Genomic DNA, 57,671 nt, shown 5'->3' on the forward strand with positions numbered 1-57,671 from the left:
TTGCAATTACATCTTTCGGATCTTGTACTACACAAATCATTGAAACATCTCGCTGCTTATCGGAGCAAATATGACACGGGTCAATATCGGTTATATGACCACATTGCGAGCAGTACATTAAATTACGCTTTGCATCAACTAGCGCCTTTGCAAATGATAAAACGGTATCTTCTTTCATCGTTAGCACGAAAAATGCCAGACGGGCCGCAGTTTTCGGTCCAATGCCTGGCAGTTTCATAAAGCTATCAATAAGCTTTGAAATTGGTTCAGGATAATGCATGTTGTACCTCCTAGAATGGAAGGTTTAAGCCTTGTGTGAATTTGCCCATTGTTGAATTTGTAGTCTCTTCTACTTTTTTCAATGCATCGTTTGTTGCAACAACGATTAAGTCTTGTAGCATTTCAATATCTTCTGGGTCTACTACTGACTCATCCAAATTCACTTCAAGAATTTCACGTTGGCCATTAACGATTACTTTCACTACGCCGCCACCTGCAGAGCCTTCAAATTGCTGGGCATTTAAAGCCTCTTGTGCCTCCATCATTTCTTTTTGCATTTTTTGCATTTTTTTCATCATGCCTTGCATATTACCCATTCCACGCATAATTAAATTCCTCCTAAATTGAATAAATTATTCTTCAATAACTTCAACAAAATCTTTGCCGAATAAAGCTTCAGCTTCCACTACAAGTGGGTCCTGCGACGCGATTGGCTGTGCGTCGTCAATAAATGGCTGCGCCGTCTCCTGAACCTGCTCACTTTTTTTAGCGTGTAGACCGTTATCGCGAATAAAGTTCTCTCGCAATTCAAGCCAAGAGCTTTCTGGAATGCACAGCATCTCATACATCGTACCGATTTGAGCTGCCAATGTTTGTATAAACATTGTTAATAAAGAGCGATTTTCAGCTACCATTTGACAATGTATATCATACTTGAATTTTAACACAAAAGCACTAGAAGATGCTGCAACAGGCTCTGCCTCCGCTAAAAGTGCCGCTTGTGATTTTTGCATTTGATTTAAGCTTTGTGCCCAAGCTGATTTTATTTTTTGAATATCTTCCTTCGTAGCATCTTTTAACACTTCTTGAATACGCCCTGTCTGCGGCTTAAACCCATTTGGCGTTTTTGCCCTTTGTCGCGGCGCTTGCTTTTCCTGTTGTTGCATAGTTGTGCCATTCGCTAATTGCTCTGTTAGCTGCTGAACAAGCTGCTCTAGCATTGCAACTTTTTCTTCTAGCGCTGGGTTTACGCCCACTGATGCTGTGGGACTCGCTGTAAATTGCGTTATTTTTAACAAAGCTGTTTCCAAATAGATTTTCGTGCGATGAGAAAATCTCATTTCTTGCTGTGTTTGCGCTAATGTGTCGATAAAACTATACAGCGTGTCTGCCGAAAATTGCTCCGCTAATTGAACAAATTTCTCTTCCATTGTCACAAGCTCCAGTAGCTCACTTAAATCGCCAGTAGTTTGTAGCAATAATAAATCTCGGAAAAATGTAATTAGGTCCTCTGTTAAACGTAATGGCTCTTTGCCATCAGCAACTAACTGCTCTAATAATGAGAGTACTTGCGCGACATCTTTTTGCCCAATGGCAATTGTTAGGTCATAAAATACATCTTGACTAACTGAGCCCGTTACAAAAAGCGCATCCTCCATTGTTAATATGTCTTTACTAAAGGATACCACTTGGTCTAGCAAGCTAAGTGCATCACGCATTCCCCCTGCTGCCGCTTGTGTAATTACCTTTAATGCCTGTTCTTCAAACGGTAGATCAATATCTTCTAAAACAACTTTCATACGCTCTAAAATATCAGTGGAAGAAAGGCGCTTAAAATCGAAGCGTTGACAGCGAGAAATTATCGTCGCTGGCAGCTTATGTGGCTCTGTCGTTGCCAAAACGAATACAACATGCGCTGGAGGCTCCTCTAATGTTTTCAATAGTGCATTAAAAGCACTTGTTGATAGCATATGTACCTCGTCAATAATATAAACTTTGAAGCGCGCATTTGCTGGTGTGAAGTGGACTTTTTCAATAATATCACGCATTTCTTCTACACGAGAGTTAGAGGCTGCGTCAAATTCAATGATATCTGGATGTGAACCCTCCGTAATACTTTTACATGTAGCACATTCATTACAAGGCTCACTTGTCGGGGCATGCTCACAGTTTAATGTTTTCGCAAAAATTTTCGCCGTACTTGTTTTTCCAGTACCACGCGGACCAGAGAAGAGATAGGCATGCGTTGTTTTATTTGCCAGGAGGGCATTTTGCAGCGTTCTTTTTACATGTACTTGCCCTGACATATCCCGAAAAGATTGAGGGCGATAGACACGATAAAATGCTTGATACGTCAACGGTTTCCTCTCCTTTGCTTGAATTCACTAGCTATAGTATAGCATTAATTGTGCGATTTTTTCTTTAAAAAAAGCGCATCCATCCTAGTAGATGAATGCGCTATTACCTGCAATTTAAAGCCGTGCACCTTCCTTCGACAGCCGCACATAAGCGTTACTCTTGTCGACAGCTCAGGTTAGGCTACCCCGCGGCACATGAGTGAAACCACTTAATGCTGCTTCCTTCCGGACCTGACATAGTTCATGGGTACCCATTGCGCAGGACCCAACCGTCAACACTACGTGCAAAAGGCAGACCAAACAATACGGACAGCCTCAGAAAAGGAATTCAATCTTGCTAGAGCGGATTGCAAGTTACAGGGCACCGCTACCTCCCCATCTAGCACGGCATTTATAAGTATACTCATATGCCACAAAAAAAGCAATGAATTGTACATAGGAATTTATTGTTTATCTTGATTTAGCGATGTTCTTCTATTGCTATCAAGCAAACAGGCGATTGTAACAACAGATATCTAATCGAATCAAATAATTAGCCAAGGCCTGATTTCAATATTTTTCAGAAAAAGTGCTTGACCAACATTTTAATACATGATATTCTAATTCTTGTCGATAAGACATCTATACGGAGGAATACCCAAGTCCGGCTGAAGGGATCGGTCTTGAAAACCGACAGGCGGGTTAAACCGCGCGGGGGTTCGAATCCCTCTTCCTCCGCCATATTTTTCAAATGACAACCGCTACTGATGTAGCGGTTTTTTTAATATAGAGTTAAGTATTTTAAATGCAAAAAATCTGCTAAAGCCCATGTTTCGCCTGTTTTCAAAGAGGAGGGTTCTCTCTTTTACGAGTTATAGCTTTGACAAAGCATCAACAAAAGCGTATAACAAGCAGGCAACTACACCGCTTGTTATACGCCCCATTTATTTAATATACTCGTTGCTTACAAGTGAATCTTGCACTATCTCTGTTGGGATTTCAAACTCTACTATTCCCATATAACCTGGTGCAACCTCATATTTATCAAAAACGATTACAAGCTTACCCTGTTCCGAAATATAGAAATTTTGGTCTGCCTTAATTGTTGTAAAGAGCTCGACTAAGCTTTCATCCTCAAGACCTGCATCGCTTACCCAATACATTTTATCTTGATTTGTTGCTATCATCTCTTCGCGCATTTTATCAGCAATATAGGCGCTAACTTTTTCTACATAAGCATTGTCTTTAAATAAACTTGGTAAAGTGATGACTATTTCCTTTTGCTTATCAATTGTATCGTATTTCATAACAGTTGACGAAGAACCGACTGTTTCAACAACATAGCGACCTATTGATAAAATTTGGCTTGTATCTGTTGCAATAACATAGCTACTATCTAAACCTAGATAGCCACCTTCGTTTTTATTCATCCAATCTACATCATCTTTAAATTTCTCAAACAACTCTTTGCCTTCTGCCGCATATTTTTTATTTAGCGCCACAATCTCTTCTGATTTCCCGTTAATTTTTGGCACATCTATATTGGCAGAATACGTATCTTGTTCAATCTCATAGCTCACAAATGTCAATACACTTACTACATCACCGAGAATTGGCACATTTACTAAACTTTTGGCCATTGCAGGATTAATATTTAAACCAGCAGTAAAGAGCGCCGTCGCTGCAACCGCACCTAAAACCCATTTAGGCGCACGCTTTTTTGGTCGCTGCTTCAAGCTTGCCTCTACTATTGAATCAAGACTTTTCGGTATCGGTACATTTTTATACTGTTGCTCTAACTTTTTCAAACGCTCATCCATCATTAAAAACCTTCTTCCTCTTGTAATTGTATCTTTAACAACTTTAACGCTTTGTACAATCTAGATTTTATTGTGCTAATATTTGTATCTAATACACGCGCAACATCTTCAATTTTTAAATCCTCAAAATAACGCAAGATAACTACCTCTCGATAAATAGTTGGTAAACTATCAAGAGCCACCTCCAAATCCGTATTTTCATACGAATCAACCTGCTGTGGTGTTAATAGCGCGAGCTTATCATCTTCCATTATTTGTTGACGCTTATGTTTACGGAGGAAATCGATAGCTGTGCGCACAACGATTTTATAAAACCAACTCTTTATTTGCTCCTCATTTTGTAATGTATGAAGCGATTGTAACGCTTTTTGAATGCTGTCCTGTACAACATCCAGCGCATCCTGCTCATTTTTCGTATAACTATAGGCAAGATAATAGAAACGCTCTTTGTTGTTTCGGATAAATGTTACTAAATTTTGTTCCGCGCGCGAATTACTCATTTCCGAAAGACTCCTTTGATTAATGTATACAACTACTAGACGGATGAGTTTATGAAAAAGTTTAAATTATTTTAGTGCCAGGCACACATACAATTTACACACAATTTAAAATTGTTTGCAATAAAAAAAGCGAGGGTTACCTCGCCAAAATGTCCACTATTTGCTGGGGTGATGTCGCTATATGTAGTAAACTACGTTGCTCTGCTCGTATAAAGCCTTCATCTAGCATCTTTTCGAAATGCTGTGCGATTGCATCATAAAATCCATTGACATTATACAAAATAACAGGCTTGTCATGTAAACCGATTTGCGCCCAAGTAAATACTTCAAAGTATTCATCTAACGTGCCACAGCCCCCTGGTAATGCAATGAAGGCATCTGCTAATTCTACCATCTTTGCTTTACGCACATGCATAGACTCTACAAAATGAATTTCAGTTAAGCTCGTATGGGCAATTTCACGTTGCTGTAAATGCGTAGGCATAATGCCGATTACTTTTCCGCCTCCGTGCAATGCAGCATCTGCAACCTGTCCCATTAAGCCAATATTTGAACCGCCATAGACAATGCCATGTCCCGCATTAGCTAATACTTCCCCTAACTGTGCCGCTGCTTCCTTATAAATTGGGGATTTCCCCATTTGTGAACCACAATATACTGCAACATTCATTAAAAATGCACCTTCCTTTTCTTCTATTATATTAATAGACAAGGAAGGTGCATGACTAGTTGCAGCCGAAATATTTAACGAAATGATAACATTCCGATGTAACAAAACTTATTTTACATTGCTTCGCCGATGTCGCTATTATCTTGCGGGCTAACCTCACCATAAAGTGGAACACTTACTAATAATAAAGCTAATACTAAAATCCATTTTTTCATTTTGCATAACTCCTTTATTTTTTAATATCGTGATACCTTTTTAATAACTCATATGCTTGCTTGTATTTGCGCTTTTCCTCTAAATAAGGAATATAATGCTCAAATGCCTCTGACAAATAAACAAGCTCCTTCTCTCTTTCGAAAAGATGCATTGCCTGTAAAATATACTGCTCAAACTCCGTATCTTTGTGCAGCCCTTTAGCAAGCTTTGCCTGACAAAAAATATAGAGCGAATGCGGGATAAGCGTTTTATAATTCGCTAACTCTAGATATGCCTTTTCTAAGCTACCTTGTTTAATATAAGTTTCTATTAATAAATAAATGGTTTTGACCTTATCTATTTGAGGTGCATCTTTTCTAAGCTCCACACAATGCAATAGCGTTTTTTCTGCCTCCTCATAATTTGCTTGCTCAAAATAAATGAACCCTAAATTATGATAGAGCTTCCCTATAATTAATACTTCATCCAATTGAATTAACTCACTAAGTGCAATGCCATATTGATAATAGCTTTGCGCTTGTTGATAGTCTTTTTTCTTTTGAAACAAGACGCCAAATAAATTATAGGCATGAATAGCACTTATCCAATTTTGTGTACGTAAAGCGTAATGGAGCACTTTGTCTAAGTTTTTACATGCCTGCTCTATATCACCCAACCGATAATAGCAAATGGCTAAATTATAGCGAATCGGAATTTGGTCTGATATAGCATAGGTACTGCTCAACGCTTGTTGATAATGTAGCAAGCTTTGCTCAAAGTCTTTCTGCATTAAAAAGTATGTACCGTATACTTTTAAATATCTATATCGCAATTCAGGCGGTACATCTTGTAATTGTATAATGTCTTGTATTTCCTTCTCAAATAGTAATTTTGCCTTATCATCTTGATGAAGCTTCGCATATACATCGAAACGAGTGAGATTGAAGTCTAACTCTTGCCAAACAGAGGAAATATACGTTAGCTTGTCTTGATAAGTGTTTAAAATATCTTGCGCCTCTTGTAATTGATGGTTTTTCACACAGTCGGCTAAACGTTCAATAATCGCTGCAACTTCTGCATCCTCATCATAAAAATCACTCAAATAATGAGGCGGTACTTCCATTCTTTTGGCCATCAATTGCAATGTCTCAGCTGGCGGTTGATATCTTCCCTTTTCGATATTGCTAAAATGAGAGTTAGATACAATGCCTGTATAAACATACTCACGAGAAAAGCCTTTTAGCATTCTGATTTTTCGTATTCGATTACCTATGTGCAAAAAGGTTCACCTCATTTCAGTACGCTTAACATAGTAGCTCAAATCAAATAGTAAGGTACTTTCTGAATTATATCATAATTCAATCATACTAAAGTATTAGCTATCCCCAACATCTTACAAAAATAATCGTAATAAAGCACACTAAACATCGTTAAATTCTCTATTTTTTATAAATACGCAAAATATTTTAGTTTTTCATCATTTTAAATGCATTATTTCTAATTTATTTTATTTTTTATTACTAACAGTTTTCTAGCGAATTAATAAGGTTTTTTATAAAGTTCGCACTTCAATTTACGAAAAGCTCTCCCAACAAGCTATAATTATATATACTATTACAGGTGTGTTGATTAGCCTTTATTTTACAAAAAGAGTCTAGGAAATTTGTTGATTTCCGTTGCGGGGGGCGCGGCGGTTTTAGCCTCCCTACACTTTGTCCTGCTGGAAGGCTTTGCTTTGCGACGAGTAATCGCAGGAGCACTCGCCCCCTTCACTCCAATAAACAAATAAATCCTTTATTAACAGTGCATTCTCTACCTTAAAACACACGCATCCATATCCAATATTTTCATAATCAACACGCCTGATACTATTAACTTCTAGGAGGCTCACAAGAAATGTTAACACTTTTCTACTTGTCGTTAGCTGTTTCAGTCGGTGCATTGCTAGTTGGACTCACTCGATTATCTTGGTTACTCATCTGTGTAAGTGCTGTCGCATCATTACCGCTTGCCCTTTATTTTTTAGTAGGCGCAAATAACACTTACCAGCTCATCGCATTAACACCTGTTGTGCTTCTCATGCTCGCTTTTTTTCTGCGCTTTTTGAAAATAAAAATTGTGTGAGTGCCAGGCACTCACACAATTTTTATTTATTCATATTCGGTTTCACATGAGCTGGAATTGGATTGACGTATGAGCCATTTGTTTGAGCGGCATGCTCTAGTTTTGCTTTCGTGATAAGCTGAGGCTCCCGCAATAAGTCAATTGCCGTTAATGCCATCACCTTCGCTGCATATAATAAGCCTTTATGTGCGATAGATGTCTTCCCTTGAGATACGACTTGCCAAGTATGAAGCGGCGTGCCAAAAACAAAGCAAGGTGTGAAGCATTGCGCTGTCGGCACAACCCAACTAACATCTGCGACGTCTGTTGAGCCCGCCATCGCTTTATCTGATTGTTCATAGGGTAATACAATATTTAAAAATGGGCCATTCATTTGCAAAAAGGCTTCATCGATATTATGCCCACCCGCTATGTCCTTGACGTCATTTTTTCCTGCCTGTATTTCATTCGCTGTTAATGTTTGAGCCATTTGCTTTGCGTATGCAAGCTCCTGCTTCGTATATTTCGGCAACCCTACTGCCTCTAAATTTTTATAGAGAAGTTGATTAATTGTGTCGTTGGGCAAATAATTAGAGCAAGCTTTATCGAACTTCACCTTAATTGTTGTTTCCGTCATCAGTGCCGCACCTTCTGCAATTTTGACCACACGCTGATAAATTTGCTCCACTTCCTTAATATCCTTGCCGCGAATTAAATATAATACTTCTGCATTTGCTTGTACTACGTTTGGTGAAATGCCACCTGTATTTGTTACTGCATAGTGAAAGCGTACATTTGATGGCACATGCTCACGCAAATAGTTTACGCCTACATTCATCAGCTCCACTGCATCTAATGCGCTGCGACCAAGCTCTGGTGAATTTGCAGCGTGTGCAGCGATGCCCTCAAACTCAAAGTACACTTGGTAGTTTGCCAGAGAAGAGCGATTCCAAACACCGGCATATGATTCTGGATGCCAAGTTAAGGCGATATCAACGTCAGCAAACACACCCTCACGCACCATAAATGTTTTACCTGAGCCGCCCTCCTCTGCTGGACAGCCATAATAATGAATTTGCCCAGGCATTTTCCCTTCAGCAATCCATTCCTTTAAAGCCATTACTGCTGCAACCCCTGCTGTACCTAACAAATTATGACCACAACCATGTCCATTTGCCCCTTCTACAAATGCTTCACGTGCTGTCGCACCACCCTTTTGATTTAAACCGGGTAATGCATCATATTCACCTAAAATGCCAATAATCGGACCCGTTGTCCCATACTTTGCTACGAAGGCCGTTTCGATTCCACCTAGACCTGTTTCTATCTCAAAGCCATTTGCCTTAAGATAACTAGTTAATAATTGTACGGATTGTTGTTCCTCAAAACGTATTTCTGCAATTTCCCAAATCCGATCAGATAAAGTAAATATGTCTTGCTCATATTTAATTAGATAAGATTCAAGCTCTTGCATTGCCGCAAGCGCTGTCACTGCCATTTACTTTTCCTCCTCGCTAAGATGTAATAGCATATTTAGCCATATTTCAATAGCTGGTAACATATCTTCCTCACGGATATCGAAGCATTCATTGTGATGCCCCGCTGCTAAATCTGTTCCTATAATAGAATATGTAGCTACCCCACCACTACTTTGTACTTTTTCCATCAAATATGTAGCATCCTCTGAGCCCGCGTTGAAATATTGGTATTCAACAGTTGGAATATTTAATGCTTTTGTTATGTTTGCTAATTTTTCAGCCAGCTTTTTGTCTGATGGTACACTTATCGCACCTCCAACCTTTTCATAGTGAACTTGAATATCATACATTATCGCAATCCCTTCTAAAATATTGCGCATTTGATTTTCATAAAATGCATTAATTTCTGTTGTTTCCCCGCGTAATTCAAGCTGCATTTTGGCATTTGGTGCAATAATATTTCGCCCTGCGCCCGCATGGAGTGTCCCAACATTTATACGACTTGAGCCATCACTATGCGGTGGTAATGCATGTAAAGCAAGAGTAGCCTGAGCACTTGCTAGAAGGGCATTTTTCCCTTGCTCTGGGAAGGCCCCTGCATGTGAGGCAACTCCTTCGAATAACACATCATACTTCGACGTCGCCAAAAACCCGTCAGTCCCAGCAACAAATACCCCTTTTTCAACACCTGTTCCAATATGGAGAGCAAAAAAATAATCGATATTATCAAATAAATCAGAGGCAACAAGCGATGCCGCACCACGTACCCCTTCTTCTGCTGGCTGGAACAAAATTTTGATTGTCCCTTTTAGCTTATCGCGTTGCTGCAATATTTGCTCGGCAAGTCCAAGACCAATTGTTGCATGACTATCATGACCACAGGCATGCATATAACCTTCATTTACCGAACGAAAGCCTAGCTGCTGTGGTACATGGCTTTCATTTGTCGTTTCTAAAATCGGTAGTGCATCAATATCTACACGAAACAGCACATTCGGACCGGGCTTTCCTGTTTCAAGAACAGCTAATGCACCTGTGTAGCCACCTTCCATTTTTGCGAGCCATTTATCATTGGCACCCATCTTTTTTGCACGTTCAAAAAATATATCCATCTCTTCCTTGCCTGGAAGCCCCATGCGCTCGCCAACAACTATATCCTTCCCTACATATACTGAGTAACCCCATTCCTCAAGCTGGTCAGCAATTTTTGCTGTTGTCCGAAACTCCAGCCAGCCCGGTTCTGGATAGCGATGAAAATCTCTGCGCCACTCTGATAATGTGTTTAAATAACTTTCTTGTATGCGAATCATAAATTTTCCTCCTCGTCTATCTAAAACAAACGCAATGTAAATTTATCTAAATTTTCCGAATATTTTTATTGCAGTATTTCTCTATTCGAAATAAATTTTATTATATTAATAATAATATTTCAACAGGCTAAAATAAAAAAGCGGTATAAAGCACACAGCAATCTTTCAAATATACTGGACTTTATACCTCTTTATATTCTTAAATGTAAAGTTTACGACTGACTCAGTAAGACAAAGTATTAGCTTCTTTTCTAGTAGTAAGCTTATAACAAATATACTAGCCTCTACTTTCTTAAATGGCTTGTTTGCTCCATCATATATGCGATGCGGTCTATAATACTTTCAACTTGTTCTGGATTTTCCATTAAGTCGTAGTCATTAATATTTAATCGCAGTACAGGGCATGCATTGAAATTATTAATCCAATTTTCATAGCGACCATGCATTTCATACCAATAATCATGTGGTGTTTGCTGCTCCATCGCTCGTCCACGCTCTTGAATGCGACCGATAATATCCTCCACAGGCCCTTCTAAATAAACGAGTAAATCTGGGTGTGGGAAGTACGGTGTCATAACCATAGCATCAAATAAATTTGTGTATGTTTCATAGTCTATTGGACTCATTGTGCCTTTATCATAATGCATTTTCGCAAAAATGCCAGTATCCTCGTAAATCGAGCGGTCTTGAATAAAGCCCCCGCCATATTCAAAAATACGTTTTTGCTCCTTAAAGCGCTCTGCTAAAAAATAAATTTGTAAATGGAAGCTCCATTTCTCAAAATCCTCATAAAATTTATCTAAGTATGGATTCGTATCAACCTTTTCAAATGATGTACGGAATTTTAAGGCCTCTGCTAATGCTTTTGTCATTGTTGATTTACCAACACCAACTGTTCCTGCAATTGTAATAACTGCATTTGTCGGGATTCCATATTTTTCTCGTAAATTCATAACTACTTTATACTCCTTTGTTGTAACTTTTGCTCAATAATTTGCAGTACATTTTTTAAATCAGCTTTATTTTCTACAAAGTCTATTTCATCACCATTAAGCTGTATAACAGGAATCTCCGGATGCATCCTCACAAAATGCTGAATAAATTCATGATAATCTGCCGCTAGCTGCTCCATGTATTCACGTGTAATATTTTTTTCAAACTCACGACCACGCTTCGCAATGCGTTTCATCAATGTATCAACACTTGCATATAAATAAACGACCATATTTGGAACAGGCATGTCTGCCGTTAAAATACTATAAATTGCTTCATATTTATTATACTCTGAAGGCTGTAAAGTCCGCTTGGCAAAGATTAAATTTTTGAAAATATGATAGTCCGCTACAACGGGCTTCTGCTCGCATGCTAAGTATTGCTTAATATCAGACAGCTGTTTATAGCGATTGCACAAAAAAAACATTTCCGTCTGAAAGCTCCACTCCTCAATATTTTCATAAAACTTCCCCAAAAATGGATTTTCATCAACAATTTCTTTTAATAAATGATATGTAAAATGCTTTGAAACAGCATTAGATAAAGATGTTTTCCCAACACCAATCGGGCCTTCGATTGTTATAAATGGAACTGACACGAAAAGTTCCTCCCCTAAATTTCAAATTCGTCAATGCTTTTCATTGTATCATAGACACAGTGAATTGTGTGAGAATTGTGTGTGTGCCTGGCACTCTGTTACAATGAGGGCAAGGAGCGATGAAGATGGACGTATTTGAAAAAGACCGTTATTTTATGCAGCAAGCACTCATCGAGGCACAACACGCAGGTGAAAAGGGGGAAGTGCCAATTGGAGCTGTCCTTGTACATAACGAAGAAATTATTGCGCGTGCCCATAATTTGCGTGAAACGACGCAAAATGCTGTTACACATGCTGAGCTTCTAGCTATTCAACAAGGATGCGAAAAAATCGGAAGCTGGCGCTTAGAACAGACTACTTTATATGTTACGTTGGAGCCTTGCCCAATGTGTGCTGGCGCTATTTTACAATCGAGAGTGCCACGTGTTGTTTATGGTGCACGCGACTTAAAGGCAGGCTGTGTCGATTCATTATATCGCTTGCTCAACGACAAGCGTTTTAACCATGAATGCGATGTAGTTGAAGGGGTTTTAGCTGAGGAATGCGGACAAATTTTAACAGACTTCTTTCGCGCATTGCGAGCTCGTAAAAAGGCACAAAAGCGAGCTCAGCAGCAGGAATTACAATGACGACAATTGGCTTTATCCGACATGGTATTACCGCATGGAATAAAGAGGGGCGGGAGCAAGGACGGCTAGACATCCCTTTACATCAAGAGGGTATCATTGCGGCACAAATGTTAGCTAAAAGAATTGCTAATGAGCAATGGGACGCCATTTTTACAAGCCCTCTAGCTCGTGCACAACAAACTGCTGAAATCATCGCGAAGCAGCATGGCAACATCCCTTTATGGATAGATGCGCGTTTATGTGAAATTGGCACAGGCATGATAGAAGGAACAACAGAACAGGAGCGGATTGCAAAATGGGGCATCCATTGGCAAAATGTAGAGTTAGGAATAGAACCTGAACAAGAAGTTATCGCCCGCTGCCAATCTTTTTTGAATGCTATCCAATATGATTTTCCAGCAGATCGGATACTCGTTGTCACCCACGGTGACTTATTGCAACGATTTTTCCGACTTCTTGGACAAGACCTCCCACGTATGCACAATACCGCATTCACTCTAATTGAGCGAACACAATCAGCAAACAAATTACTTCTATTTAATTGTAGGAAACATGAGAGGTAGGTAAAAAAATGTATGAGGTAAAGGATTCCTATTTTTTTATTGCAGATACACAAACTACGCTAATCTTTGGCATTACAGGCGTGCTGCTTCTTCTATTATTGGGTATGGGGTTTTATTTTGTAATAAAAAAGCGCTAGAGAAGCGTGGCCAGTAAACCACTTTCTCTAGAGCTTTTCTAGGGAGTATTTGATTATTTATTTCATTTAGAAGGATTTTTTATTCCTTCCAAGGCGATGTTATCTACTATTTGCGCACAGTTGATAATTTACCTTGACTGAATAGTTTTAAGTAGTCATAGCCACCTGCTTTTGAGTCTGTACCAGACATGTTGAAACCGCCGAATGGGTGCACGCCTACTAACGCACCTGTACATTTACGGTTGATGTATAAGTTACCGCAGTGCATTTCGCGTCGAGCATAGTCAATACGTTCTTCTAATTGAGAGAAGAATGAGCCTGTTAAGCCGTATTCTGTATCATTGTAAATTTCGATTGCTTCTTTCCAGTCTTTTGCTTTCGCAATAGCTAATACAGGTCCAAAAATTTCCTCTTGCATAATGCGAGCTTTGCTACTTACATCTTTAATAATTGTTGGTTTGATGAAGTAACCTTCACATGTCGATACTTCTCCACCATATACAAGCGAGCCTTCTCCTTTACCAATTTCGATGTATTTTTGAATCGAATTATAAGCTTTTTCATCAATAACGGGACCTACATCATGATTGTCTTTCCCTAAACCAAATGATAGTTTGCTTGTTGCCTCAATCACTTTATCTACTAGTTGGTCATATACTTGTTCAACAACGATTAAACGTGAACCTGCTGAACATTTTTGACCTTGAAAGCTGAATGCTGCTTGAACAACTTGGTCAGCTACATAGTCCAAATCCGATGTTTCATCAACAACGATACCATCTTTACCGCCCATTTCTGCATTTACACGTTTCATCCATTTTTGACCAGGTGCAGTTTTTCCAGCAAGCTCATTGATATGAAGTCCTACTTTCTTAGAACCTGTAAAGCTGATGAATCTTGTTTTAGGGTGCCCCGTTAAGTAATCACCAATATCCGCTGAATCACCAGGGATGTAGTTTAGAACGCCATTTGGTAAACCTGCTTTCTCCATGATTTCCACAAATTTAAACGCAATAATTGGTGTTAATGAAGATGGCTTTAATAACGCTGTGTTCCCCATTACTAATGCAGATACAGTTAAACCTGTTGTAATTGCGAATGGGAAGTTCCATGGTGGAATAATGAAGCCTACACCTAATGGAATATATTCTAATCTATTATCTTCAGTTGCAAGACGCACTAATTTATTGTCTTCAGTTGTCATTTCAAGTGCTACCGTTGCATAGAAATTTAAAAAGTCAATAGCTTCTGAAACTTCAGCATCTGCTTCTTCATAGTTTTTACCAGCTTCTAAAATCATTAGTGCTGCTAAATCTAAGCGTTCTTCTTCCATAAGCTTCGCCGCTTGGAAAAGCACATTGCTTCGCTCTTCTGCGCTACGTCTTGACCAATCTTCAAAAGCAGCTAAAGCTACATTTAATGCTGATTCTGCATCTTCCTTTGTTGCTTTTGATACAGTACCTACTACTTGTGATGGCTGTGCAGGGTTTAACGAGCTAATGACGTTATCGCGGAAAATACGCTCACCATTAATAATAAGTGGCACTTTTACGCCTACTTGTGCTTCAGCCGCAGCAATTTTTCTCTTTATTTTTTCTACATTTGCCTCAATTGAAAAGTCTGTGTCTTTCACGTTTTTGAAGTCTTTCACTGTTACCATTTTGTTATTTCCCCTTTACTTCATTATTTTTTAAACAGGTTTTTAAGAACAAACGAAACGTTTTCTGGTCGCTCCGCTAACCGTCTCATGAAATAGCCGAACCAATCAATGCCATACGGAACATAAACACGTACACGATAACCTTGAGCGGCTAGCTTTTGCTGGAGGTCGCCCCGAATACCAAGCAGCATTTGAAATTCAAATTGATCTTTACTAATATTATTTTCATTCGTAAACTTTACGACTTCCTCCACGACTTTATCATCATGCGAAGCAATACCTGCATAGTTGCCATTTAATAAATGTGTTTTAATCATTTCCATATAGTTTTTATCAACATCTACTTTATTTTGATAGGCCACTTGGCCCGATTCCAAATAAGCCCCTTTTACTAATCGTAAGTTTGCATTATATTGATTGAGGTCTTTAATATCATCCATCGTACGGTATAGATAAGCCTGTAAAACCGTCCCAATATTTTCGAATTCTTGACGTAGCGTTTTATAAATATCAAGTGTTCCCTGACAATGCGCGTAGTCCTCCATCTCAAGTCGCACAAAAATATTATATTTCTGCGCATGATTTAATATTTTTCGTAAATTACTCAAGCAAAATTCCTGACTAATATCTACACCTAAAGATGATATTTTAATAGATAGATTACTTTGTAGCTTATTGTGATGGATAATATCCAAAGTTTTAATACAGTTTTGTGTCGCTACATGTGCCGCCTCTTCTGTATATACAAATTCACCTAAATAATTTAGCATTGTTAATAAGCCTTTATTATTCAGCTCTTGTACACATTTGATAGCCTCGGCATCCTTATCGCCTGCTACAAAACGCTGTGCGCCAAAACGCATTCCAAAACGCAACGCTAGTTTATTGGCTAATTTATTTTTCCCTACTACTTGGAAAAAAGTACTCATGACACTCATTTATTTCACCGCCTTCTACATCCCCTTACATCCAGTGAGGGTTTTCCCATAAATTCAATTTTTGACCGATTCCTTGCTCTTTCGCATTTTTATATACACGGTAAGCCTCCGATACATCATGAATGGACATACCAATCGGGTTGAAAATAATTTTATCTGTTTTATTTTTACGTCCTTCTAACTTCCCTAGCATAATATCACTTAAGTTATAAACTTCGCTTTCCTCTACATACCCTGCCGCTACAGCTCTATAGCTCACGTCTACACCGTGATGTTTCACGTGTTCAAAGTCATCTACAACGATGCGGTCATAGTGTCTTACTTCTTCTGGTGCTGTGTCCCAGAAGGAAATTTCAGAATGGAATACGCCTTCCTTCAGCCATTCGTATTTTACATATGGGTATGTTGACATTGTAGAAGTAATAACAATATCAGAGTCCCGAATTGTTTCTTCAGCCGATGTAATCGGTTTCACTTCTACGCCTAGTTCTTTCTGCATTTCAGCAGCAAACTGAATTGTTTTTTCCCGATTTAAGTCATACACTTTAATCGTTTCAATGCTTGGCACTGCGTTTACAACAGCCATTAGCTGTGTGCGACTTTGAACACCTGCCCCAATAATCCCCGCCACCTTCGAATCTGGATTTGCCAAATATTTTGCAGCTACACCTGTCGCAGCACCAGTTCGCATAGCACTGACAATCGTTCCATCCATAATCGCCAATGGGAAACCATTGTTTGGATCAGTCAAAATAATGATAGCCGAAGCACGAGGTTGCCCTAATTTTTTTGGATTTTCAGGCATACTTGGAATCCACTTCATCCCCGCTACATCTAATTCTCCACCAATATAAGAAGGCATCGTCATAATGCGCCCACGCGTTTCCTCTGTTTCAGGACCTCCCCAACGGATAACTGGCTTCGAAGGCTGAACGATATCCCCTTTACCATGTAACTCGAAAGATTTTTGAATTGCCTCTAGTGTTCCCTTCATATCAAGTCCACCAGCTTTAATGCAATCTTCTTGCGATAAATAAATAAACTCTACTTTTTTACTCATAAACCTCTCTCCTTTTGAAATTTTCTGATAACTTTAAACAAAAGATATCAATAAAAACGGAAAAAGTAAACCTTTTTTATAAAAAAAAGTTTCAATATTCCTATTTTTATTTATAGACATTCAAAATCCCTTTGCAAATAACAAGTTTAATTAGCATACAAATAGCGCTAATAATCGTCTTTTGCGAAATTCTATTAATAAGTTTAATTTTCCTGAACAATTCAATTACTCCAAAATAAATAGCTGTTGAGAAAGTAGAATTTTCTCAACAGCTATTCATATTAATCAATTATGCCTCAACGTAATTGTGTCCTGACTTTTTCGAACTTGTTCGAAAAGCTCCTTTTCAAAATCTGTGACTCTGCTTTCTATACAAAAAAACAATGCTGAGTTTAGTTAAAGTATCACATCATATTCCCTTAGTTTAGGCACGAGCTTTTTAATTGCATCGATTGAGCTATTAGAAGTTTTCTTCCCTATTTCCAATGCAATAGACTCCATTAACGCAAATATTGGGATAATGGAAAAATATTTACTCGAAACATTTAATTGAACACTAACATCTGCGTATGGCGATATAGGATTAGACAATACATCAGAAATCAATACAACCTTTAAAGAGTTTTCGTGTGCTAACCGTGCTAAAGAAATACTACGCTTTGTATATGGCTCAAAACCAAACAATAATACTACATCTGTATCAGTAGATTGTAATATCCGATCAAACATAGAATCGCTATCATTACTCAATTGAAAAATATCCGTTTTAAATTCGCTTAATAATAATTCTAAGTAAACGGCTGCTGCTTTATATGGTCGAGCGCCAAATATAAAAATTCTTTTCGCATTCATCAATGTATCAATTGCTTGATTAAAATTAATAATAAGTTGCGGATTTAAACTTTCATTCAAATTTGTAATGGATTCATTCCATATCTTCTCAACGGAGGTATTACTCTCGGCATTCGAACCTTCTGCAAATGACGATTTGACACTATCCCACTTACTAATATACTCATTTTGTAAAGTGTAAAATTGCATTTTAAAGTCTGAATAGCTGTCAAAGCCTAATTGCTCTACTAACCTTAGTACGGTTGTTGTACCAACCCCTGCGTTATGAGCTAAAGTTTTTACTGTTGTAATCTGAATGTCTTGATAATGTTCTAAAATATAGTTACAAAGCTGTAATTGTTTTTTAGGCAAAGAATTTTTCGTTCTTAATATTTCATCTAATATATTCATTAATAACGCCTCCCTAAAAATTTATTCAAAAATCAAAATAGAATATGAATATCGTAAATATTATATTAAAGTATATAAAGAGCTGTCTAGAATAGTATCCAAAGCCAGCTCTTGTCTATAATTGTATACATAAGTCAGAGTTCAATTTTTCGGTACGATTGAGGCAATCATCAGTTTGCTTTAGGCTGACCATGGTATCTGACCTAATAAAAACCTTAGTCTTTTTACAATACAAATGTAATTTCCTCCACCAAGACAAGCTGATAACACAAAAAGTCATAGCGAGTCTTTTGAAAGAATCAATAAAGCAGATTAATACTGTTTTTTAATATAGATTCACTTTTTATCTCTATGATATTAGATAAGTAAGTGGGGTGATTCTACTACAAGAGCTTATGAATTAGAAAAACATCAAAAAAGCATCAATTTAGTTAAATTAATGCTTTGAAAAAGTATAATAATTATTTTAAGTTTTAATAATGAATTTTAAAAACTTCATATATATTTCTATATATTCACTTTTAGACACTCTATTTCTATTGTTTATAATTTCAACCATGATACCCTGCCATGTAAAAATAGTAGTTGAAAGGATTGTAGATATTTTTTCTTCATCGATGTTTTTATAAAGAGTTAATTCTTTAACAAGTGAGTAGTTGCGTTTCGCCAAATCATGCTCAAGTATTATAAATTGAGCTTCTTGAGAATAGGTATTTATTTTAACATCATAAATCTCATAGTATCTGTTGATTAGCTCGTTTGGATCTGTACCAAGATTAGAAATAAATATCGCATAAAATATATCTGGATTATTAAAGGAATGCTTACAAAAAATTTCCCAAGTTATATAAAATTTTTCCTCAGCATTTTTTGCTTTTTTTAAGGAATCTTCTAATTCTGCATTATATGGTTCTAAAAATTTCATTGCAGCAAAGAATATTAGATGTGATAGTTCATCAAAATAATTATAGATAGTTGAGCTAGTATAACCAGATAAATCGGCAATTTTTCTTGCCGTAACATTTTTTATACCTTCATTACTAATAATATCACATGTGGCATCAATAAAAATATTATACATTCTTTTAGTTTGAATAATCTTATTTCTTTTCAATAGTATTTGCCTCTTTAATTATAGATTAGTACATATAAAGAGTATATCATTTTTTCAAGTAGGCGTATAAAGTTTCATCTTTGTATGCTAATAAATAGGCTACAATTAAAGTATGGTTTTGAAAATTAGCGATTTCCACTATTGTTTATACAGGAAGCGTACGTGTATTGAAGTTTTAGATATAAATATTAATGTAAACATTCAATTGTTCTAATGAAATCAGGCATTGAATGGTATTTTTAATATTAGACTGCACTTTTTATAATGTTTCATTTAAACGGTCAAAAACATAAAAATTTGTTGCTCATAATCACATAGTATGTTTCCTTCATCATCATAATCTAAATGTCCACCGCCCTATATGAATTTTCTGAAAAATTAAACTTCCTATATGAAAAGTTCTTGTTGAATTTTATATATTTGATTCCTTTAGTAACTTAGTTAGTATTTCATTTGCTGCAATTTCACCTGTTTCAATAGCCGTATCAGTATAGAATGTACCTAAGTAATCACCTGCCAAATAAATTTTCCCCGATGGTTTAGTTAGTGGTTCTTGTATTTTAGCTCTTCCTGGAAAACAATAGGGAAGACCGTGTAGCCATTTCTGTGCATGCGCTTCTATTACAATATCTTCAAAATTAGGGAAAATGCTATTAAGGTCTTTTAAATATGTTTTTATTATCTCCTCATCTGTTTTTTCAAATAAATTTTTAGCTAATGTAGCTGGTGAAAAAGTCATAAAACTACTTCCCTTTTTTCTTTCACTTTCAGAATCTCTCACTAAGTTAGCCATATTAAATGCTACATTAAAAGATTTTTTAGGTGTTGCCATAGCATAAATATTGTCCCATAATTGAGGACCTTCTTCTTTTGTTAAAAATGCAGCACTAACATATGGTCCATATACAATTTTTCTCAAAGCGTTTTTCATGTCGACATCTAAATCGATTCCTATTTTATCTGTAATCGGTGCGGGAGTAGTTATTACAGCATATTTAGCCATTTCAGAAATTAATTCACCATTTACATAATATTCAACGACAACATAGTCTTCTTTATGAAACACTTTTACTACATTTGCATTTAATTGCACCTTCTCTCCTAGTTTCTCTGCAATTGTTTCAGGTAAGACAGAGGCACCACCTACAATATTTCTTGTTAGTCCAGCAGATTTACTTTTACTTAAAACTAAGTTGAAGTATCCAATCCCAGCTCCAGCAGATACATCTTCGGGATCTCCAGCAGAACGACTGACTGTTGGTCGAAAAAGTGCATCTGCATCTTCGGGTAATTTACCAACGAATTCTGTAAAGCTTTGATCATTTAAAAAATTAAATACCCTTTGTTGATATGTCCAATAATTTTCGCCAGGTATTCTTTTTAAAGCTTTTTTATATTGATTAAGTGAGCGTAATACTTTTATTCCTGCTTTACACAATGCAAATCTAGAATTCCATGACATCGGTACTTTATAAAGTACTTTTTCAACTTTTCCATCCAATAGTAATTTCCCATTCATAGCGATACTTTTGAGTGAACCAGGTACATTTCTTGCCTCAACATTTACTTCTTTCAATAATTTATCCGTTGGTGAGTTTTCTCCTGCAAAAACATGTCCACCCCAATTTAACCAGTAATATCCACGTTTTTCAGAATGAATTCTTCCACCAACGCGACTATCACTTTCTAAGATTAAAATGTCTTTGTTACGTAAATACCATCCAGCAGAGAGTCCTGCTAAGCCTGCCCCAATAATAATCACATCTTTCATTAAAACAACCTCCACTCTAAAAAACATTATATAAAAAATGAACATGTTCATTTTTTAGAATATTATCACCTAGTTGGAATTTTGTAAACAAATTATTGTAAGAAAAAAGCTTTTTCGAGCTCTTAATTAAAGTTTTTATTCCTTTTATTTTAATAAAGGTTTACTTTTTCCTTTTATGTAGTTATATTTTATCCGAGGTTCTGAATAGAAGGTGGGTGGTTCTTGTTTGAGAAATAGTAAAGATTGAAATTAATATTAAGATCCCAAGGAGGGTAAGGATATGTTACAGATTACAGAAAATCAAGTACAAGAAATCATCTCGATGGAAATGGCCCTATCAGCACTTAGAGAGGCATATAAAGAGTGTGCAGAAGGGAAAATTTATGCAGGTGGTAGGATTTTCATGCCAATACGTGGGCAAGAAAATGTCGGGCAATGGTTAGTTGCTAACTGTACAGAGAAACCATATTTCGGGGCTAAGTTTTCATCTGTATTTCCACAAAATGTACCTACTTTGCCAAGTGTGATATCAAAGGTCAGCTTGTATTCAGCGGTAACAGGTGAACTGCAAGCGTTAATTGATGCAAATTATCTTACGGCTATTAAAACTGGTGGTAGCGCTGCAATTGTAACAGATTTAATGGCGAAAAAAGATGCAAGTAAATTAGGTATCATTGGTTCTGGGCTTCAAGCGTATTCACAAGCGTTGGCTATTCAAGAAGTGAGAAATATTACCGAGTTATATGTCTATGATGTAAACCCTGAAAGAGTAGAGAACTTTATTTATCAGATTCGAAAGATTCAGAATCACCCTTATAAAATAATAGCGTCAACTACGGCAGATGAGTGTGTTGCTCAATCAGATATTATTTGTACATGTACTACTTCTCTTACACCTGTATTCAGCGGTAGTGCACTTAAACCTGGTACACATATTAATGCAATTGGATCGTTTACGTCATTTATGCAGGAACTTGATGAAGATACAGTGATGAAATCTAATAAAATTATTACTGAACATAAAGAAGGTTTTTGGGATGTAGCTGGTGATCTCATTATTCCTTTAAATAAAGGCTTAATTTCAAAAGATAAACTTACTGGCACTGTTGGAGAAGTTTTAACAAGAAAAATTTCAACACGTGAAAATGATAATGAAATTACGCTTTATGAAAGTGTGGGGTCAGGTGTTTTAGATATAGCCCTTTCAATAGAGATATATGAAAAGTTTAATCAATAAGGCAAAATTCGTTATGCTGAAATATACGTATTACCGGATAGATTAGTAAATTATTAGGTAGCTTAGCTCTTATTGATATGTAGTCGATACTATCGATCCAATCTGTTTCCTTGGATTACAGATGACGCTGAGAAAAATGTTAGATTCACATATAATTAATCTAACATTTTTCTTTACCAATATACTTATTTTATATAGTATAGAACTTACATTTTAAATCTGAAGAGTTGTCTATAATAAGTATCTCTGGTCGGCTCTTACATATTTTCTTCGTTCTTTATAACTAAAAATACACCGCTAAAAATTAATAAAGTTCCAACGAAAAATGGTAGACCAATTTCTTCCCCTAATAATAACCACCCTAAAAATGCACCTACAATCGGTTGAAAAAAGAAAAATAACCCACCACTTGATGCATTCATAAGCTGTAGCCCTTTATTCCAAAGGAAAAATCCACCTGCTGTTGAAACGATACCTAAATATAGTATACCTCCTGAAATTTCAGGAGCCATCGCACGTTGCCAATCAATTTGATCTAAATTTGGAACGACAAAAGGTGTTAAAATAACAGCTGAGATTAAAGAGCTGTACATCGTATACACAATTTGTGAATAATGACTTGGTACTTTTTTGATTAGCACAGACATTAGCGCCCATGTTAACGCAGCAATGATTGAATAAATACCACCTAATTGCATCGTTTCACCTTGCGAGCCTGTTGTTCCAACAATTAAAAACACACCTGCTGTAGCAAGAATAATCGATAAACTTTTTTTAACTGTTATTTTCTCTTTTAGTATAAAACGTGCAAAAATAATCATAAAGGCAGGTGTTGTGGATGTAATGATGGCAGCCATCTGGGCAGTTGAAAACATCGTGCCATACTCCTGCGTAACAATAGATACAATATATCCAACCACTGAAACTAAAAATAAAATACCCCAGTCTTTGCGAGCAATTTTAAGAGATTGTTTCATCATAAGTGCTGCGATATATAGAATGAGGACAGAAATAATATAACGTGACCAAACAATCTCGAACGGCGGAATGACTTCCACCACTACTTTTACAACAACATACATTCCTCCCCAAATACTAGCAGCAAGTGATAAAAACACTGCCCCCAAAAATTTATTATTCATAACTTCCTCCTACTCTGAAAAATAGAAATCTGCCCCTTTTTTTCTAAACGGTGTTCATTTTCCGATGATCGTAACACCTTCCAGTTATTTTGTATATAAAAAATAAAAATTTCTTTTTTTATAAAAGAGGTTGAAAAAATTTTTTTGTGTATTACAATTCATATAAAATCCAAAAATAGACTTGATATGCTTCATAGTTAAATGGTTATTGTTGGATTTTATGAAGAGAGGAGGCAAGGTGTCAATATCGTTCTTCTAGATATTAGTGAATTTTTTATCAAGCAGTATAAGGAAAATAAAGATACACAACTAAAACTTTAGGAGGAAATAAAATGGTATTAACAGAGAAATTAGTAATTAAAACAATTGAAACACATACAATGGGGGATCCAACTCGAATTGTAGTTGAAGGTATGCCTGAAGTTCCAGGCGATTCAGTCTTCGAAAAAAAATTAAGTTTAATTAGAGATTTTGACTTTATTCGTAGCAGTTTAATTCTCGAACCTAGAGGCCATCGTGATATGTTTGGTGCAATTCTATTACCTCCAACGTTACCAGACGCGGATATTGGTGTCGTATTTATGGATACACAATCGTACTTAAATATGTGTGGTCATGGCACTATGGGTGTCGTAACAGCAATACTTGAAGAAAACATCATTGATAAACCAGGTGATATTGTTCCTCTTAAATTAGAAACACCTGCTGGGCTAATTGAAGTTGTAGCAACGAGAACTGGCGATAAAGTAACGGAAGTGGCAATTACAAATGTTCCTGCATTTTCTGTGCTATCTGACGCTCCATTAGAAATGGCATCAGGGAAAACAATTAAGCTAGATATTGCCTTTGGTGGCAGTTTCTTTGCCATTGTTGATATTAATGAACTTGAGTATAATCTTTCAATCGAAAATACAAATGCACTAGCAGAATTAGGGATGGAAATTAAAGCTTTAGCTAATCAGCAATTTAAAGTCCAGCATCCCAAAAATGAAGGCATTAATACAATTGATTTAATTTTATTTGTAGATAAATCTAAAAATGAAGGTATTAATACAAAAAATCTAGCTATATTTGGTGAAACGCAAGTAGCTAGATCAGCATGTGGGACAGGGTTATCTGCACAAATGGCGGCCCAATTTGCTAAAGGAAAGTTAGGATTAAATGAACCCTATAACACAGAGAGTATTATTGAAACTGCTTTTAAAGGGCAACTGATTAACTTGCATGACGAAGGCAATATAATATATGTAACACCTCAAATACGTGGGAATGCAGATGTGATTGGTAAACATACGTTTATTCTTCGCCCTGACGATGTTTTAGTAAACGGATTCTTATTAAATCGCAAAGAAACAATCTACACTTTAAAATAGCTAATAACCTAGTAATTTAGCTATTTTAATTCACTACAATAGGAAGTTTTATTCCTTTTTTAAAATAAACGGTTTACTTTTTCTTTATCTAATGTTACATTTTACTTATTGCAACTTAAATCTTCATAAATACTAAGTTTAATTTACTGAATTTTCCGATATTAGTTCAGTTATTGATATTTAGTACAACAATTCAATAAAGGGAGGATTTTTTATGAAAAAGATTGTAAGCGTTTTATTTTTATCAGCACTCCTGCTGATTTTAGCAGCGTGTGGTGGTGGAGAAAGTGGAGGCAAAGAGAGTTCAGATAGCGATGTAGTAAACCTGCGATTAGCTGGACAATCGCCTGACGATCATCCAAGTACACAAGCATTATATCGATTTGTAGATAAAGTGAAAGAGCGAACGAGTGGTCGTGTCAATATTAAGGTGTATCCTGCTAACCAGCTTGGGGATTACACAACAGTATATGAGGAAATTTCTCATGGCACAATTGAAATGGGGCTAATTACTATGCCAGAAGAGTTAAACGGACAAGTAACAGTAGCAGCAGCACCATATTTAGTTCCAGACTACGCAGATGCAGTAGATATTATCGGTGTAGGTTCTTATGTACATGACGTAGTAAAGGAAGCAAATGCAAGCTTAGGTATTGAGTTTTTAGGTTATTATGCTAATGGTTATGGCGGCCTTGGAACAACTAAAGAAATCAAAAACTTAACTGATCCAACTGTTGATAAAGGGCTTTTATTACGCTCACCATCTAGTAGTGTTTATAAGTTTCCTATGGAGGATTTAGGTTTCCGTACAACTTCTATTCCTTTTGCTGATTTATATACAGCGATGCAAACAGGAGCTTCTGATGGTTGGTCTGGCGGTGACGTTGCATTAAACTATACAGGATTCCGCGATGTTCTTAAACACTTCTATTTCACAAAAGATTTTTTCAATGCAGATGGTTTTATTATTAATCAAAATGCATTCTCAAAACTGACAGAAGAAGACCAAGAAATTATTAAAGTACTAGCAAACGAAATGTTCATTGAAAGTATTGATGAATCTAAAGCAGGTGATGCGGAATTTTTAGTGAAGCTTGCAGATTACGGCATTAATGTCGTTGAGTTGTCTGACGCAGACCTTAGCACACTTGCTGAAACAGTACGTTCTAAAACTTGGAATCGACTTGAAGGTGAATTTGGTACAGATGTTGTAGAAGAGCTAATTAGGCTATATCAGTAATTACATTTAATCGAATAAGCGGTGTAAAACACACCGCTTATTTATTTCATACAGATTGGAGGAGTAGTCCTTGAAATTTATTGTGAATAGCCAAAAATATCTTTTAATTACAGCAAATGTCCTAGTAGCTTTAGGCTTATTTTTTACAGTTATTCTTAGATATTTCTTAAAAATTGACCTCTTCGGTATTGATGAACTACTATTAATTCCCATCTTTCTCTTATACTTTATTGGCGGTGCTCAAGGAAGTTATGAGCAAAACCATATTCGAGCAGATTTACTAGAATCTTATATTACTTCTGAAAAAACATTAAATGCGCTGAAATTATTTAACCAATTCTTTGTTTTAATTGTTGGCGGCATCATCATTTATTGGAGCTTAAATTATCTTATTTGGAGCTACGGTGCAGGTGGTAGAACACCAGGTTGGAAAATTCCACTATACATACCACATGGAACAATTCTAATCGGCTTTATACTGATGGTTTTCTATACTTTAATTCAATTTATTCAACAAATAAAAGTAGTGTTTCGCGGAGCTTAGAGGGGGAATAATATATGATATGGATTACAGCCATAATAGGGCTAATTATACTTTTACTACTAGGAATCCCGATTCCGTTTGTATTCTTAGGTATTGTTATTTATCTAGTATTCACTCTTGGATATGATCCTTCTTTCTTATTGCCTTATGGCTTTAGTAAGCTTAATAATATCGTCTTACTGGCAATTCCATTATTCGTTTTAGCTGGCGGAGTTATGAGTGTTGGAGGAATCGGTGAGAAAATCGTTAATTTTGCTGAAATTTTTATTGGTAAAATAAAAAGTGGAATGGGTTATGTAACGATTTTAGCTTGCGCTATTTTCGGCGCAATGTCAGGTAGTGCTGCTGCCGCCTTGACAAGTATTGGTAAAATTATGATGCCTCGTCTGTTAGAGAAAGGCTACTCAAAGGGTTTTGCAAGCTCCCTTATTGCGAATGCTTCTGTATTAGGTTTACTAATCCCACCAAGTAGCATTATGATTTTATACGCATGGGTAGGAAATCAATCTGTATTAAGGGCATTTTTATCTACTGTAGGACCAGGAATCCTCTTGATGATTTTCCTTGGCATTATTAACTTCTTCTATATGAGAAATAATAAAAATGTCTTAGTAAAAGAAAGTTTCAGTGAGGAAGACCTTACGTTTTCTGTAAAGCTTAAAAAGAATGGATTGATTGCTGTTCCAGCATTATTAATGCCTGTATTAATTTTAGGTAGTATTTACAGCGGCATCGCAACACCAACAGAAGCTGCAGCATTAGCTGTATTCTATGCAATTCCTGTAGGTATATGGGTATATAAATCATTAAAAATTAAGTCATTGGGAACTATTTTCCTCGAAGCTGCAACGACAACAGGGGTTATCATGGTAATGCTGTATGCAATTATGCTATTTAGCCGTATCATTATCATGGAAAATATTCCAAATACAATTATGGACATTTTACTATCAATTAGTGAAAATAAATTTGTTATTTTATTACTAATAAACCTCTTCCTAATTTTTTTAGGCATGATTATGGATGATGTAAGTGCTGTACTTTTAGCAACACCTTTATTATTACCGATTGTCGTTGGTATCGGTATAGATCCTATTCATTTCGCTGCAATTATCGGTGTTAACTTAGGTATGGGCTTATTAACACCACCTACTGCACCTCTACTATATCTTGGAGGACGTGTTGGTAACGTACAGATTAAGTACATGCTTAATCCTACATTAATTATGTTAATTTTTGCTTGGATTCCTACACTACTTATTACTACATACTTCCCAGCATTTGCGTTATTTTTACCTAACCTATTATTAGGAGCGAAGTAGTAAGTGTGTAGATAAACAAAATATATCTGTTACAGAAAATTTAAAAGTAAGGGAGTTATTTTTGGAACGCAACCATATCGAGCCACAGCGATTTATTTCGAAAATCTAATAAACGAATATTTGAGCAAAATGATTCAGCTAGGTCATGATAACGAGGCAATTTTGATAAGGTCTACCAACCTAATAAGCTGATGGAAGAGGCAGTAATCTACCTTATCCATCAGCTTAGTTCATTTACTATTGCTTATTTAAAAAGAAGCTTTTTATTAGCAACAAAAGTTTACTCACTATAATTTTTCTATAAAGTTCGCCTCTGTCTTCTGCCGAACTTCTTGTACAGAACTACCTTCTTGCACTTCAATTAAAACCATACCCTCTTCTGTAAAATCAAACACCGCTAAATCCGTAATTAGACGATGTACAACTGCCTTTCCTGTTAAAGGTAATGTGCATTCTTTTTTAATTTTCGACTCACCATGTTTATTGACATGCTCCATAATAACAACGACACGCTTCGCGCCAACAACTAAATCCATTGCGCCACCCATGCCCTTTACCATTTTGCCGGGAATCATCCAATTCGCTAAATCGCCTTCCTGTGAAACTTCCATCCCACCTAAAATAGCTAAATCAATATGTCCCCCACGAATCATCGCAAATGACGCAGCACTATCAAAGAAGGCTGCACCGCGCGCAGCAGTAACCGTTTCCTTTCCTGCATTAATTAAATCTGCATCAACTTCCGCATCTGTTGGATAAGGTCCGATGCCTAGCAAACCATTTTCTGATTGTAATAATACATTGACATCTGCTGGTAAAGCGTCCGCGACAAGTGTTGGAATGCCGATACCTAAATTGACATACATGCCATCCTTCACTTCTTGTACAGCACGCGCTACAATCAATTGTCTACTATCACGCATATCAAAGATCCCCCTTCACAACACGTCGTTCGATGCGTTTCTCATAGTTTTCTCCTAGCAAAACACGCTGTACATAAATACCCGGTGTATGGATTTCATCTGGATCAAGCTCACCAACCTCAACGATTTCTTCCACTTCTGCAATCGTAATCTTTCCCGCTGTTGCCGCAAGTGGGTTAAAATTGCGTGATGTTTTACGGAACACTAAATTACCCATTGTATCAGCCTTCCAAGCCTTCACTAGCGCAAAATCGCCGACAATACCTTCCTCGAGCAAATATTCTTTGCCGTTGAAGACTTTAATTTCCTTCCCTTCTGCAATTGGTGTTCCTACTCCTGTTGCCGTATAAAAACCTGGAATACCTGCACCACCTGCACGAATGCGTTCTGCTAGTGTTCCCTGTGGTGTCAGTTCAACCTCTAGCTCACCACTTAAAAATTGCTGCTCAAAAATTTTATTTTCTCCCACATAAGAAGCGACCATTTTTTTAATTTGCTTATTGGCAAGGAGTAACCCTAGTCCCCAATCATCTACACCACAGTTATTGCTAACAACTGTTAAATCCTTTATCCCTTTATCCTTCAGCGCTTCAATTGATTTTTCAGGAATACCACAAAGACCAAAGCCACCAACTATTAACGTGCTGCCATCCCCAATATCTGCCACAGCCTCGCTAAACGATGACCATATTTTATTACTAGCCAATACAAACACCCCTTTTCTGTATTACTCACTAAAAATTCTACCTTATGTGTGATTGCCCGTAAAGGGAGGCTACAATTAATTAAGAAAACCCAAATAATGACGAAAAGTCTCATCATTACTTGGGTTTTATGAATAGTATATTGCTTAATTCCCCATAATAATTCAATTTAACAAATACAAACTACTATCTATTAAACTTTCAAATTCATAAGAATAAATGTTAATGCCAGCATTAATCTCAGCGGCAAAATTGCAAACCCTTGAATCTATCATCAGACTAAGCATACGTCCTTCATCTATACCCATTACGATTGCTATTTCCGCAGTCAATTTATACTTGTTTATTAACTGTTTAATTAAATTCATTTTTGGTTCAAGTACTTCAACTAACGAAATCAATAAATCATTTATATTATGAAATTCATTATATTCTTTTCCATATTGCCAATTGGTGAAGTTACAGAATATCGAGGTGTACAGAGGCATTTCTTGTCGTTCATTAACAAACGTCGGAAGTAGATTTAAAACCTTTGTCACTTCCTCAACTGGAAAGCTCTCATACTTATTTAACAAGTGAAAATAAGCTTGTACTCTCATTTTGTAAAACCACCTCTTTAGATAATTATTTGTAGTAAAAAGCTAAATTTTTATTTATATTGTTTCACCTAGACTTAATTTGCACTAAATTATTTCGGTATTATATATCGAAATTACATAGAATCCTAATTTCACGAATATTCAGAAAATTAGGATTCCATGTATATAAAGATATTTAACCACCAATACCGATTAACCAGTCAATAAAAAGTGCTACTTCATAAACCATACTATTCCCTCCTTTTTCTCCCATCCATAATATACAATTATCATATAGCTCTTATGAGAGAATAGTATAAAATAAGCGTATAAGCTTATTTTGATTTTTAGGAGGATATTATATGATTGGTGCAACAACTAAAAAGATAAGAAATAGCAAAAATTACTCCCAAACACAAATTACTAAAGGTATTCTTCATCAAACTAGCTATTCAAAATTTGAATTAGGTAAAATTAATTTAACAGTAGAACATTTCAATAGAATTTTACACAGACTGGACCTTAGCCATGATGAATTCGAATATATTCATAATAACCATCAATTAACAGAACGTAACTATATTATCCAATCATTCTTCCAGCTACGATTCATAGACATTAGTGTATTGGAAGAAATAATTCATAAAGCGGAAATACTACTACAATCAGAGGAAGATAGGTACATTCAGGATATTTATTTTATAAGCAAAGGATTTATTTCCTTAAAACGAGACGGAAATTTTGATATCGCAACCTCCTATGCCCAACAAGTATGGAATCGTTTACAGAAATTTGATACATGGTATTTATCCGATATTTATTTAATAAATAATATTCTGTTTTTATTCCCTGTAGAAACAGCTATTTCGATTAGTAACTTGGCAATAGCTCAGCTCGAGAGATATCATAATTTGGATATTAAGTATCATCTTTTGACTATTACATTTCAATATAACTTAGTGCATTTATTAATTCGTGAAGGCTATTTGAAAAAAGCACTTGAATTAAATGAACAAGTGATAACAAATTTTAAGAAAAGGAAAATCTATTTTCAGACAGCCCTATCTATGTTACGCCATCAATTATTACTAGCAAAAATAAACAAAGATATATATGTTGAAGATAATATTAATAATTTATTTGAACTTGCTACACTTATTGGAGATCGGGAATTAATAGAAAAACTAGAAGAGGAACGGACCTATTTAACACAAGTTTTACAGTTACACTTATAAATAAAATTACTTAAAAAATTCCTTTAATAGTGTATAGGAGTTTTGTGGGCTGAAAGTGAACTTTAACCTATATTTTCTCTAAAATATGTGTATCAAAAAATCAAGGATTGTGAGATTAATTATGAGCTACAATAGTCGTTCTTTTATAATGAAATGATTTGTACTTGATGAAAAGTTTATTGATTTTCAATTATTAGTATTTAATAAATCCCATAATATGCGTGAATCTTTTTCCTTTATTTTATACGATATATTTAAAATCAAAACAAAATATTCAAATTTAGATATTTTAGAAAGGAAGTAATCAATGACTTATGGAACAACTTTAAAATTAATTCGTAAAAACAAGGGTTATAGTCAGCAGTATTTAGCAAAAGGAATCTTATCCCAAAGTTCTTTTTCGAAATTTGAACATAATCAATCTGATATTAATTTTGTCGCTTTTCATCAATTATTAGAAAGACTAAATATGACATATAACGAATTCTCCTTTATTCACGAAAATTTCCAAAAGGACCCTAAAGCACAATTAATACAAGATTTTTTCTCGCTATCATATAATTCAAAGTTGGAATTGAAAAAAATACTAGCTATGATTGAAGACTATTTACAACATAACGAAGATTTATTTTTAGAGGATTTACGTATAGTCTGCACGGCATTACTTCATCTTTGGTACGAACAAGGTATGGAAAATGCAAGGGAACTTGTTTCTCCTATTTGGGAACGCATGTCAGCGTTACATAACTGGTATATTGCGGATTTTCTTTTATTAAACTCTATTTTATATGTTTTTCCTACAGAAACAGCAATTGAAATATCAAAAAACATGCTCCAGCGTTTAAAAAAATATAAACAATTTGAAGAAGTTAGGCATTTAAAAACGAGTGTGCAAATTAATGTCTCATTATTATTAATTAAAAGTGAACAATACAATGAAGCTTTACAAATAATAAATCAATTACTAAATAACCAATTGAAAACATTACCTTATGTATCACTAGTAGTTTGTCTATCGAGAAAAGAAATATGCTTACAAAAACTAAAACCTTCTAACGAAACACCTTATTTATCCAAAGCAATTGAATTAGTTAAAATATATAATGATGACTCTTTACTTCAAACAATTACTTTAGAATTCGGGCAATATATACATTAAAATATTTTGATTAATGTAAGCAAATATAAATTGCATCCTAAAATTTTTTTTAAAAACATTCTATTAGGTAATAAATTGTAATAATCCACACACCTTAAAGACTGTAGGCGAACCTATAGTCTTTTTTATTTTCACTTTACTAGTTCATGCTCAGTTCAGTTTTACCTTTTATAGTTAGGTTATCAAGAAACATGGAGGTGCTTCGTATGAATCTTGCTTGGAAGGAAATGAAACGAAATAAAGTGAGGTTTATTATTGTTGGTTCAATTGTTTTTCTTATCAGCTTTTTGACATTGATTATTTCGGGGTTGGCGAATGGTTTGTCACAGGACAATGCGGCGCTGATTAGAAATTTGCCGAATGGGCAATTTTATATGACGGAGAAGGCGGAGGGGTCATTCAATATGTCTCAAATCCCGCAAAATATACAGGATGATTTGCTTCAACAGCATGACAATGCGGTTGCCTTATCAATTTCAATGGGCTTTTTAAATGATATAGAGGAGCAGCAGCATGGTGTAGCCTTCACTACAGCGACGTCTTCAAATTTATTTCCAGAAATAGCGCAGGGAGAGGTTGTGCTTGATCAATCACTGCAAGCAAAAGGTGTAAATATAGGGGATCGCTTAGTAAGTAATCAATTGAATGGTGAGTTGACTGTGAAAGGCTTTGTTGAGGAGCAAAAATACAGTCATGCACCTGTTGCCTTTATTAGTCAACAGGATTATCAAGAAATGTATCGCACAAATACGATGCAATTAATTTTTATCCCAAATAGTGAGGTACTTGTGATTGATGGATTGCAAGCATTTACTGCAAAAGCATTACTTCAAAGTATCCCAAGCTATAAAGCAGAGCAAATGTCTTTAAATATGATTGTAAGCTTTTTGATTATCATCAGCGGAATGCTATTCGCTATTTTCTTCTATATGATGAATGTACAAAAAATTGGCTTATACGGTATTTTAAAAGCAATCGGTTTAAAAACGGTTAAGCTATTCCAATTAATTTGGACACAAATGCTTGTAATTACTATTATTGCCCTTGCATTTGCAATTGCCTTAAGCCAGGCTTTTGTCTTGCTTGCGCCGAGCGAAATGCCCTTCCATTTATCAATTACTACTACGCTACAATTGGCTGGCATTTTTTTAGTAATCGGCTTCATAGGGGCAACGCTTTCTGGTTTGCAAATTAAACAAATTGAACCTTTACAGGCGATACAGCGGGGAGATGGATAAAATGGCTTTATTTACAGTGACTGATGTACACAAAACGTTTCAAATGGGAGAAGTAAAAGAAGAAATATTAAAAGGAGTTAGTTTGACATTATATCCAGGTGAAATGACTGCTTTAGTAGGCTCATCTGGCTCAGGCAAAAGCACACTGCTCACAATTGCCGCTGGACTTCAATCTGCCTCTGAGGGAAGTATCATTTTTAATGAGCACGATTTAGCCACAATGAATGAAGAACAAATTCGTCAGGTGCGTGCTAGTGAGTTCGGCTTCGTCTTTCAATTTGCCCATCTTGTACCATTTTTAACTGTAGAGGAACAGCTCTTCCTTATGCTTGATGTAGCAGAAGTAAAATGGGCTAAGACTAAGCAACAGCAGCATATCGACCACATTTTATCATTGATTGGCATGGAGCACCGAAAAAACATGTACCCTGCCTCACTGTCGGGTGGTGAAAAGCAACGTGTCGCAATTGCCCGTGCCATCATTCATCAGCCAAAGGTTTTATTTGCAGATGAGCCTACTGCTAGCTTAGATTCTACACGCTCGAAAGAAATAATGGAGCTACTGCAAAGCATCACAAAAGAGCTAAATATCGCTACATTAATCGTCACACACGATGAAGAAATGCTGCCATACGTTAATCGTATTGTGAAGATGGTTGATGGGGTTGTACAGTAAAAGAGCGTCAGAAAAGGCGCTTTTTCACCCCGAATATCCTCAAATGACTCAAGTATTTCTTCTAATAGGCTATTAACAATCTAATGTGATGTAGCTAAAAAAAGTGCCGGAAAGGGGGGATCCGGCACTTCTTATTTATTTAATTCGAACTGCGGCAGACAGTTTGTGCCCCTCTAACCCTTCGATTTCAGACTGCTGTGCAGCGTGGTTCGCTAAGTATTGGACACCTTCACCGGTTATTTTTTGATGCGTTAATACTTTAATATAGCTTCCTACCCATAATCCGCCTGTATACTTAGCAGCTTTTAATGTAGGCAGTGTATGATTTGTTCCCGACACTTTATCAGAGAATACAACTGAGCTATCCTCTCCAATAAATAAAGAACCGTAATTTGTTAAACTTGCTGTATATTTATCAGCTTCTTCTACATGTACATGTAAATGCTCACTTGCGTAATCATTACATACCGTGATTCCTTCCTCGATTGAATCCGTAACAATGACTTCACCGTAATCTTCCCAAGAAGCATGTGCTGGTGAATCATTTGAAAATTCCTTCAATGTTTCATGTACTTGTTCTACTACTCGATTTGCTACATCCATCGAATTTGTCACAAATATCGCACGTGCACTCGGGTCATGTTCGGCTTGCGCTAATAAATCAGCCGTAATCTTTAATGCATTGCCATGTTCATCAGCAAATACCATAACTTCACTTGGACCTGCAAGTAAGTCGATTCCTACTTTCCCAAAAACTTGTTTTTTTGCTTCTGCTACAAATTTATTTCCCGGACCCGCAATCATGCTTACTTCTGGTACTGTTTCTGTACCATAAGCCATCGCAGCAATGGCTTGTGCACCGCCAATAGCAAAAATATCTGTAGCACCTGATTTGACAAGTCCGTATAAAACAGCAGGATGAATTCCTCCTTGATAGTTTGCGGGGCTACATGCAACAATGCGCTTAACACCTGCTACTTTTGCTGGCGCAACCACCATTGGGCCAGATGAAAGTAATGGGAAACGTCCCCCCGGAATATATGCACCAATTGTTTCAATTGGTACGATTTTATGCCCCATTCTAATGCCATCACCGAAATCTGCATCTAATGGCTGCAAGCACTTTAGCTGCGCCTTAGCAAAGGCATTTACCCGTTCTACTACTCGATCAATTAATTCTTTTGTGTCACTAGAGAGTTGAGCAATGCTATTATCAATCTCCTCTTGCGTTACGCGAAATGGTCTGTTAGAAGAACCAAATTTCTCCTCATATTTTAATACTGCGGCATCCCCATTTTGCTTTATATCTTCAATAATATCCTTAACAATTGTAGACACTTCGTTCATTGATGTTGCAGTTGTGCTTTTGGCTTGTTTCACATAAATCATTTTAAATTCCCTCCTACTCGTCTCACAAACTCTTTTTCACTGCTATAAATTTCAAATTTGTCATTTCTTCAATAGCAAATTTAATTCCTTCACGCCCATAACCACTTTGCTTTACGCCACCATACGGCATATTATCTACACGGAAAGAGGGAATATCATTAATAATCAATGACCCCGTATCAATGTCATCAGCTGCATACAGGGCATCTGTTAAATTTTGCGTATAGATGCCAACATTCAATCCATAATTAGAAGCATTAACTAGATGAATTGCCTCATCCAAATCCTTATACGGTACAATTGAAACGACAGGTGCAAATGTTTCTTGGCATACGATTTTCATGTTTGGAGAAGTATTAACGACGACTGTAGGTGTCATAATACGCTCTGTAAAAGTCCCTCCAGCAATAATTTGTGCCCCTGATTCCTTCGCTTCCTCTAACCAACTTTGCAAACGTTGTACTTCTTTTGGGTTAATCATAGCTGATATATCAGTAGTTCCATCTGCCGGATTGCCAATAACTAATTTTTTTGTTTCTTCTACGAAAGCTTCTACAAATTGTGAATAAATAGATTGATGTACATATATCCTTTGTAACGAAATACATACTTGTCCTGCGAAATTAAATGCGCCATTTACTGCTCGCTGAATAATCTGTTGAATTGGGGTACTGGGCTCTATAATTAATGCAGAATTTGAACCTAATTCTAACGTCAGCTTCCGTAAGCCTACTTTTTCTTTAATCTCCAACCCGACTTTTTCACTACCAGTAAATGTGACCTTTTTAATGTATCTATGAGTAGTCAAAGCTTCGCTCAACTCTCCACCTGAACCAGTAACAATTTGTAATGCCCCATCTGGTAATCCAGCTTCTTTAAATATTTCCGCCATAAATAGTGCGCTCATAGGTGTTTGATTTGCTGGTTTTAACACAACTGTATTCCCCGCAGCAAAGGCAGGTCCTAATTTATGTGCTACTAAATTAAACGGAAAATTAAATGGCGTAATGGCTGAAACAACGCCTAAAGGAACTCTTTTTGTATAGCCCATATAGCCAACTCCCGTTGGTGCAGCATCCAAAGGAACAGTTTCACCGCTAGGCTGTTTAGCACCTTCAGCGGCAAATAAATAAGTTGAAATGGTACGCTCTACTTCCGCCATTGCCGCTTTCGCAGGTTTACCAGCTTCCTTCACTAAAATATCAACCATTTCTTGTTTACGCATCTTCAGTAGTTCCACTACTTTATACAATATTTCAGAGCGTTCATATGCACTTGTTTGCTTAAATGCTTGATATGCTTCTTGTGCTGCTTCTATTGCACGATTAACATCTGAAACAGTTGCTTTAGCTACATGTGCAAGTAATTCACCAGAAAATGGTGCATAAAGTTCATATGTTTGGTCTGTCGGCTCCCATTGACCATTAATCCACAACTGTGTCTTTTTCATGCTGTTCTCCTTTGAATATGAAAGTTTAAAATTGCTTAAGATACCCCAGAAAAATTGCCATCTTCAATAATAATGCCGCTATCTTCATTCACTACTTCAGTATGAATTTGTCGTAAAACTTCGATTCCATCAAATAAAAAATGCTCTTCTACAATTTTTTTATTGCGGATTTTATAATGGTTGATGCCACAAATTTCGATAAACTTTCCAGATGGTGCACCAAAATAACCTAATCCTTCATGTACACCTTGTAAGCGCCAGCGTACTGCCACATCCCAATTAAAGTCGTTATCGCGTTTATTACATGTGATGCGTTCTAAAATTAGTTTGGCATTTGGTACAGATGCAAATAGGCTAATATACATACCTTGGATTTCATTGAACCCTACTACATCTTTATTACATACATAGTGCACAACTGCATTTTCCTCATAACATTCACGTACAAAATTAATCGAGCGTCGATCCCAAATTCGATTAAACATGTAAAGCATGAAATTGCCTACTTCCCAATTTTTCAAATCTATATCTAATAATTTTGGTGGCAATCCCATTTCTGCTGTTTCCGGTAAACCAAATTGAATTGGAGGTGCTAGATTAACTGAGCTTTTTGCAAATTTCTTGGCTACTTCTACAGGATCAATACCTAATTGTTGCACTAAATGATATGTATCCATTACGAGCCATTCTTCATAAATTTTATTATCCTTAATTAAGCAATCCGCGCTCGTTCTAAATATCACCTTTTTACCTGTAGCCTTGCCATAGGCACTATCTCCAGCATTGGTTGCATAGGATTTTCCTCGATGCGATGTGAAAAAGCCATCTTCATCATTGCCAGACCACAAGACGCTCCAGCCTAATCCTTTACGGTCTGGGAATGCTTGCAGCGTTTGCAATGTACCCGAAATAACTTCGTTAATTCCATGTGAATTCACTAAACCTTTATGAACAGATATACTAGTACTGTATGTGTCATAAATAAGACCAATATCCTTCTCTTTCCAGATTTGTCTTGTAATTTTAACAATATAATCAACGATATTGTTGTACTCACTATTAAAACCTTTCATACTCTGTTTCTTGATTTGATGGCTTTCTAGTGATATATAGTCTTCATCATCTCGATGGTCAATCATATTAACATCTGCCGTATTCGCATAATGTATGATATGGTCATATTTTTTCTTCGTTGTAGGCATAGTTTCTTTCACATTCGACACCTCTTCTTTTTCCATTTGTTTTTCTAGCTGTTTATTTTCTTTTTCCATTTGCATACCACACCTTTTTATTTATTTAACACTTCCTGAAGTCATACCTTGTACAAACTGTTTTCTCACTAATAGCATGAAAATAACTGTTGGTAGCATGAAGACAATTCCTGCAGCCGCCATTTGATTCCAAACAACACCTTTTTCTCCATTGAAGAATGATAATGCGATTGGTAAAGTAACAGCCTCTCTTTGTGTTAAAATCAATGCAAACATAAACTCATTCCATGTAATAACAAAGCAGAAAACTGTGGCGGTAATAATTCCAGGTAGCGCTGTAGGTATCAGAATTTTAGTAATAATCTGAAATCTATTCGCGCCATCAATCGAAGCTGCCTCCTCCGTATCAATGGGAACGCGATCAATAAAGCCTTTGATTAACCAAATAGCATACGGGATTGTATGTCCCAGATTAACAATGATAAGCGCGACTGTCGTATCAATTAAATTTAAGTTTCTGAAAATCAAGAATAATGGAATTAAATTCACCACTAGCGGAATAAATTGTGTAGCTAAAATAGCAAACATAATTAATTGTTTTCCTTTAATTTCAAAGCGAGACAAACTATATGCCGCTAAAACACTTACTGGAATCGTAATAATCAATGTAGCAAAGACAATCCATATACTGTTGAAATAGTACTTTCCTAAATTAAATTGTTGGCTAAATAAAAACTTAAAATTATCTAAAACTGGCTGAAAAAATATCGTAAAATTATATGAATCATTTTCTGTCTTAAAAGCTGTCATCACAATCCATAATATAGGTAAGAACAAGAAAATAAGCACAAGGCATACACCAATATATCTAAGGAAATTCTTCATGTTGAACTTTTTTTGATTTGTCGATTTTACAACTGTCAACTCCAATCATCTCCTTTGCTTAGCTTTCTCATATAAATGACTACAAAAATAATTGTAATCATTGCTAATATATATCCTAGCGCTGACGAATACCCCATATCAAAGTATCTGAAAGCATTTTTATAAATGAAGAAATTCAATACCTCTGTTGAGTTACCTGGTCCTCCTTGCGTTAAAGTGACAACAGGATCAAATACTTTTAGTGTGAACATTGTCATTAAAATAGAAGCAATTAAAATAATAGGCTTCATTAATGGTAGTGTAATTTTGAAAATCGTTTGTACCCACGTTGCTCCATCTACTTTTGCTGCCTCATATACCTCTGTTGAAATACCGATTAATCCACTAATAAACATTAAGCTCATAAATGGTAGCCAAATCCATACTGTCACCGATATTAAAGCCAACAAAGAAGTGACACTACTGCCTAGCCAAACAACATCACCTAAGAAGGGGAAAAATGTCCCCATAATTTTATGGAATAGGCCATATTCCGGGTTTAACATAAATCTCCATGAATAACCTACTAATGCTGGGCTGATTGCAAATGGAATAATAATAATCGCACGTACAAACTGCATAAACTTACCATCAGTGCTTAGTAACAGAGCAACAATAAAGCTTAACGTCAATGTAATTACAACGGTACTAATTACAAAAATTAGTGTGATGATGACACTATTCCAAAAATATTTATCTGTAAACGCCCTCATATAGTTATCCAATCCAACAAAGTTACCCATTTCAACGGATTTTTTCAAATCCCATTCATGAAGACTAATCCAAAATGAATTAAATAACGGATAAATTGTAATTAATAAGATAAGTAATAGTGCTGGAGCCAACAGTAAATATTTAAAAAGATTTTTATTCATCTTGTACCTCTTTTCTTATTTCATATGAACATCTACAGATTCATAAGAAATCGTTTGAATGAGATGAAAATAGACAAGTGTGCTAATATATTTTTAAGCTACTTAACACACTTGTACAGTTTTACTATTCGTAATAACCAGCGCTTTGTAAAATGGCTTCAACTTGAGATGCAGCTTTATTTAATTCACTTTCTACAGATGCACCTGTAGCCATATTGGAAATAGCAGAGCTCAATGTATCTGCAATCTGTGACCATTCTGGAATGTTTGGTAATGCTTTCGAATTTTCGAATCCTTCAGCTCCAACTTGATAGAAGTTGTTTGAAAGCTCATTTAATTTTGCATCCTTTAAATTATCAAGCTGTGTTACAACTGTTGATGCCTGCGATGGGTCAATTGTGTTTTCCCAAGTTTGCGTTACAATATCTAGCTCTTCTTCAGTAGACGAAATCCATTTTAAAACTTCCCAAGCAGCATCCTTATTTTTAGAGCCTTTTGTGATGGCTAATGGGAATGAGCTAATATTTGTTGATGTACCTTGACCATCCCATGTTGGTACTGGTGCATACTTTACATTTCCTACAACTTCAGGAGCGGATGCTTCAGCACTGTTAAATTCTGAGTACACCCACCACCAGCCAATCCAAATAGCACCGTCGCCTTGTTTAAAATGTGTGCGAGAATCCTGCTCTCCATAAGAAACAGAGCTAGCAGCAGCTACTTTATCTTTTACTAATAAATCTACGTATCTTTGAGTTGCTTCAATTCCTTCTTGGTTATTGAAAATTGGCTTGTAGTTCTCATCAAAGATGTCGCCTTTATTGCCCCATAAATAAGATGTCCACATGAACAGGTTTTGTCCATTGTTACCCGTTTTATAGTATGGAACAATGGCATCCATGCCTTCATTTTCTTTAATCGTTTGTGCTACTACATCAAATTCATCCCAAGTCGTTGGCACTTCTAAATTGTATTTCTTAAAAATATCATCACGGTAAAACATCATCTGTACATGTCCACGCACTGGGAAGCTATAGATGCTACCATCAAACGTAGATAAATCAACTAACGATTTCGGCCATCTTCCTACATCAAAATTATCCTTTTGAATATAGCTATCTAAAGGCTCCAAAAATTGTGTAAGGGCGGGTCCCATAGAATCTAAAAATACAACTAAATCATATGCACCACCGTTAGAAATACCATCAGTCGTAATATTTTCTAGTAAGTTGTCATACGGTGTTTCTAAAAATTCAACTTTAATACCTGTCTCTTTTGTGAATTCCTCACTACGCGCTTTCCAAGCATTAAACTGACCAATATCACCAGCAGATAATAGCACTTTGACAGGCTTTGATGTATCAACCTCACCCGAGCTTCCACCTGAACAGCCGCTAAGAACTAAGACTAAGACACTAACAAAAACCAATAAGAACTTACTTTTTTTCATAAATTTCTTCATCTAATTGCCCCCTAATTTATCATTTTTCGAAAACGTCATTTGCAAAATCTAATAATAAATTAATATCTTCTTCTAAAACTGTGAGCTGTATAGAAAATTTCAAGTCTCGATGAACTATATTGGATGGTAGAGACACTGTTGGGAACCCCATGACATTAAATGGACTTGTACACCTAACAAGTAATTCTTCTACATCGTGTTGCTTTTGATTTAATGTAATCGTTGTAATGTCTAGCATAGGTGGAACAATCGGTAATGTCGGTGTTACAATCATGTCAACTTGTTTAAAATACTGAATAAATTTCCGTATCCATGCTTCTTTTATTTCTAAAGCTTCATTGTACAGATTATCTGTAATTTCTAAGCTCCGTTGTAATGTGTTCTTGATTGTTTGGGAAAGATGTGGATTATCCCCCAGACCCTTCATATGTTCCCTGCCAAATTCCTTTGTACCAATCGTTCTAGTTACAGCTAATGTGTCTTGCAAAAAAGATGTATCTAGCTCAACTAGTTCAAATCCTAATTGCAGAAATTGTTGATAAACTTTCTCTAGTGAGTTGGCAACCTCTGCATCTAAGCATGTATCAAAATACCCTTTAGGAATACCGATTTTTTTCACAGTTTTTATAGTATCCGTGCTAACCATATCAAGGCTCTGTAATACCTTTTTCAAATCGGCTATGTTTTTCGTCAATATGCCAATATGATCTTGAGTCACAGATAGTGGTGTTACCCCATGTAAAAGCGCCCTTTTATATGGAGCCTTAAACCCTACAATTTCATTACATGCAGCAGGAATACGCGTGGAGCCTGATGTATCTGTTCCTATTGAAAATAAAGATACACCTTGGGCAACTGCTACTGCTGAACCACTGCTTGAACCGCCTGGAATAAAGGTTGGATGCTGTGCATTCGTCACTGCACCAAACGAGGTACTTGGTAAAAGCACACTTGTTGCATATTCCGATAAATTGGTTTTTCCTAGACAGATTGCCCCTGCCCGTTCAAGTTTATCAAAAATAGAGGCATGCTCAGTTTTTTTCACAGCATTTGTTTCGAGTACACCATTTGTTGTTATGTACCCTCTTACATCAATACAATCTTTCACAGAAAACGGTACACCATACAATGGTTGATTGTCCTGCAAGGATTCTATTTCTTCGAGTGCTAACTCTTCCGTTATTTGAATAAAGCTATTGGCATTTGGTTGCAAGTCATGAATTTTTTGAAAATAGGATTGAATGATTTCCCGTGGCTTAAATCGTTTGCTCTTATATCCATTTAATAAAGCTTGAATTGTCATCACAATGTTACTCCATACTTGCAATATATCCCTGCAATGATTTCATTAAGTAATTTGTTCCTACTAAAACCACATAGCTAGCCCCTCTAGCTACTGCTTTTTGGGCTGCTTCTACATTTCCTGCAACTTCCCCAACTGCAACATTCGCTGCATTTGCCTTTTTATAAATTTCTTGCACCACATTCATAACATCTGGATGATTTGAATTGTCCGTATATCCCATATCTACAGATAAATCTGTTAAACCAATAAAGATAAGGTCAATTCCTTCCACCTGTAAAATTTCATCCAAATTTTCAAATGACTCATATGTTTCAATATGAATTGCTATAAATGTCTCATTGTTGCATTCATCTAAATAACGCTGTCCACTCAATAAGCCATATTTTGCTGCTCTATGTGAATAAGCGACCCCTCTTTTACCTAAAGGAGGGTATTTCGCTTGCTGCACAATTTTTAATGCATCCTCTTTCGTATTAACCATCGGTACTTGAATCCCGCGAGCACCTCGGTCAAGCGCTTTTTGAATACTTGATTCATCGTATGAAACACGGACGATTGATAATAAATCTACCGCATCTGCTGTTCGAATGAGCTCCTCTAAATCTCTGTCACTAAAAGCACCGTGCTCATTATCCAAAACAATAAAATCGAAGCCCCCTAAACCACACATCTCAACTAACGCTGGGGCATATGTGCCAAGAAACATCCCATTTGAAATTTTATCTGTAGAGGTTAAATCATTTTTTGATTGCATCTATAACACTCCTTAAAAAATTCTTTGTTCTGTTTCCTCATCAAAATAATGGGCATTATCCATATTAATTTGGATAAAGATATTATCATCAATGTTAAATGTCTCAGCAGTACGCAACTTGGCAATCATGTCATGCCCATCTAAATCAAAATAAAGAATCGTTTCAGAGCCAAGCATTTCAGGCACTGTAATTCGAGCCTTATATGTTTTTTCATCTTGTACAGCCTCAAGGCTTTTGGAGATGTCTTCAGGACGAATGCCAATGATAATTTTTTTATCTAAATAACCTTTGTCAATTAAAGTTTTTATACTTTGAGCAGAAGCTTTTAACATAATGTTGTCTACCTTTAAACCGTCATTTGTTACGACCCCCGTCAAAAAATTCATTGGTGGAGATCCAATAAAGCTAGCAACAAATGTATTTTGCGGTTTTTCATAAACTTCCGTTGGCGTACCAATCTGCATAATGCGTCCGCTTTTCATCACTACAATGCGTGATGCCATTGTCAGTGCTTCCGTTTGGTCATGCGTAACATAAATCGTTGTTGTTTGTAATCGTTTATGTAGCTTAATAATTTCCGCTCGCATATGCATTCGTAGTTTCGCATCTAAATTTGATAAAGGCTCATCCATTAAAAAAACTTTGGCATCTCGAACGATGGCTCTGCCTAATGCAACTCGTTGCCGTTGTCCTCCAGATAAGGCTTTCGGCTTTTTATCCAAGTACTTTGTTAAATCTAGTATTTCAGAAGCATTTTCTACTCTTTGGCGAATTTCTGCTTTATCCATTTTTCTTAATTTCAACCCAAATGCCATATTGTCATAAGTAGTCATATGAGGATACAAGGCATAGTTTTGAAACACCATCGCGATATCGCGGTCTTTTGGCTCAACATCGTTTACGCGGTCATTGCCAATGAGAAAATCACCCGATGAAATTTCCTCTAACCCCGCTATCATACGTAGAGTAGTAGATTTCCCACAGCCTGATGGTCCAACAAGCACAATAAATTCATGGTCTTTTACTTCTAAATTAAAATTCTCAACTGCATTTGTGCCGTCACTATATGTTTTATAAATATTTTTTAATGTTAAATCAGCCATTTAAACCCTCCTGAACTTTTAAGAATTTGCTAACCAATCTTTTACGATATTTGCGATTTTTTTGGGCTGTTCTAAGGTTGATAAATGTCCTGTTTCAGGTAGAATGACTAGCTTTGCATTAGCAATTTTCTCAGACAGATAACGCGACATGGCAACTGGGCAAACTTGATCTTCTTCGCCTACAACAACTAATGTATTGCAAGAGATAGAGCTTAGAATAGTAGTTTGATTTTGCCTCGTTTGTACAGCATCCAATTGTTGCAAATAAACTTGTTGTCCAACTTCTAACGCCATATCTTGAACAGCAGAAAATAAAGAAGAATTAGTTGGAGCCAGTGCAGGTGCCCAGCACTCTGTCACAAAATTTTCAAAGCCTTGTGTTTCAATAAAATGTCGATTATTAGCCCAGCTTTTAAATTGATTTTGCGTTGGTGGAAAAGGATTGGTATTAAATAAAATCAGTTTTTCCACTCTCTTTGGAGCAATTGCAGCTACTTGAAGTGCTACAATTCCTCCTAAAGAGAGACCTGCCAATATAAATGGTCCTTCTATATGCTGTAAAACATCTTGTGCCATATCTTTAATCGTATTTTTTTCATTCAAATTAAAAATTATAGTTTCCCCTGAATAACCTAAATATTCAGTCATTTCGGACCATAATTTTTCTGTACAAAGCGTACCAGACAAATATACGATAGGAAGTGACATTATTTTTCTCCCATTTTTAAATTCTCAGCTATTTTCTTTTCCAGCTCTTCAAAATTATCTGGTTTAATCATTTTTCCAAATTGATCTGCTTTAAAGCCATACTCTTCTGCCTTTTTAATTAATTCTTTAGGCCAGTATGGATCTTTTCCTTCAAATACTTCATGCTGCTCTAATACAGCAAAAATCCAAGATTCTTCCTCACTAATATTTTCAAAGCCTCGCCATAAGCCTGGTGGTAAAGAAATTAAATCCCATGGACCAATTATTGTTTCGCCTTGAATTTCATCTTCGCTATTTCCCCAATAGAAGCGCCACTGACCTGTTAGAGGTAAAAACGCTTCAATATAATCATGTGTATGGTAGGCTGGTCCATTTCCTTTTGGTGCTTTTACCATACCGATTTGGAAGCCATGTGGAGATGTAATTTTTGGGGAGAATTTATCATTTTCACTCGCTGTATCTCCGATTAGCGCGTAATTTATACGATTATGCCCTGGTAAAATGCTATCAATGAACATTAAAGGAATACCATCTTTCTTAAGCTCATCAAAACGGATAACGAAATTGTTTTCCATTTCTTCATTTGAATAATTTGTTTTGAATTTTGGTTGAACTGTCATAAATAATCTCTCCTTAGTTATTTGATATTGCCGTAGTAGGCATCCTCATAAATTTTTTTAATGGAATCTTCAGTTAATTTATATGGCGTATTATCTAATAAACGGTGAATTTGACTTGCAGCTGTCGCCATCATCTCTAAATCTTCAAATTTAACATTCAATTCTTTTAATGTAGATGGTAAATTTAAGTCTTCAAGTAACTTAAATAAATATGCTACAAAATGCTCAACAACATTGCTAGAATTGATGTCTTCTTCGTATAAATCCATAATCTTCATCACTTCTAATAATTCTTCTGTGTTGGCTTTCCCTATCATTTTAAATACATAGGGCAGTAGTAAAGCATTGGCCACACCATGCTCGATATGGTAATAGCCCCCTAATGGATAAGCTAAGGCATGAATTGCTCCTACACCTGCATTTGCTAAGGAAACGCCACCTAATAAACTAACCCAGCTCATATTTTCTCGAGCAATTTTATTTTCCCCGTCATGTACAGCCTTCTTAATGTTTTTAGGGAACAATGCCATTGCTTTTTCGGCATATATTTTTGTTAACATAGTTGCTCTTTTCGCTAAGTATGATTCGATTGCATGTGTAAATGCATCTACGCCAGAAGCTGCTGTGACTCTTGGCGGGCAAGTAAGCGTTAAATTGGGATCAATAATTGCAATGTCTGGAAGTAAAACATCACTAATAATACCGCGTTTAACTTGTTGTACCTCATCACCAAAAATTGCATTCATTGTTACTTCTGAACCTGTTCCTGAAGTTGTAGGAATTAAAATGGATTTGACAGCTCTTGCTTCGATTATTTTTTCACTGCTTAAATAAGGTTGAATATCTTCCTTATCAGCTAGTGCAGCAGTAATTTTCGCTACATCTAAAGAGCTACCACCACCAATTCCGATAACCGCTTCAATGCCTTTATTTTTTATGCTATCGTATACTGCATTCACTAATTCGAATGTTGGCTCACCTACAATATCAGTAAATGTTGTGATTTGTAGAGATTCATCAGCAATCAATGATACAAGCTGGCTAACAAGACCTGTTTTTTCAATCCCTTTATCACTAATAATTAAGACTTTGCTAACATTTAATTCATTTAACAAACCTTTCACAGATTGAAGTGAATCATAACCGAATCTAATACATTTCGGGCTTTTGAAATCTTTCACTTCTACAGAAAATCCATTATTCATTGTTAAAATCTCCCTTTGAATTCGAATTCAAAATTTACCAAACTGTCCAGCCACCATCCACTAATAATGTGTGACCTGTTATCATATCCGAACTCTTTGTACTTAATAATAAAACTGCCCCCAAAATATCTTCACTTGTTGCTAATCTTCCTAAAGGTATTCTGTCTAAAACATTTTGCTTAAAGGTAGGTTCTTGGAACATCTTTTCCGTAAAGTTTGTTGCAATGAAAGTAGGAGCAATACCATTAACATTAATTTTATATTCTGCCCATTCAATGGCTAGGGCTTTTGTTAATTGGTTTAGAGCTCCTTTACTTGCAGAATATGCACTACGTTTATAGTATCCAACAAACCCCATTTGAGAAGACATGTTAATAATTTTCCCATAGTTATTCAGCTTCATGTATTTTCCTACAGTTTTACATAGGAAGGCAACGCTCGTTACATTCAGCCTCATAATCTTTTCCCAATTTTCTACTGTTACATCTTCAATAGCCTCTGGAATATTAATACCTGCGTTGTTGATTAAAACATCAATTCTTTTACATTCTGAATAAATATCAGAAACTAAACCTTCAATTTGATGAACATTTTCTAAATCGAAAGGCTTTATTGTTACCTTTCCATTTTTCTTGTTTATTTCATCTTCCACTAATTTCAATTTGGCTTCATTGCGTGCAATCAACACAACATGAGCCCCTTGCTCTGATAAAAATAATGCTATTTCTTTTCCAATTCCTTCACTTGCTCCAGTGACAATGACAACTTTATCGTTAATATCAAATAATTTATTTAACATCCTCTATTATCCTTTTGTACTTTTAGTTGTTCCACGTACAATAAGTTTTGGCTCTAATACAATTTGAACAGGGGAACTCGATTCTCCACTTATTAATGCCAACAAATTAGTAAGTGCTAATTTACTCATTTCTTCTTTTCGTTGAGAAATTGTTGTTAATTTTACATATGGATTCCCAGCTATGTTGATATCATCAAACCCCATTATAGAAATTTCTTCAGGTACTTTTTTATTACAACGAGAAATCGCTTCCAATACTTCTAATGCGATGCTATCTGTCGAAGCAAAGATAGCTGTCACATTTGGATTTGTCTGTAATAAATTCATGGAAAAGTCTAATGCACTATTATGATTATTCGCTTCAAAAACTAATTCTTCATTATAAGCAATACCATTATCTTGTAATGCTTGTTTGTACCCTAAAAATCGATCATTAAATGTTGAGTACTCTTGATAACCAGTTATAGTTATATAAGCAATGTTTTTATGTCCATTTTCAATCAAATATTGCATTGCTATTTTCGAACCTTTTAAATCATCAACTATTACATAATTCGCTTGCTCTAAGTTATCCATAGACCTATTAAAAAACAGAATTGGGATTGTACTATCAACTATATTGACTGTTAGTTCTTCTCGTCGCTTCACAGTTGCAACAATGACACCATCTACCCTACGATTTAATAATTTACTTAGTACCTCTGAAAGCGATTCGTTTTTGGAATCCCCATCCATCATAATTACATCATAATTCAATTTACTGGCTTCATTTAGAATCACCTGCGCCGTTTCAGCATAGAATGGATTCGCTAAATTCCCAACAATCAAGCCAATTGTATTCGTTTTTTTCTTCACTAAACTTCTAGCAATCTCATCAGGCTTAAAACCTAACTCTTCAATCGCATTTAATACTTTCATTCTAGTCGCAGGTCGAACATAAGGAAAATCATTAAGCACTCTCGAAACAGTTGTTTGAGACACACCTGCAAGTTTAGCTACGTCATATGCATTTGGTCTCTGGCTCAAAAAATATCCCCTCTCTTTTTTGAATTCGAATTCATAAAATTCTTATCCATACTTTAGCATACCGATAATTAAATTTGCAATACCTTTTTGAAATATTTTTTATTTTCTGTCTATTATATTTTCCCTCGTTCACGCAATTAATTTATTCATTAATACCGTTTTTCCATCAACTTTAAAGATAAAACATCAAAGTTATTAAAGCTTTTATAAGTTCGTTTTCATTTACAATGTACAGGGAATCTAACTACCCTATTATTTCACTCCGAATATTTGTAATGCAATCATACTTTCTTCCGCCATCTTGCTTTTATTTTCTTAATAAGGACTGATAACCTAGCTATTTACCAGCCTTTTGTAATAGTTTATTATACATCTACAAGCCATAATAATTACATTCTAATAAATTTACCAAAACAATAGTACCTATATATTCTAGTAAAATATTACTTGGTGAATTTCCACTAATCATTTGTTTTTATCATAGTACTAAGTCAGTAAAGTATTGGAAAATATCTATACTTAAATGAAATAGCAGTTGACACATATTTCATTCCGAAGGACAATAATAAATAGAATATACGCCTTTTACAATATTTGAAATAATTGAAAGGATGAATCATTATGGCATTATTTGATCGTATTAAATTTGATGGACTGCGCTCAAGAGATTGGGTTATTTACAAATACCCAACGGAAAATATAAAACTGGGTAGTACTTTAATTGTAAATGAAGGACAAGTAGCATTATTTGTAAAGGGAGGACAAGTATGTGACGCTTTTCCTTCTGGTTCATATGTACTTTCCACAAATAATTTACCAATCATCGGCTCTATTGTGAATTTTGCATATGGTGGAAAAACACCATTTACGGCTGAAATTTATTATATTAACTTAGCTAGCAAGCTTGATTTATATTGGGGAACATCTAATCCAATCCAATTGATTGACCCTAAATATTTTGTTAAATTACGAATTCGTGCATTTGGTCAAATGGCTCTTCGTATCGATAATTATATGCTATTTTTCTCAGAGCTTATTGGCAGCATGACTTCAGATGAGATTGTGCAATATGAAAAAGTACAAGAATATTTCCGAGGCTTATTAATTACACATATAAAAACAGAGCTAGCAAATAAGATTATTCGTGAAAAAATTTCTGCCTTAGAAATCTCAACAGAATTAGCAAACCTTTCTCAATCAATGGAAGAAATCGTAAAAGAAAAATTTGAGGGGTATGGCTTCTCACTTTTAAGCTTTCATATAAAATCAATTAATTTCCCAGATGAAGACTTTGAGGAGATTAATAAAATTTTAACAGCTCGCGCTAAATTTGAGATTATGGGCGATGACCGCTATACAACACAGCGAAGCTTTGATGTTTATGAAGGTGCGGCAAATAATCAAAATAACGTGACAAGCTCGGTGCTATTAAGTAATTTTGGCTTAAATACAGCCTCTGAAATTATTACGAGCATGCAGCAACAACTTCCACCGTTAAAAAGCATAGACAAGCATTCCGTTTGCCCTTCATGTAATGAAAAGGTTAAGCCGAATAGCAAATTTTGTAATTCATGCGGAGCTAATATGGAGAAAAAGGTATTTGCTTGCCCTTCATGTAACTTTGAAAATAATGAAAATGCGAACTTTTGTGGCAACTGTGGTAAGAGCTTTAAAAAATCTACTTGTTCCTGTGGGACAATACTCGATTTCGATGCCCGCTTCTGTCATAATTGCGGCGAAAAAGCAAACTAACTTATTCGTAATAAAGCAATAACATAACTTTTACATTATAGTCGTGTAATTTTAGGAGGTTTCTATAAATGAGTAATTTAAAATGTTCTCAATGTGGTGCACCTGTTGAAGAAAATACAGCACATTGCAAATATTGTGGTGGGAAATTAGACCTTCCCCCTCAAACAACAGCACAAGCTCAACCTACTTTTCAACAGCAGGCTTACCAAGCACCTGTAAATACTAGTCTTGCTCCTGGTATAGACCCTTCATGGCCAATTAAATCAAAACTGCTTGCTGCTGTACTCGCTATCTTATTTGGCTCACTAGGTATCCATAAGTTTTATTTAGGGCGTCCTGGAATGGGATTTCTTTATTTAATCTTCTGTTGGACTTATATTCCAGGCTTTATCGGCTTCATCGAAGGAATTATTTACTTAGTACAAAAAGAACATAATTTCCAAGTGAAAAATCGTGTTCGCATTAGTTAATACAATAAAAAGTGTCTGAAAACGTGCGCACGCACTGCTTTTCAGACACTTTTTTCTTATTAAAGTTTGAAAGAGGTGTACAATTTTTGAAAGATTGCAAATAGAGCGGAACTACAATCAGTGGGCTTTTACGGGCAGTTGATTTCCCATTTATCCTTTGTGTATTTTCACTTAAGTTTTGAAGTGGGCTTCTTACTGCTCGTTAATGTGGGATAAGTTTGATGAAATAGATAATAAATATCAAAGAAAAGAGCGTGTTTTAGAAAAAAGGATTTACCAAAACACGCTCTAAATATTTTTAGTTAGCTCATTATTTTTGTTGCTGCACAGTTGTTGATTTAAAATAGGAGCTTTGCATAAAGAAATTAATTCAGTTAGGTCATGATGACTAAAGTGTCTCACCCAATTTCTGAATCTGTGAGTGGGAAATTAAATAGACATTGCCTAAAATATCGATTTTGTCTCCCTTTACACGTACAGCGCAATCTTTGTTCGAAGCATAAACATTCATTTCTTTCGATAAGGGAGATAGTTCATCTTGAACAAGCGCAATATTATTTTCAAGGTCAAAATGAGACAGGACGGAAAAATTGCTAAGGCCGATTCCATCGTAAACAGAGCTTATTTCAACTTTATAACCAAAGTTTTTCGAGCATAACCATTTAGCGGACATATTGATTGCACCAGCGCTTGCTCCCATTACAACGGCTCTGCTTTCTTTAATCAAGCCTGACAATTCATATTCCATCAAAAACTCATTTTGTTTAAGAGTATTTCCACCTAACAAGAAAATGACTGAAGCATTTTGAATTAAGGTTTGGGCATCTTCCTTCTGTACGCGATAATTAATTATATGGTATTCATCAAATATAATGCCTGCCTGCTCAAGCCACGTGCGTTCAATCGCACCGTCATCTTCATAAAACAATGGATTGGAGCTAATCATAGCAAGCGATTTTCTGTCAGTAATATCTTCCTGTAACACCTTGCTTAAATTCTCTGGAAAAAAATTATTAAACCAGCCTAAATAATAGTGAGTTTTCATAAATACCCCCGCAGCAAAGTGTAAGTAGCATTACTTCTTCTATTTTATTGTCACCAGCATGATACTGTAAAAATAACCTCTTTAGTTATCTAATGTAATGTATTGTGTAACATTACTATCGGGCTTTTTCAAAGCTACAGTTATAAATACTGAGTTTATAGCCTTTTTGATATTATTTTTCTGGCACTGCAATTACTGCTTTCCCCCCCATATAAGGTACTAGCACTTCAGGAACTTTTACGCTGCCGTCCGCTTGCTGATAGTTTTCTAAAATTGCAGCGACTGTACGTCCAATCGCTAAGCCTGAACCATTTAATGTATGCACGTATTCTGGCTTTGCTCCTTGCTCACGACGGAAACGGATGTTGGCACGACGCGCTTGGAAATCTTCAAAATTTGAAATAGAAGAAATTTCACGATACATATCTTGCGTTGGGAACCATACTTCTAAGTCATATTTTTTTGCTGCTGTAAAGCCTAAGTCAGATGTGTTCATTAATAGTTTGCGATATGGTAGCTCTAATAATTGCAATACCTTTTCAGCATGATCTGTTAATAGCTCCAATTGCTCGTAAGATTCCTCTGGTTTTACAAAGCGCACAAGCTCTACTTTGTTGAATTGGTGCTGACGAATAAGCCCGCGCGTATCGCGCCCCGCTGAACCTGCCTCAGAACGGAAGCAAGCACTATATGCTGCAAAGCCTTTTGGTAGCATTTCTCCATCTAAAATTTCATCGCGATAGAAGTTTGTTACAGGTACTTCTGCGGTTGGTGCTAAGAAATAATCTAACTCCTCTAGCTTAAAGACATCCTCTGCGAATTTTGGTAATTGCCCTGTACCTGTTAACGCATCACGATTAATAATAACTGGAGGCATCATTTCCTCATAGCCATGCTCTTCGGCATGTAAATCCATCATAAAGCTCATTAATGCACGCTCTAAACGTGCGCCTAAACCGCGGTAAAATAAGAAGCGGCTGCCTGTTACTTTACCCGCGCGCTCGAAATCAACAACACGTAAGTCTGTCGCTACATCCCAATGTGGCTTTGGTTCAAAATCGAACGCTGTCTTTTCGCCCCATGTATACACTTCCACATTGTCATCCTCTGTTTCACCCACAGGTACAGATGGATGTGGAATGTTTGGCAAACGCATCATCATATCTTCAAATTTTTCTTCTACAGCACGTAATGTTTCATCAAGCGTTTTGATTTCTTCCCCTACCTCACGCATACGTGCAATGACATCGTCTGCGTTTTCTTTATTGCGCTTCATCATTGAAATTTGCTCAGATACTTTATTACGATCTGCCTTTAATACCTCTGTTTTGGCAATTAAATCACGACGCTCTGCATCCAATGCTTCAAATTGGTCAAAAGTTCCTAAATCCTCATTGCGTGTAAGCAACACTTTTTTTACTTCTTCATAATTTTCCCGAATACGTTTAATATCTAACATATTTCTTCCTCCATTCTTTAGTACACTAATTCGCTGAAACGACAAAAAAGCCCCCATCCCCTAAAAAGGGACGAGAGCTACCCGCGTTGCCACCCTAATTGAATAAACAAATACTGCTTATTCCACTTCGTTCATAACGGCTTTAGTCACCGGTCTTTGCCTACTATCATTTTCAGCAAGACAACTCAAGGACGGATTCACAAGTGTTTTTATTAGCTTGCACCAACCGCTAACTCTCTATAAAAAAACGTGCTTGTTACTACTTCCTATCATCGCATTATCTTATAATTTGCATTCATTGTACTATAGGTTATTTTTTTTCGCAACTCGTAACAAGCATTGCTACTTATTTTTACGTATAATGACGGTGAGGTGATTTGCCTATGCAACAAGCAAAAATTATTGTTGTTGATGATGAAAAAGAGATTGCTGACTTAATTTCCTTACATTTAGAAAAGGAATTTTATGATGTCATTACATGCTACGATAGCACAAAAGTATTGTCTATATTACAAAATCAAATAATTGACCTTATTATATTAGACATTATGATGCCTAATATGGACGGCTATACATTAGCTACACAAATTCGCAAAAATTTCAATATGCCCATCATTTTTGTTAGCGCCAAAACTTCCGATTTTGATAAGGTTCATGGACTTGCACTCGGCGCTGATGATTATATAACAAAACCATTTACGCCAATTGAATTAGCAGCTCGTGTCAATGCACAGCTTCGACGCTTTAAAACATTAAATACAGCCTTTTCTACTACAGCACCGATACTGCAATATGGTGGATTAATCATTTTGCCAGAGAAGCGTGAGGTCAAGCTGTATGATGAGGTGCTTGATTTAACCCGTAAGGAATTCGATATTTTATATTTACTTGCCAGCCACCCTAAAAAAATATTTAGCACAGAAAATATTTTTGAGGAAGTATGGAATGAGGCGTATTTTGAAGGTGCCAATACAGTGATGGTACATATCCGTAATTTGCGCAAAAAATTAAAAGAGAATAAAAAAAATCAGTTTATCAAAACTGTGTGGGGAGTAGGTTATACATTTAATGATTAAGCGATTTCACAATTTCCGTGTTCAAATGGCTTTTTTATTTGCCGTTAGTATGGCTTTTTCAGGGGCTATTACAGGCGTGATTTTCTCGATATTGCGCTGGTATTACAAGCAAAATGTTTATGCTGACACCAGCTTAGCTGATTTACGCCAAAATTTGCGAGCCTTTGGTGATACTAATGCCTTTTTAGTTGTATTTGCCCTCTTATCGTTTCTCATTTTTATGCTGTTAACTAAAAAATATACGGGCTATTTTCAAACGATTTCTACTGGCATTCGCCATCTCGCAGACGGTGATTTTTCTCAAAAAATTCATATCCAAAGTCGCAATGAATTTGGCGAGGTAGCTGAGCATATAAATATAGCTGCCAAAATGCTACAAGAGGCAATTGAACGAGGTGATTTTTCAGAATCAAGTAAAAATGAATTAATCGTAAATTTAGCACATGATTTACGCACACCTCTTACCTCTGTACTCGGTTATTTATATTTAATTTTACATGATGAAAATTTAACAGAGGAGCAAAAAAAGCATTTTTTAACGATTGCCTATACGAAAGCAGGTCGATTAGAAGGTTTAATCGATACATTATTTGAAGTGACTCGATTAAACTACGGCATGCTTCCACTAAAGCAAACTGCATTCGATATCGGACATCTTTTATTACAACTTGCTGAGGAGATGTATCCGATTGTTGAGCAAGCGAATTTGATTACTCGCACCGAAATTGAAGATAATTTAATGGTTTACGCAGATGGAGAGCTATTAGCACGTGTCTTTGAAAATCTAATTACCAATGCATGTCGCTATGGTGTAGATGGTCAATATATTGATATTACAGCTAAGACTGTAGACGATTCGCTTGAAATACGAATTTGTAATTACGGAAGTATGATTCCCGAGAAAGATTTACCCTATCTATTTGATATGTTCTATACAGCTGATAAATCGCGTTCTTCTGAACATAACAGTACTGGATTAGGCTTATTTATCGCTAAAAATATTGTTGAGCAGCACGAAGGCACAATTTCTGCTACAAGCTCATTGAAGGAAACATGCTTTATTATTAATTTAAGAAAGATTTAAGTATTTCCGTACAAATTATTTAAGCTCTCCTCTTTATTATGAAAGTAATAGCAGGGAGGAGAAAAAATGAAAAAAATCATTGTTATTTTACTTATTTTTAGTATCAGCGCATGGTTTACTTTCAATAATCAAAAATCAAATATTGATGGACATACATCAACCCAAGAACAAGTATATCAGGGTGATTTATTAATCGTAAATCATGATTTTCCGATTAAAAAGAAATACATCCCAAAGGATCTTGTTAATGCTTCGAAAACAAATTACAACAATTACTACGTCGTTTTATATAACGATATTTTAATTTCTGAACATATAAAAGCACCATTCGAAGCTTTAATGGAGCAGGCCTATCATGAAGGCATCTCCAATTTTATGATAAGCAGTGGCTTCAGAAGCTTTGAGGAGCAGAAAAGATTATATGATGAATATGGCAAGGACAGTGCTCTTCCTGCTGGCTATAGTGAGCATAATTTAGGTTTATCATTAGATATTGGCTCTACACAAGGTCGTATGGAAGATACATTTGAAGGACAATGGCTCGCTGAAAATGTATGGCAGCATGGCTTCATCATGCGTTACCCGAAAAATAAAACGCATATTACAAAAATTAAATATGAGCCTTGGCATATTCGCTATGTTGGCTTGCCACATAGTGTACTAATGCAGGAAAAAGATTTAGCACTTGAAGAGTATATTGAATTTTTAAAAGATGAACAAATCGTTCATACATCTGTTAATGGTCAAGATTATACAATTGAGTACTATGACAGTGTACTATTTTCAAAAGCTGTACTTCCAAAGGATAAAACATATACTATATCCGGTGACAATCAAAGTGGTATTATTATTACAATTGAGGGCTAATAGTAAAAAAAGCACGCAACTGAAGTTCATTTAATATTTGAAAGAAAAGACTTTACCCTTTCATCAAAAATCATGTCTGAAAAGCAGTGCGTTCGTTTGCTTTTCAAACACTCAATATTATATTTGAAGGAGTGACGAACAATGGATATGCTGCTATTCTCATTGGACCGCGATACGAGCACGCCATTGTATGAGCAGTTATATGAGGGCATTAAGGACGCAATCATTCAGCAGAAAATTGCCGTCGGTGAAAAATTGCCCTCTAAAAGAAAGCTTAGTGATTTTTTAAATATTAGCCAAACAACCATTGAGCTAGCCTATGCACAGCTTTTGGCGGAGGGCTATATCGCCTCAAAGCCACGCGTAGGTTATTTTGTTGAGGATATTGATGAGCTACCCTTTATTGAAAAGCCGATTAATAGTACACCAACTGTTCAAAAAAAACGGACATATAAAATTGATTTTTCTCCTGGGAAAATTGACGAGGATTCCTTTCCTTTCACTGTTTGGAGAAAATATGCAAAAGAGCTTATTGATTTGCACTCCAAAGAGCTACTACAAATTGGCGACCGCCAAGGGGAGTATGAATTGCGTACG

Annotated in this window: 55 protein-coding genes, 1 tRNA gene, 1 other RNA gene and 1 other annotated feature (2 of these 58 only partly in view); of the genes, 19 read left to right on the top strand and 38 right to left on the bottom strand. The window is 35.9% G+C overall.

Translation table 11 applies throughout. From position 1 onward, the window contains the following. The 4 genes from recR to ffs all read right to left on the bottom strand — a co-directional run. On the bottom strand, positions 1-280 hold the beginning of the coding sequence (gene recR, locus MHH70_RS11040) for a recombination mediator RecR (RefSeq protein ID WP_066165997.1). The gene continues 317 nt to the left of window position 1, outside the view; the window shows 280 of its 597 coding nt (coding positions 1-280); it begins with the start codon at positions 278-280; its stop codon lies off the left edge, out of view. A gap of 10 nt (positions 281-290) precedes the next feature. Further along, positions 291-605, bottom strand: coding sequence for a YbaB/EbfC family nucleoid-associated protein (locus MHH70_RS11045; RefSeq protein WP_066165995.1), 315 nt, complete (start codon positions 603-605; stop codon positions 291-293). Positions 606-632: 27 nt separating this feature from the next. After that, positions 633-2,357 carry a DNA polymerase III subunit gamma/tau gene (gene dnaX / locus MHH70_RS11050; protein ID WP_342471504.1) on the bottom strand — a complete coding sequence of 575 codons (1,725 nt, stop codon included), beginning with the start codon at positions 2,355-2,357 and terminating at the stop codon, positions 633-635. A gap of 120 nt (positions 2,358-2,477) precedes the next feature. Continuing rightward, positions 2,478-2,745, bottom strand: an RNA gene (ffs, locus tag MHH70_RS11055) — signal recognition particle sRNA large type. Positions 2,746-2,984: 239 nt separating this feature from the next. Here ffs and MHH70_RS11060 point away from each other — a divergent pair. Then, a tRNA-Ser gene (locus MHH70_RS11060) sits at positions 2,985-3,077 on the top strand. A gap of 203 nt (positions 3,078-3,280) precedes the next feature. Here MHH70_RS11060 and MHH70_RS11065 read toward each other — a convergent pair. The 4 genes from MHH70_RS11065 to MHH70_RS11080 all read right to left on the bottom strand — a co-directional run bounded on the left by MHH70_RS11065 (position 3,281) and on the right by MHH70_RS11080 (position 6,800). Next, positions 3,281-4,159 carry a DUF3298 domain-containing protein gene (locus MHH70_RS11065; RefSeq protein WP_342471505.1) on the bottom strand — a complete coding sequence of 293 codons (879 nt, stop codon included), beginning with the start codon at positions 4,157-4,159 and terminating at the stop codon, positions 3,281-3,283. Then, the gene (locus MHH70_RS11070; protein WP_066165990.1) at positions 4,159-4,656 is read right to left on the bottom strand and encodes a sigma-70 family RNA polymerase sigma factor; all 498 of its coding nucleotides are present in this window, start codon (positions 4,654-4,656) and stop codon (positions 4,159-4,161) included. The genes MHH70_RS11065 and MHH70_RS11070 overlap by 1 nt, the downstream gene beginning before the upstream one ends. A gap of 136 nt (positions 4,657-4,792) precedes the next feature. Then, positions 4,793-5,326 (bottom strand): TIGR00730 family Rossman fold protein, encoded by a 534-nt coding sequence (locus MHH70_RS11075; RefSeq protein WP_066165987.1) that lies wholly within the window; start codon positions 5,324-5,326, stop codon positions 4,793-4,795. A 229-nt stretch (positions 5,327-5,555) separates the two neighbouring features. After that, positions 5,556-6,800 carry a helix-turn-helix transcriptional regulator gene (locus tag MHH70_RS11080; protein ID WP_153061612.1) on the bottom strand — a complete coding sequence of 415 codons (1,245 nt, stop codon included), beginning with the start codon at positions 6,798-6,800 and terminating at the stop codon, positions 5,556-5,558. Positions 6,801-7,417: 617 nt separating this feature from the next. Between MHH70_RS11080 and MHH70_RS11085 the strand changes: the two genes are divergently transcribed. After that, complete coding sequence (locus tag MHH70_RS11085; RefSeq protein WP_342471506.1) at positions 7,418-7,645, top strand: hypothetical protein; 228 nt, start codon at positions 7,418-7,420, stop codon at positions 7,643-7,645. Between the two features lie 22 nt (positions 7,646-7,667). Here the strand turns inward: MHH70_RS11085 and MHH70_RS11090 are convergent, their stop codons facing one another. From MHH70_RS11090 to MHH70_RS11105, 4 genes are all read right to left on the bottom strand, one after another. Beyond that, entirely contained in the window at positions 7,668-9,122 is a 1,455-nt protein-coding gene (locus MHH70_RS11090; RefSeq protein WP_342471507.1) for a M20 family metallopeptidase, read from the bottom strand. After that, positions 9,123-10,412 (bottom strand): amidohydrolase, encoded by a 1,290-nt coding sequence (locus MHH70_RS11095; RefSeq protein WP_107943768.1) that lies wholly within the window; start codon positions 10,410-10,412, stop codon positions 9,123-9,125. Positions 10,413-10,696: 284 nt separating this feature from the next. Continuing rightward, complete coding sequence (locus tag MHH70_RS11100; protein WP_066165974.1) at positions 10,697-11,365, bottom strand: deoxynucleoside kinase; 669 nt, start codon at positions 11,363-11,365, stop codon at positions 10,697-10,699. A gap of 2 nt (positions 11,366-11,367) precedes the next feature. Then, positions 11,368-12,003, bottom strand: coding sequence for a deoxynucleoside kinase (locus MHH70_RS11105; protein ID WP_066165971.1), 636 nt, complete (start codon positions 12,001-12,003; stop codon positions 11,368-11,370). A gap of 125 nt (positions 12,004-12,128) precedes the next feature. On the opposite strand from MHH70_RS11105, the gene tadA reads away from it, so the two are divergent. After that, complete coding sequence (gene tadA, locus MHH70_RS11110; protein ID WP_107943770.1) at positions 12,129-12,632, top strand: tRNA adenosine(34) deaminase TadA; 504 nt, start codon at positions 12,129-12,131, stop codon at positions 12,630-12,632. Then, a complete protein-coding gene (locus MHH70_RS11115; RefSeq protein ID WP_342471508.1) occupies positions 12,629-13,195 on the top strand; it encodes a histidine phosphatase family protein in 567 nt (188 codons plus the stop codon). Before tadA ends, MHH70_RS11115 begins: the two co-directional genes overlap by 4 nt. 243 nt (positions 13,196-13,438) lie before the next feature. Here the strand turns inward: MHH70_RS11115 and pruA are convergent, their stop codons facing one another. The 6 genes from pruA to MHH70_RS11145 form a co-directional block, all read right to left on the bottom strand. Then, entirely contained in the window at positions 13,439-14,992 is a 1,554-nt protein-coding gene (gene pruA / locus MHH70_RS11120; RefSeq protein WP_342471509.1) for an L-glutamate gamma-semialdehyde dehydrogenase, read from the bottom strand. 23 nt (positions 14,993-15,015) lie between these two features. Beyond that, a complete protein-coding gene (locus MHH70_RS11125) occupies positions 15,016-15,930 on the bottom strand; it encodes a proline dehydrogenase family protein (protein WP_342471510.1) in 915 nt (304 codons plus the stop codon). A 25-nt stretch (positions 15,931-15,955) separates the two neighbouring features. Then, complete coding sequence (locus MHH70_RS11130; protein ID WP_342471511.1) at positions 15,956-16,990, bottom strand: ornithine cyclodeaminase family protein; 1,035 nt, start codon at positions 16,988-16,990, stop codon at positions 15,956-15,958. Between the two features lie 396 nt (positions 16,991-17,386). Continuing rightward, entirely contained in the window at positions 17,387-18,232 is an 846-nt protein-coding gene (locus tag MHH70_RS11135; RefSeq protein WP_342471512.1) for a MurR/RpiR family transcriptional regulator, read from the bottom strand. A gap of 466 nt (positions 18,233-18,698) precedes the next feature. Next, complete coding sequence (locus MHH70_RS11140) at positions 18,699-19,346, bottom strand: TetR/AcrR family transcriptional regulator (protein ID WP_342471513.1); 648 nt, start codon at positions 19,344-19,346, stop codon at positions 18,699-18,701. 412 nt (positions 19,347-19,758) lie between these two features. Beyond that, the gene (locus MHH70_RS11145) at positions 19,759-21,117 is read right to left on the bottom strand and encodes an NAD(P)/FAD-dependent oxidoreductase (RefSeq protein WP_342471514.1); all 1,359 of its coding nucleotides are present in this window, start codon (positions 21,115-21,117) and stop codon (positions 19,759-19,761) included. A gap of 280 nt (positions 21,118-21,397) precedes the next feature. Between MHH70_RS11145 and MHH70_RS11150 the strand changes: the two genes are divergently transcribed. Continuing rightward, positions 21,398-22,354: an ornithine cyclodeaminase family protein gene (locus MHH70_RS11150; protein WP_342471515.1), complete on the top strand. Its 957-nt coding sequence runs from the start codon at positions 21,398-21,400 to the stop codon at positions 22,352-22,354. A gap of 257 nt (positions 22,355-22,611) precedes the next feature. Here the strand turns inward: MHH70_RS11150 and MHH70_RS11155 are convergent, their stop codons facing one another. Then, positions 22,612-23,496 carry a DMT family transporter gene (locus tag MHH70_RS11155; RefSeq protein ID WP_342471516.1) on the bottom strand — a complete coding sequence of 295 codons (885 nt, stop codon included), beginning with the start codon at positions 23,494-23,496 and terminating at the stop codon, positions 22,612-22,614. Between the two features lie 332 nt (positions 23,497-23,828). Here MHH70_RS11155 and MHH70_RS11160 point away from each other — a divergent pair, with 332 nt between their 5' ends. The 4 genes from MHH70_RS11160 (at position 23,829) to MHH70_RS11175 (ending at position 27,975) form a co-directional block, all read left to right on the top strand. After that, positions 23,829-24,869, top strand: a complete 1,041-nt coding sequence (locus MHH70_RS11160; RefSeq protein ID WP_342471517.1) for a proline racemase family protein — start codon at positions 23,829-23,831, stop codon at positions 24,867-24,869. Between the two features lie 214 nt (positions 24,870-25,083). After that, positions 25,084-26,109: a TRAP transporter substrate-binding protein DctP gene (gene dctP, locus MHH70_RS11165; protein ID WP_342471518.1), complete on the top strand. Its 1,026-nt coding sequence runs from the start codon at positions 25,084-25,086 to the stop codon at positions 26,107-26,109. 70 nt (positions 26,110-26,179) lie between these two features. Continuing rightward, complete coding sequence (locus MHH70_RS11170) at positions 26,180-26,653, top strand: TRAP transporter small permease (RefSeq protein ID WP_342471519.1); 474 nt, start codon at positions 26,180-26,182, stop codon at positions 26,651-26,653. Positions 26,654-26,667: 14 nt separating this feature from the next. Further along, positions 26,668-27,975 (top strand): TRAP transporter large permease, encoded by a 1,308-nt coding sequence (locus tag MHH70_RS11175; protein ID WP_342471520.1) that lies wholly within the window; start codon positions 26,668-26,670, stop codon positions 27,973-27,975. Positions 27,976-28,262: 287 nt separating this feature from the next. On the opposite strand, the gene MHH70_RS11180 is transcribed toward MHH70_RS11175, so the two are convergent. From MHH70_RS11180 to MHH70_RS11190, 3 genes are all read right to left on the bottom strand, one after another. Further along, complete coding sequence (locus tag MHH70_RS11180; RefSeq protein WP_342471521.1) at positions 28,263-28,898, bottom strand: 3-oxoacid CoA-transferase subunit B; 636 nt, start codon at positions 28,896-28,898, stop codon at positions 28,263-28,265. 1 nt (position 28,899) lies between these two features. Continuing rightward, positions 28,900-29,604: a CoA transferase subunit A gene (locus MHH70_RS11185; protein WP_342471522.1), complete on the bottom strand. Its 705-nt coding sequence runs from the start codon at positions 29,602-29,604 to the stop codon at positions 28,900-28,902. A gap of 162 nt (positions 29,605-29,766) precedes the next feature. Then, positions 29,767-30,201, bottom strand: coding sequence for a DUF4279 domain-containing protein (locus MHH70_RS11190; protein WP_066165960.1), 435 nt, complete (start codon positions 30,199-30,201; stop codon positions 29,767-29,769). A 341-nt stretch (positions 30,202-30,542) separates the two neighbouring features. On the opposite strand from MHH70_RS11190, the gene MHH70_RS11195 reads away from it, so the two are divergent. The 4 genes from MHH70_RS11195 (at position 30,543) to MHH70_RS11210 (ending at position 34,488) form a co-directional block, all read left to right on the top strand. Further along, positions 30,543-31,415, top strand: coding sequence for a helix-turn-helix transcriptional regulator (locus MHH70_RS11195; RefSeq protein ID WP_066165956.1), 873 nt, complete (start codon positions 30,543-30,545; stop codon positions 31,413-31,415). Positions 31,416-31,722: 307 nt separating this feature from the next. Further along, complete coding sequence (locus MHH70_RS11200; protein ID WP_342471523.1) at positions 31,723-32,574, top strand: helix-turn-helix transcriptional regulator; 852 nt, start codon at positions 31,723-31,725, stop codon at positions 32,572-32,574. Between the two features lie 206 nt (positions 32,575-32,780). Continuing rightward, a complete protein-coding gene (locus MHH70_RS11205) occupies positions 32,781-33,812 on the top strand; it encodes an ABC transporter permease (protein ID WP_342471524.1) in 1,032 nt (343 codons plus the stop codon). 1 nt (position 33,813) lies between these two features. Beyond that, entirely contained in the window at positions 33,814-34,488 is a 675-nt protein-coding gene (locus MHH70_RS11210) for an ABC transporter ATP-binding protein (protein WP_107943775.1), read from the top strand. Positions 34,489-34,623: 135 nt separating this feature from the next. On the opposite strand, the gene hisD is transcribed toward MHH70_RS11210, so the two are convergent. The 14 genes from hisD to MHH70_RS11280 form a co-directional block, all read right to left on the bottom strand. Beyond that, the gene (gene hisD, locus MHH70_RS11215) at positions 34,624-35,877 is read right to left on the bottom strand and encodes a histidinol dehydrogenase (protein ID WP_342471525.1); all 1,254 of its coding nucleotides are present in this window, start codon (positions 35,875-35,877) and stop codon (positions 34,624-34,626) included. Between the two features lie 22 nt (positions 35,878-35,899). Then, positions 35,900-37,327, bottom strand: coding sequence for an aldehyde dehydrogenase family protein (locus MHH70_RS11220; protein WP_342471526.1), 1,428 nt, complete (start codon positions 37,325-37,327; stop codon positions 35,900-35,902). Positions 37,328-37,362: 35 nt separating this feature from the next. After that, positions 37,363-38,598, bottom strand: coding sequence for an ester cyclase (locus MHH70_RS11225; protein WP_342471527.1), 1,236 nt, complete (start codon positions 38,596-38,598; stop codon positions 37,363-37,365). A 21-nt stretch (positions 38,599-38,619) separates the two neighbouring features. Beyond that, on the bottom strand, positions 38,620-39,462 hold the full coding sequence (locus tag MHH70_RS11230; protein ID WP_235616101.1) for a carbohydrate ABC transporter permease: 843 nt from the start codon (positions 39,460-39,462) through the stop codon (positions 38,620-38,622). After that, entirely contained in the window at positions 39,459-40,337 is an 879-nt protein-coding gene (locus MHH70_RS11235) for a sugar ABC transporter permease (RefSeq protein ID WP_066165935.1), read from the bottom strand. Before MHH70_RS11235 ends, MHH70_RS11230 begins: the two co-directional genes overlap by 4 nt. Before the next feature lie 124 nt (positions 40,338-40,461). Next, positions 40,462-41,799, bottom strand: coding sequence for a sugar ABC transporter substrate-binding protein (locus MHH70_RS11240; protein WP_235616102.1), 1,338 nt, complete (start codon positions 41,797-41,799; stop codon positions 40,462-40,464). 19 nt (positions 41,800-41,818) lie between these two features. Then, a complete protein-coding gene (locus tag MHH70_RS11245; RefSeq protein ID WP_342471528.1) occupies positions 41,819-43,102 on the bottom strand; it encodes an amidase in 1,284 nt (427 codons plus the stop codon). Between the two features lie 7 nt (positions 43,103-43,109). Next, positions 43,110-43,859 (bottom strand): aldolase/citrate lyase family protein, encoded by a 750-nt coding sequence (locus MHH70_RS11250; protein WP_107943779.1) that lies wholly within the window; start codon positions 43,857-43,859, stop codon positions 43,110-43,112. 12 nt (positions 43,860-43,871) lie between these two features. Next, a complete protein-coding gene (ugpC, locus tag MHH70_RS11255; RefSeq protein ID WP_066165926.1) occupies positions 43,872-44,963 on the bottom strand; it encodes a sn-glycerol-3-phosphate ABC transporter ATP-binding protein UgpC in 1,092 nt (363 codons plus the stop codon). Positions 44,964-44,981: 18 nt separating this feature from the next. Further along, complete coding sequence (locus MHH70_RS11260) at positions 44,982-45,671, bottom strand: alpha/beta hydrolase (protein WP_342471529.1); 690 nt, start codon at positions 45,669-45,671, stop codon at positions 44,982-44,984. Beyond that, entirely contained in the window at positions 45,671-46,291 is a 621-nt protein-coding gene (locus MHH70_RS11265; RefSeq protein ID WP_066165916.1) for a hypothetical protein, read from the bottom strand. The genes MHH70_RS11260 and MHH70_RS11265 overlap by 1 nt, the downstream gene beginning before the upstream one ends. A 17-nt stretch (positions 46,292-46,308) precedes the next feature. Then, entirely contained in the window at positions 46,309-47,496 is a 1,188-nt protein-coding gene (locus tag MHH70_RS11270; protein ID WP_342471530.1) for an iron-containing alcohol dehydrogenase, read from the bottom strand. A 34-nt stretch (positions 47,497-47,530) separates the two neighbouring features. Then, on the bottom strand, positions 47,531-48,295 hold the full coding sequence (locus MHH70_RS11275; RefSeq protein ID WP_066165911.1) for a glucose 1-dehydrogenase: 765 nt from the start codon (positions 48,293-48,295) through the stop codon (positions 47,531-47,533). Between the two features lie 6 nt (positions 48,296-48,301). Next, positions 48,302-49,321, bottom strand: a complete 1,020-nt coding sequence (locus MHH70_RS11280) for a LacI family DNA-binding transcriptional regulator (protein ID WP_107943783.1) — start codon at positions 49,319-49,321, stop codon at positions 48,302-48,304. A 621-nt stretch (positions 49,322-49,942) separates the two neighbouring features. On the opposite strand from MHH70_RS11280, the gene MHH70_RS11285 reads away from it, so the two are divergent. Together MHH70_RS11285 and MHH70_RS11290 are read left to right on the top strand one after the other, a co-directional pair. Next, a complete protein-coding gene (locus MHH70_RS11285; protein WP_066165903.1) occupies positions 49,943-51,073 on the top strand; it encodes an SPFH domain-containing protein in 1,131 nt (376 codons plus the stop codon). 257 nt (positions 51,074-51,330) lie between these two features. Further along, a complete protein-coding gene (locus MHH70_RS11290) occupies positions 51,331-51,543 on the top strand; it encodes a TM2 domain-containing protein (protein ID WP_235616103.1) in 213 nt (70 codons plus the stop codon). Between the two features lie 388 nt (positions 51,544-51,931). Here the strand turns inward: MHH70_RS11290 and MHH70_RS11295 are convergent, their stop codons facing one another. Together MHH70_RS11295 and serS are read right to left on the bottom strand one after the other, a co-directional pair. After that, positions 51,932-52,588 (bottom strand): Type 1 glutamine amidotransferase-like domain-containing protein, encoded by a 657-nt coding sequence (locus tag MHH70_RS11295; RefSeq protein ID WP_066165897.1) that lies wholly within the window; start codon positions 52,586-52,588, stop codon positions 51,932-51,934. Between the two features lie 172 nt (positions 52,589-52,760). Further along, on the bottom strand, positions 52,761-54,047 hold the full coding sequence (serS, locus tag MHH70_RS11300; RefSeq protein ID WP_342471531.1) for a serine--tRNA ligase: 1,287 nt from the start codon (positions 54,045-54,047) through the stop codon (positions 52,761-52,763). Positions 54,048-54,110: 63 nt separating this feature from the next. Further along, positions 54,111-54,329 (bottom strand) — a binding site (T-box leader). Between the two features lie 101 nt (positions 54,330-54,430). On the opposite strand from serS, the gene MHH70_RS11305 reads away from it, so the two are divergent. From MHH70_RS11305 to MHH70_RS11320, 4 genes are all read left to right on the top strand, one after another. Then, on the top strand, positions 54,431-55,123 hold the full coding sequence (locus MHH70_RS11305; RefSeq protein ID WP_107943786.1) for a response regulator transcription factor: 693 nt from the start codon (positions 54,431-54,433) through the stop codon (positions 55,121-55,123). Continuing rightward, complete coding sequence (locus MHH70_RS11310) at positions 55,116-56,207, top strand: HAMP domain-containing sensor histidine kinase (RefSeq protein ID WP_066165889.1); 1,092 nt, start codon at positions 55,116-55,118, stop codon at positions 56,205-56,207. Before MHH70_RS11305 ends, MHH70_RS11310 begins: the two co-directional genes overlap by 8 nt. Positions 56,208-56,273: 66 nt before the next feature. Beyond that, the gene (locus MHH70_RS11315) at positions 56,274-57,074 is read left to right on the top strand and encodes a M15 family metallopeptidase (RefSeq protein ID WP_342471532.1); all 801 of its coding nucleotides are present in this window, start codon (positions 56,274-56,276) and stop codon (positions 57,072-57,074) included. A gap of 141 nt (positions 57,075-57,215) precedes the next feature. Then, positions 57,216-57,671, top strand: the start of a protein-coding gene (locus tag MHH70_RS11320) for a PLP-dependent aminotransferase family protein (RefSeq protein ID WP_342471533.1). Its footprint extends 939 nt past the window's final position; 456 of the gene's 1,395 nt are visible here — the first part of the coding sequence; its start codon is at positions 57,216-57,218; the stop codon falls past the right edge of the window.

It is taken from the genome of Metasolibacillus sp. FSL H7-0170 (genome assembly GCF_038593115.1).
GTDB lineage: Bacteria > Bacillota > Bacilli > Bacillales_A > Planococcaceae > Metasolibacillus > Metasolibacillus fluoroglycofenilyticus.

What these genes read in the sequence shown, in the direction of transcription:
- MHH70_RS11100 (WP_066165974.1), bottom strand. Translation starts at nt 11,365, where the DNA reads ATGAATTTACGAGAAAAATATGGAATCCCGACAAATGCAGTTATTACA.
- MHH70_RS11160 (WP_342471517.1), top strand. Translation starts at nt 23,829, where the DNA reads ATGGTATTAACAGAGAAATTAGTAATTAAAACAATTGAAACACATACA.
- MHH70_RS11205 (WP_342471524.1), top strand. Translation starts at nt 32,781, where the DNA reads ATGAATCTTGCTTGGAAGGAAATGAAACGAAATAAAGTGAGGTTTATT.
- MHH70_RS11070 (WP_066165990.1), bottom strand. Translation starts at nt 4,656, where the DNA reads ATGAGTAATTCGCGCGCGGAACAAAATTTAGTAACATTTATCCGAAAC.
- MHH70_RS11085 (WP_342471506.1), top strand. Translation starts at nt 7,418, where the DNA reads ATGTTAACACTTTTCTACTTGTCGTTAGCTGTTTCAGTCGGTGCATTG.
- MHH70_RS11125 (WP_342471510.1), bottom strand. Translation starts at nt 15,930, where the DNA reads ATGAGTGTCATGAGTACTTTTTTCCAAGTAGTAGGGAAAAATAAATTA.
- ugpC (WP_066165926.1), bottom strand. Translation starts at nt 44,963, where the DNA reads ATGGCTGATTTAACATTAAAAAATATTTATAAAACATATAGTGACGGC.
- hisD (WP_342471525.1), bottom strand. Translation starts at nt 35,877, where the DNA reads ATGATTTATGTGAAACAAGCCAAAAGCACAACTGCAACATCAATGAAC.
- pruA (WP_342471509.1), bottom strand. Translation starts at nt 14,992, where the DNA reads ATGGTAACAGTGAAAGACTTCAAAAACGTGAAAGACACAGACTTTTCA.
- MHH70_RS11240 (WP_235616102.1), bottom strand. Translation starts at nt 41,799, where the DNA reads ATGAAGAAATTTATGAAAAAAAGTAAGTTCTTATTGGTTTTTGTTAGT.
- MHH70_RS11200 (WP_342471523.1), top strand. Translation starts at nt 31,723, where the DNA reads ATGACTTATGGAACAACTTTAAAATTAATTCGTAAAAACAAGGGTTAT.
- MHH70_RS11130 (WP_342471511.1), bottom strand. Translation starts at nt 16,990, where the DNA reads ATGAGTAAAAAAGTAGAGTTTATTTATTTATCGCAAGAAGATTGCATT.
- MHH70_RS11190 (WP_066165960.1), bottom strand. Translation starts at nt 30,201, where the DNA reads ATGAGAGTACAAGCTTATTTTCACTTGTTAAATAAGTATGAGAGCTTT.
- MHH70_RS11295 (WP_066165897.1), bottom strand. Translation starts at nt 52,588, where the DNA reads ATGAAAACTCACTATTATTTAGGCTGGTTTAATAATTTTTTTCCAGAG.
- dctP (WP_342471518.1), top strand. Translation starts at nt 25,084, where the DNA reads ATGAAAAAGATTGTAAGCGTTTTATTTTTATCAGCACTCCTGCTGATT.
- MHH70_RS11045 (WP_066165995.1), bottom strand. Translation starts at nt 605, where the DNA reads ATGCGTGGAATGGGTAATATGCAAGGCATGATGAAAAAAATGCAAAAA.
- MHH70_RS11260 (WP_342471529.1), bottom strand. Translation starts at nt 45,671, where the DNA reads ATGTCACTTCCTATCGTATATTTGTCTGGTACGCTTTGTACAGAAAAA.
- MHH70_RS11135 (WP_342471512.1), bottom strand. Translation starts at nt 18,232, where the DNA reads ATGAATATATTAGATGAAATATTAAGAACGAAAAATTCTTTGCCTAAA.
- MHH70_RS11145 (WP_342471514.1), bottom strand. Translation starts at nt 21,117, where the DNA reads ATGAAAGATGTGATTATTATTGGGGCAGGCTTAGCAGGACTCTCTGCT.
- tadA (WP_107943770.1), top strand. Translation starts at nt 12,129, where the DNA reads ATGGACGTATTTGAAAAAGACCGTTATTTTATGCAGCAAGCACTCATC.
- MHH70_RS11310 (WP_066165889.1), top strand. Translation starts at nt 55,116, where the DNA reads ATGATTAAGCGATTTCACAATTTCCGTGTTCAAATGGCTTTTTTATTT.
- MHH70_RS11270 (WP_342471530.1), bottom strand. Translation starts at nt 47,496, where the DNA reads ATGAATAATGGATTTTCTGTAGAAGTGAAAGATTTCAAAAGCCCGAAA.
- MHH70_RS11305 (WP_107943786.1), top strand. Translation starts at nt 54,431, where the DNA reads ATGCAACAAGCAAAAATTATTGTTGTTGATGATGAAAAAGAGATTGCT.
- MHH70_RS11275 (WP_066165911.1), bottom strand. Translation starts at nt 48,295, where the DNA reads ATGTTAAATAAATTATTTGATATTAACGATAAAGTTGTCATTGTCACT.
- MHH70_RS11245 (WP_342471528.1), bottom strand. Translation starts at nt 43,102, where the DNA reads ATGACAATTCAAGCTTTATTAAATGGATATAAGAGCAAACGATTTAAG.
- MHH70_RS11095 (WP_107943768.1), bottom strand. Translation starts at nt 10,412, where the DNA reads ATGATTCGCATACAAGAAAGTTATTTAAACACATTATCAGAGTGGCGC.
- MHH70_RS11220 (WP_342471526.1), bottom strand. Translation starts at nt 37,327, where the DNA reads ATGAAAAAGACACAGTTGTGGATTAATGGTCAATGGGAGCCGACAGAC.
- MHH70_RS11210 (WP_107943775.1), top strand. Translation starts at nt 33,814, where the DNA reads ATGGCTTTATTTACAGTGACTGATGTACACAAAACGTTTCAAATGGGA.
- MHH70_RS11065 (WP_342471505.1), bottom strand. Translation starts at nt 4,159, where the DNA reads ATGATGGATGAGCGTTTGAAAAAGTTAGAGCAACAGTATAAAAATGTA.
- MHH70_RS11225 (WP_342471527.1), bottom strand. Translation starts at nt 38,598, where the DNA reads ATGGAAAAAGAAAATAAACAGCTAGAAAAACAAATGGAAAAAGAAGAG.
- MHH70_RS11075 (WP_066165987.1), bottom strand. Translation starts at nt 5,326, where the DNA reads ATGAATGTTGCAGTATATTGTGGTTCACAAATGGGGAAATCCCCAATT.
- MHH70_RS11150 (WP_342471515.1), top strand. Translation starts at nt 21,398, where the DNA reads ATGTTACAGATTACAGAAAATCAAGTACAAGAAATCATCTCGATGGAA.
- MHH70_RS11315 (WP_342471532.1), top strand. Translation starts at nt 56,274, where the DNA reads ATGAAAAAAATCATTGTTATTTTACTTATTTTTAGTATCAGCGCATGG.
- MHH70_RS11090 (WP_342471507.1), bottom strand. Translation starts at nt 9,122, where the DNA reads ATGGCAGTGACAGCGCTTGCGGCAATGCAAGAGCTTGAATCTTATCTA.
- serS (WP_342471531.1), bottom strand. Translation starts at nt 54,047, where the DNA reads ATGTTAGATATTAAACGTATTCGGGAAAATTATGAAGAAGTAAAAAAA.
- MHH70_RS11265 (WP_066165916.1), bottom strand. Translation starts at nt 46,291, where the DNA reads ATGACAGTTCAACCAAAATTCAAAACAAATTATTCAAATGAAGAAATG.
- MHH70_RS11115 (WP_342471508.1), top strand. Translation starts at nt 12,629, where the DNA reads ATGACGACAATTGGCTTTATCCGACATGGTATTACCGCATGGAATAAA.
- MHH70_RS11250 (WP_107943779.1), bottom strand. Translation starts at nt 43,859, where the DNA reads ATGCAATCAAAAAATGATTTAACCTCTACAGATAAAATTTCAAATGGG.
- MHH70_RS11285 (WP_066165903.1), top strand. Translation starts at nt 49,943, where the DNA reads ATGGCATTATTTGATCGTATTAAATTTGATGGACTGCGCTCAAGAGAT.
- MHH70_RS11195 (WP_066165956.1), top strand. Translation starts at nt 30,543, where the DNA reads ATGATTGGTGCAACAACTAAAAAGATAAGAAATAGCAAAAATTACTCC.
- MHH70_RS11180 (WP_342471521.1), bottom strand. Translation starts at nt 28,898, where the DNA reads ATGCGTGATAGTAGACAATTGATTGTAGCGCGTGCTGTACAAGAAGTG.
- MHH70_RS11155 (WP_342471516.1), bottom strand. Translation starts at nt 23,496, where the DNA reads ATGAATAATAAATTTTTGGGGGCAGTGTTTTTATCACTTGCTGCTAGT.
- MHH70_RS11175 (WP_342471520.1), top strand. Translation starts at nt 26,668, where the DNA reads ATGATATGGATTACAGCCATAATAGGGCTAATTATACTTTTACTACTA.
- MHH70_RS11235 (WP_066165935.1), bottom strand. Translation starts at nt 40,337, where the DNA reads ATGAATAAAAATCTTTTTAAATATTTACTGTTGGCTCCAGCACTATTA.